Origin of the sequence: Propioniferax innocua, assembly GCF_006716235.1 — a bacterium.
In the GTDB taxonomy this organism is placed as follows: Bacteria; Actinomycetota; Actinomycetes; order Propionibacteriales; family Propionibacteriaceae; genus Propioniferax; species Propioniferax innocua.
In genome coordinates this window covers 346,029-403,699 of the sequence record NZ_VFOR01000002.1, presented here as the reverse complement: position 1 = coordinate 403,699, position 57,671 = coordinate 346,029, and the positions used below count along the sequence as shown (strand labels likewise).

At 65.8% G+C, this 57,671-nt stretch carries 50 protein-coding genes, 1 tRNA gene and 1 pseudogene (2 of these 52 cut by a window edge); 28 read left to right on the top strand and 24 right to left on the bottom strand.

The features are described 5' to 3' along the window. The 6 genes in view from FB460_RS08595 to FB460_RS08570 are tightly spaced (at most 1 nt apart) and all read left to right on the top strand, a layout consistent with a single transcriptional unit that may run on beyond the window. Positions 1-1,188: the 3' portion of a tubulin-like doman-containing protein gene (locus FB460_RS08595; protein WP_142093715.1), read on the top strand. 2,355 nt of this gene lie to the left of the window's left edge; 1,188 of the gene's 3,543 nt are visible here — the last part of the coding sequence; the start codon falls outside the window, past its left edge; it ends in the stop codon at positions 1,186-1,188. Beyond that, on the top strand, positions 1,188-3,824 hold the full coding sequence (locus FB460_RS08590; protein WP_142093714.1) for a hypothetical protein: 2,637 nt from the start codon (positions 1,188-1,190) through the stop codon (positions 3,822-3,824). Before FB460_RS08595 ends, FB460_RS08590 begins: the two co-directional genes overlap by 1 nt. Further along, entirely contained in the window at positions 3,824-6,400 is a 2,577-nt protein-coding gene (locus FB460_RS08585) for a SaeA-related protein (RefSeq protein ID WP_142093713.1), read from the top strand. Before FB460_RS08590 ends, FB460_RS08585 begins: the two co-directional genes overlap by 1 nt. Further along, complete coding sequence (locus FB460_RS08580; RefSeq protein WP_142093712.1) at positions 6,397-8,976, top strand: GAP1-N2 domain-containing protein; 2,580 nt, start codon at positions 6,397-6,399, stop codon at positions 8,974-8,976. Before FB460_RS08585 ends, FB460_RS08580 begins: the two co-directional genes overlap by 4 nt. Before the next feature lies 1 nt (position 8,977). Next, positions 8,978-9,934, top strand: a complete 957-nt coding sequence (locus FB460_RS08575; RefSeq protein WP_142093711.1) for a hypothetical protein — start codon at positions 8,978-8,980, stop codon at positions 9,932-9,934. Next, the gene (locus FB460_RS08570) at positions 9,931-11,073 is read left to right on the top strand and encodes a TRAFAC clade GTPase domain-containing protein (protein WP_142093710.1); all 1,143 of its coding nucleotides are present in this window, start codon (positions 9,931-9,933) and stop codon (positions 11,071-11,073) included. The genes FB460_RS08575 and FB460_RS08570 overlap by 4 nt, the downstream gene beginning before the upstream one ends. Before the next feature lie 109 nt (positions 11,074-11,182). Here FB460_RS08570 and FB460_RS08565 read toward each other — a convergent pair whose 3' ends face one another. After that, on the bottom strand, positions 11,183-12,493 hold the full coding sequence (locus FB460_RS08565) for a GDSL-type esterase/lipase family protein (protein WP_170210016.1): 1,311 nt from the start codon (positions 12,491-12,493) through the stop codon (positions 11,183-11,185). Between the two features lie 190 nt (positions 12,494-12,683). Beyond that, complete coding sequence (locus FB460_RS08560) at positions 12,684-13,409, bottom strand: SGNH/GDSL hydrolase family protein (RefSeq protein ID WP_170210015.1); 726 nt, start codon at positions 13,407-13,409, stop codon at positions 12,684-12,686. 184 nt (positions 13,410-13,593) lie between these two features. Between FB460_RS08560 and mfd the strand changes: the two genes are divergently transcribed. The 9 genes from mfd to FB460_RS08510 all read left to right on the top strand — a co-directional run bounded on the left by mfd (position 13,594) and on the right by FB460_RS08510 (position 23,725). After that, positions 13,594-17,193, top strand: a complete 3,600-nt coding sequence (mfd, locus tag FB460_RS08555; protein ID WP_142093707.1) for a transcription-repair coupling factor — start codon at positions 13,594-13,596, stop codon at positions 17,191-17,193. Positions 17,194-17,371: 178 nt separating this feature from the next. Continuing rightward, entirely contained in the window at positions 17,372-17,935 is a 564-nt protein-coding gene (locus tag FB460_RS08550; RefSeq protein ID WP_142093706.1) for a hypothetical protein, read from the top strand. Between the two features lie 22 nt (positions 17,936-17,957). Beyond that, positions 17,958-18,539, top strand: coding sequence for a nucleoside triphosphate pyrophosphohydrolase (locus FB460_RS08545; RefSeq protein WP_142094288.1), 582 nt, complete (start codon positions 17,958-17,960; stop codon positions 18,537-18,539). A 39-nt stretch (positions 18,540-18,578) separates the two neighbouring features. After that, a complete protein-coding gene (eno, locus tag FB460_RS08540; RefSeq protein WP_142093705.1) occupies positions 18,579-19,856 on the top strand; it encodes a phosphopyruvate hydratase in 1,278 nt (425 codons plus the stop codon). A gap of 313 nt (positions 19,857-20,169) precedes the next feature. Further along, positions 20,170-20,616, top strand: coding sequence for an FtsB family cell division protein (locus FB460_RS13065; RefSeq protein WP_170210014.1), 447 nt, complete (start codon positions 20,170-20,172; stop codon positions 20,614-20,616). A 1-nt stretch (position 20,617) separates the two neighbouring features. After that, positions 20,618-21,127 (top strand): DUF501 domain-containing protein, encoded by a 510-nt coding sequence (locus FB460_RS08530; protein ID WP_142093703.1) that lies wholly within the window; start codon positions 20,618-20,620, stop codon positions 21,125-21,127. Continuing rightward, on the top strand, positions 21,124-22,137 hold the full coding sequence (locus FB460_RS08525; RefSeq protein ID WP_142093702.1) for a Ppx/GppA phosphatase family protein: 1,014 nt from the start codon (positions 21,124-21,126) through the stop codon (positions 22,135-22,137). The genes FB460_RS08530 and FB460_RS08525 overlap by 4 nt, the downstream gene beginning before the upstream one ends. Before the next feature lie 612 nt (positions 22,138-22,749). Then, positions 22,750-22,822, top strand: a tRNA-Leu gene (locus FB460_RS08515). 81 nt (positions 22,823-22,903) lie between these two features. Then, a complete protein-coding gene (locus tag FB460_RS08510) occupies positions 22,904-23,725 on the top strand; it encodes a Bax inhibitor-1/YccA family protein (protein WP_142093700.1) in 822 nt (273 codons plus the stop codon). A gap of 27 nt (positions 23,726-23,752) precedes the next feature. Here FB460_RS08510 and FB460_RS08505 read toward each other — a convergent pair whose 3' ends face one another. Both FB460_RS08505 and FB460_RS08500 read right to left on the bottom strand, forming a co-directional pair. Continuing rightward, positions 23,753-24,457, bottom strand: a complete 705-nt coding sequence (locus FB460_RS08505) for an NUDIX hydrolase (RefSeq protein ID WP_142093699.1) — start codon at positions 24,455-24,457, stop codon at positions 23,753-23,755. 40 nt (positions 24,458-24,497) lie between these two features. Then, complete coding sequence (locus FB460_RS08500; protein WP_142093698.1) at positions 24,498-26,093, bottom strand: hypothetical protein; 1,596 nt, start codon at positions 26,091-26,093, stop codon at positions 24,498-24,500. Between the two features lie 92 nt (positions 26,094-26,185). Here FB460_RS08500 and FB460_RS13505 point away from each other — a divergent pair. Continuing rightward, a pseudogene (locus tag FB460_RS13505) lies at positions 26,186-26,281 on the top strand (DUF2510 domain-containing protein); the annotation flags it as partial. Between the two features lie 141 nt (positions 26,282-26,422). Continuing rightward, the gene (locus tag FB460_RS08495; protein WP_246044340.1) at positions 26,423-27,172 is read left to right on the top strand and encodes a hypothetical protein; all 750 of its coding nucleotides are present in this window, start codon (positions 26,423-26,425) and stop codon (positions 27,170-27,172) included. Positions 27,173-27,177: 5 nt separating this feature from the next. Here FB460_RS08495 and FB460_RS08490 read toward each other — a convergent pair whose 3' ends face one another. From FB460_RS08490 to FB460_RS08465, 6 genes are read right to left on the bottom strand one after another with little or no spacing between them, the layout of a single operon-like run. Further along, positions 27,178-27,657 (bottom strand): cation:proton antiporter, encoded by a 480-nt coding sequence (locus FB460_RS08490; protein ID WP_170210013.1) that lies wholly within the window; start codon positions 27,655-27,657, stop codon positions 27,178-27,180. 4 nt (positions 27,658-27,661) lie between these two features. Further along, entirely contained in the window at positions 27,662-27,922 is a 261-nt protein-coding gene (locus FB460_RS08485; protein WP_142093695.1) for a monovalent cation/H+ antiporter complex subunit F, read from the bottom strand. Further along, complete coding sequence (locus tag FB460_RS08480) at positions 27,922-28,284, bottom strand: Na+/H+ antiporter subunit E (protein WP_142093694.1); 363 nt, start codon at positions 28,282-28,284, stop codon at positions 27,922-27,924. Before FB460_RS08480 ends, FB460_RS08485 begins: the two co-directional genes overlap by 1 nt. Further along, entirely contained in the window at positions 28,281-29,801 is a 1,521-nt protein-coding gene (locus tag FB460_RS08475; RefSeq protein ID WP_142093693.1) for a proton-conducting transporter transmembrane domain-containing protein, read from the bottom strand. Before FB460_RS08475 ends, FB460_RS08480 begins: the two co-directional genes overlap by 4 nt. Beyond that, positions 29,798-30,130 carry a sodium:proton antiporter gene (locus FB460_RS08470; protein ID WP_142093692.1) on the bottom strand — a complete coding sequence of 111 codons (333 nt, stop codon included), beginning with the start codon at positions 30,128-30,130 and terminating at the stop codon, positions 29,798-29,800. The genes FB460_RS08475 and FB460_RS08470 overlap by 4 nt, the downstream gene beginning before the upstream one ends. After that, the gene (locus FB460_RS08465) at positions 30,127-33,075 is read right to left on the bottom strand and encodes a DUF4040 family protein (RefSeq protein WP_142093691.1); all 2,949 of its coding nucleotides are present in this window, start codon (positions 33,073-33,075) and stop codon (positions 30,127-30,129) included. Before FB460_RS08465 ends, FB460_RS08470 begins: the two co-directional genes overlap by 4 nt. Positions 33,076-33,435: 360 nt before the next feature. On the opposite strand from FB460_RS08465, the gene FB460_RS08460 reads away from it, so the two are divergent. Beyond that, positions 33,436-34,089 (top strand): FMN-binding negative transcriptional regulator, encoded by a 654-nt coding sequence (locus FB460_RS08460; RefSeq protein ID WP_142093690.1) that lies wholly within the window; start codon positions 33,436-33,438, stop codon positions 34,087-34,089. Positions 34,090-34,131: 42 nt separating this feature from the next. Then, positions 34,132-35,511 (top strand): FAD-binding oxidoreductase, encoded by a 1,380-nt coding sequence (locus FB460_RS08455; RefSeq protein ID WP_246044339.1) that lies wholly within the window; start codon positions 34,132-34,134, stop codon positions 35,509-35,511. Between the two features lie 28 nt (positions 35,512-35,539). Here FB460_RS08455 and msrA read toward each other — a convergent pair whose 3' ends face one another. The 3 genes from msrA to FB460_RS08440 all read right to left on the bottom strand — a co-directional run bounded on the left by msrA (position 35,540) and on the right by FB460_RS08440 (position 38,172). Next, positions 35,540-36,178, bottom strand: a complete 639-nt coding sequence (msrA, locus tag FB460_RS08450; protein ID WP_142093689.1) for a peptide-methionine (S)-S-oxide reductase MsrA — start codon at positions 36,176-36,178, stop codon at positions 35,540-35,542. A gap of 78 nt (positions 36,179-36,256) precedes the next feature. Then, positions 36,257-36,931 (bottom strand): uracil-DNA glycosylase, encoded by a 675-nt coding sequence (locus FB460_RS08445; RefSeq protein ID WP_142093688.1) that lies wholly within the window; start codon positions 36,929-36,931, stop codon positions 36,257-36,259. A 26-nt stretch (positions 36,932-36,957) separates the two neighbouring features. After that, on the bottom strand, positions 36,958-38,172 hold the full coding sequence (locus FB460_RS08440; protein WP_246044338.1) for an MFS transporter: 1,215 nt from the start codon (positions 38,170-38,172) through the stop codon (positions 36,958-36,960). 86 nt (positions 38,173-38,258) lie between these two features. Between FB460_RS08440 and FB460_RS13195 the strand changes: the two genes are divergently transcribed. Then, entirely contained in the window at positions 38,259-39,653 is a 1,395-nt protein-coding gene (locus FB460_RS13195) for an AI-2E family transporter (protein ID WP_142093687.1), read from the top strand. Positions 39,654-39,736: 83 nt separating this feature from the next. Further along, the gene (locus FB460_RS08430) at positions 39,737-41,062 is read left to right on the top strand and encodes a hypothetical protein (protein ID WP_142093686.1); all 1,326 of its coding nucleotides are present in this window, start codon (positions 39,737-39,739) and stop codon (positions 41,060-41,062) included. Between the two features lie 149 nt (positions 41,063-41,211). On the opposite strand, the gene greA is transcribed toward FB460_RS08430, so the two are convergent. Beyond that, positions 41,212-41,721, bottom strand: coding sequence for a transcription elongation factor GreA (greA, locus tag FB460_RS08425; RefSeq protein ID WP_142093685.1), 510 nt, complete (start codon positions 41,719-41,721; stop codon positions 41,212-41,214). A 70-nt stretch (positions 41,722-41,791) separates the two neighbouring features. Beyond that, on the bottom strand, positions 41,792-42,229 hold the full coding sequence (locus tag FB460_RS08420; RefSeq protein WP_142093684.1) for a DUF4307 domain-containing protein: 438 nt from the start codon (positions 42,227-42,229) through the stop codon (positions 41,792-41,794). Positions 42,230-42,658: 429 nt separating this feature from the next. Here FB460_RS08420 and mca point away from each other — a divergent pair, with 429 nt between their 5' ends. Next, positions 42,659-43,540, top strand: coding sequence for a mycothiol conjugate amidase Mca (gene mca / locus FB460_RS08415; RefSeq protein ID WP_142093683.1), 882 nt, complete (start codon positions 42,659-42,661; stop codon positions 43,538-43,540). A gap of 871 nt (positions 43,541-44,411) precedes the next feature. Here mca and FB460_RS08410 read toward each other — a convergent pair. Continuing rightward, complete coding sequence (locus tag FB460_RS08410) at positions 44,412-44,663, bottom strand: hypothetical protein (protein WP_142093682.1); 252 nt, start codon at positions 44,661-44,663, stop codon at positions 44,412-44,414. 120 nt (positions 44,664-44,783) lie between these two features. Continuing rightward, positions 44,784-45,533 carry a PAQR family membrane homeostasis protein TrhA gene (gene trhA / locus FB460_RS08405; protein ID WP_246044337.1) on the bottom strand — a complete coding sequence of 250 codons (750 nt, stop codon included), beginning with the start codon at positions 45,531-45,533 and terminating at the stop codon, positions 44,784-44,786. Between the two features lie 94 nt (positions 45,534-45,627). Between trhA and uppS the strand changes: the two genes are divergently transcribed. The 4 genes from uppS to FB460_RS08385 all read left to right on the top strand — a co-directional run bounded on the left by uppS (position 45,628) and on the right by FB460_RS08385 (position 49,276). Continuing rightward, a complete protein-coding gene (uppS, locus tag FB460_RS08400; protein WP_246044336.1) occupies positions 45,628-46,443 on the top strand; it encodes a polyprenyl diphosphate synthase in 816 nt (271 codons plus the stop codon). Between the two features lie 321 nt (positions 46,444-46,764). Beyond that, a complete protein-coding gene (phoH2, locus tag FB460_RS08395; RefSeq protein WP_142094283.1) occupies positions 46,765-48,057 on the top strand; it encodes an RNA 5'-3' helicase PhoH2 in 1,293 nt (430 codons plus the stop codon). 29 nt (positions 48,058-48,086) lie between these two features. Beyond that, entirely contained in the window at positions 48,087-48,617 is a 531-nt protein-coding gene (locus tag FB460_RS08390) for a hypothetical protein (RefSeq protein ID WP_142093681.1), read from the top strand. Then, entirely contained in the window at positions 48,614-49,276 is a 663-nt protein-coding gene (locus FB460_RS08385) for a hypothetical protein (protein WP_211345921.1), read from the top strand. The genes FB460_RS08390 and FB460_RS08385 overlap by 4 nt, the downstream gene beginning before the upstream one ends. A 505-nt stretch (positions 49,277-49,781) precedes the next feature. On the opposite strand, the gene FB460_RS08380 is transcribed toward FB460_RS08385, so the two are convergent. After that, positions 49,782-51,221: a hypothetical protein gene (locus tag FB460_RS08380; RefSeq protein WP_142093679.1), complete on the bottom strand. Its 1,440-nt coding sequence runs from the start codon at positions 51,219-51,221 to the stop codon at positions 49,782-49,784. Between the two features lie 89 nt (positions 51,222-51,310). On the opposite strand from FB460_RS08380, the gene FB460_RS08375 reads away from it, so the two are divergent. Continuing rightward, positions 51,311-51,889, top strand: a complete 579-nt coding sequence (locus FB460_RS08375; protein ID WP_142093678.1) for a DUF4245 domain-containing protein — start codon at positions 51,311-51,313, stop codon at positions 51,887-51,889. A gap of 85 nt (positions 51,890-51,974) precedes the next feature. On the opposite strand, the gene FB460_RS08370 is transcribed toward FB460_RS08375, so the two are convergent. From FB460_RS08370 to FB460_RS08350, 5 genes are all read right to left on the bottom strand, one after another. Continuing rightward, positions 51,975-52,208, bottom strand: coding sequence for an exodeoxyribonuclease VII small subunit (locus tag FB460_RS08370; protein WP_142093677.1), 234 nt, complete (start codon positions 52,206-52,208; stop codon positions 51,975-51,977). A 77-nt stretch (positions 52,209-52,285) separates the two neighbouring features. Then, on the bottom strand, positions 52,286-53,527 hold the full coding sequence (gene xseA / locus FB460_RS08365) for an exodeoxyribonuclease VII large subunit (RefSeq protein ID WP_142093676.1): 1,242 nt from the start codon (positions 53,525-53,527) through the stop codon (positions 52,286-52,288). Beyond that, on the bottom strand, positions 53,527-54,510 hold the full coding sequence (locus FB460_RS08360; RefSeq protein ID WP_211345964.1) for a 4-hydroxy-3-methylbut-2-enyl diphosphate reductase: 984 nt from the start codon (positions 54,508-54,510) through the stop codon (positions 53,527-53,529). The genes xseA and FB460_RS08360 overlap by 1 nt, the downstream gene beginning before the upstream one ends. Before the next feature lie 118 nt (positions 54,511-54,628). After that, positions 54,629-55,438, bottom strand: coding sequence for a carbon-nitrogen hydrolase family protein (locus tag FB460_RS08355; RefSeq protein WP_142093675.1), 810 nt, complete (start codon positions 55,436-55,438; stop codon positions 54,629-54,631). A gap of 20 nt (positions 55,439-55,458) precedes the next feature. After that, positions 55,459-55,929, bottom strand: coding sequence for a DoxX family protein (locus FB460_RS08350; protein ID WP_142093674.1), 471 nt, complete (start codon positions 55,927-55,929; stop codon positions 55,459-55,461). Between the two features lie 114 nt (positions 55,930-56,043). On the opposite strand from FB460_RS08350, the gene FB460_RS08345 reads away from it, so the two are divergent. Further along, a complete protein-coding gene (locus tag FB460_RS08345) occupies positions 56,044-56,601 on the top strand; it encodes a TetR/AcrR family transcriptional regulator (protein ID WP_170210012.1) in 558 nt (185 codons plus the stop codon). Here the strand turns inward: FB460_RS08345 and ilvA are convergent. Next, on the bottom strand, positions 56,594-57,671 hold the 3' portion of the coding sequence (gene ilvA / locus FB460_RS08340; RefSeq protein WP_211345920.1) for a threonine ammonia-lyase IlvA. Its footprint extends 188 nt past the window's final position; the window shows 1,078 of its 1,266 coding nt (coding positions 189-1,266); the start codon falls outside the window, past its right edge; the stop codon is at positions 56,594-56,596. The genes FB460_RS08345 and ilvA overlap by 8 nt on opposite strands.

Genomic DNA, 57,671 nt, shown 5'->3' with positions numbered 1-57,671 from the left:
GTCGGCGCTGCGGAATCCGAGCGCCAGGCACGTATGGATGACATCGTCAGCAAGTTCAACCAGGCACTGACGCTGGCCCTCCCACTGATCTCGGTCAGCAACTCCGCGGTGCAGTTGCTCCATGGGGCCAAGGGCGTCGAATACCGTTTCAAGTTCTCCGCGGTCCCGTTCGCCGATCTGCCGACGGCCGAGGACCTCGAGAAGGCGTTGATCAACAACAACTCGGTCGATGGATCGACGCGCGACAACTACCGCCGCTCGATCAACGATTCGGATCACGTGCGTCGGCTCGACATCTTCGGCTCCTACCCGCTCTACGCGCCGATCTGTTTCGATTCGGTGCTGCGACCGGTGGCCGAGCAGTGGTCGAGTACCCCGCCTGCAGGACGTGAGGCGTTCTGGGCCAACCGTCGCACGCGTCCGCTCGACGCGTCCCTCCCGATGGGCGAGGCGGAACGGCGCACCCTTGTCGCGGGCTGGTTCCTCGGTCAGATCGTCGGCGCGTTGCGTATTCCGCCCTCGCCCTACACGCAGGCCGTCGAGGTCTACGATCTCGGCGAGCGTCAGTGGCTTGAGTTCCCCAACCCGTTGCTCACACCACCACAACGGTTCAAGGCCTCCTACGACTGGCTCCCGGCGGTCCTCGAGTCGATCCTGTTGGCCATGTCACGGTCGCACCAGAACCCGGTGATGGGCTCGCTGCGCCCCTACCGCGCGTTGCGTGGCGTGTTCGACGCCAACCTACTGGGCCCGGCCGAGGGCATCGTGGAGCGTTCCGGCAAGGAGGTCCTGACGCGTTGGCTCCGCGACGGAGACATCGGGTCCGGTGCGAAGACCCGGATTCCCGATGCGCAGAGTGCGGTCGACGCGCAGGGGCGGTATGACGCTGCGTCGGCGTTCGTCACACAGATCGGTGAACTCGCAGCGGTGCACTTCATGGCTCCGGGAGAGGACGGGGCGCCTGGTGGCGGCACGTTCTCGGTGGTCGATGACCGTGGCGTTGCGTCGCAGATGCCGATCTTCGCCGACCTCGCTCCCGATGTGTACTGGGCGATGCAGGAGATCGGACGGATGCTCGATGAGGCGCTGACGCTCGCGACCCAGCCGGCTCAGCAGACGACCTACCAGCCGATCCAGGGCACTGGTCCGTCGCAGATCGAGATGCCGGGTGCCGGGGGCGTGTTCTGATGCCGTCGCTCGTCATCTGCATGGCGCCGGCGGGACCGGCCAGTGGTGTTCGGGCGGCTTTCGCCGACTGGTCGGCGGCCGGGCTCCTGGGCCCCTATCTGTGGGTCGAGCCGTCTGCGGTGACGCCCGGGACTGCGACGACCCCGGCGGTGCAGTGCAGCGATGGGCGGGTCACCGGAACTTCGATTCAGCACACACTCACCCAGGCCCGTTTCGATCGAGTGCGGGTGGTCAGCATCGTTCCCGCCGTCGGTGGGGCGTCGTTGGTCGATCCGGCGGTCGAGCAGGCCGTCCTGCAGTCGGTGTTGGGCACCGGGGCGGTCATGCAGCAGCAGGTGGATCTGTTCCGGTTCATCGTCACACGTCCACAGTCGGGCCCGGTCGGCGGTGATCTGGTTCGCGAGGGCTGGCACAACATCATCTGTTCGCCGGAGCTGTCGGTGGGGCCGCGTCTTGGTCACCAGACGCTTCCGTCGAGCACCGATCCGGTGGAGCTGGGCGCCCCCGCTGCGTCGGTCATCGCGTCGGTCGCAGCCATGTGGGTGGGGCAGCAGCAGGGCCCGCTCGATGGCGTTCAGGCGCCATTCGGGCGCACACTGCGGCTGGCCCGGAGCTGGTATCGAGATCTGGATGCGCGCACCATCGAGGATGATGTGCGTCGCCGGGTGCTCGCCATCGACGGGGCGGTGCCGCAGCCGACGCAGCAGGGTGGCCAGCCGGTCTACATCGACGATGCGGCCTCGGCCTGCCAGGATCTCGCAGCCAGCGTGCTCAAGCGTCACGCGAGCCTGTTCAAATCCGAACGCAAATCTCCGCAGCCGGTGGCCAAGCAGCAGATCGGCATGGGGGAGGCAGCCGGGAAGCTGGCGAGTTTCATCCGGTTGACGATCGGTCAGGCGCCGAGCAAGTGGTATTCCCTCATGGTGGGATCGGCCCCCGATCAGGCTGCGAGCCGTATGCAGAGCCTGGTGTTCGGGGATGATCCGTCGAACTTCGCCGTCGTCGCCGACGGACAGCTCCTCTCGGGAACCGCCGATTGGCAGCAGGTCTCCGAGGCTGCCGGCAACCTCGACCAGCTCAGCAACGGCCCACGCGCCCATCAGGCCGCCGGTGACTTTTCACCGGTGTGGTCAGATTTCATGGCGTGCGGGCTCATGCTCGTCGACGGCGGTGATCGTGGCCAGAACCAGGCGATCATGGTCGGGAACGAGCGTGGCGTCCTACGACACATGAGTGACTCGGCACCGGCTCCCGATGAATGGTTCACCGACATCGGGACGCGGCTGCGCAATCAGATCGGGATCGGTCGGGTGCAGGCGGCAGATCCGCTCGGTGTCCACACCCTTCGCGAGCGGTTGATGTCGCTGGCATCGCACCCCTCGCTGTCGCGTGAAGCGGAGGAGACACTTCGTCGACTCGATGAGTGGAAGGGACGCCACGCGCAGTCCTATGCGGCACAGACCGGGGCGATGCTCGCCAATGAACTGCTGGACACCTCCCGTGAGGTTCAGAACCTCGCCCGGACGGTCCGTCAGGGGCCGCAGGTGGACACCTCCAATGCCAATACCCAGGGGCGTCAGCGTCGCATCGGTATGTGGATGCGCGTGTTGACGTTCGCTCTCGTTGTGATGGTGCTGCTGACGCTTCTCGGCGCAGCGTTCAACGTGCTCACCTGGATGTCCCTGTTGTGGGTGTCGTTGTCGTCGCTGGTGTTCTGGTTCGGTGGTTCGCTGGCGTTGTACATGATCGGGCAACGGGACCTGTTCGCCGACCTCAACCGGCAACGGCAGGCGATGTCGCAGGCCGAGGCCAACGAATACAACCTCAAGGCCGCTGTGCGTGACCTGCACCGGCTCGGCGAGGGGTACGGTCAGTTCCTCGAGTGGACGCGGGTGCTCGGCGTCATGCTGCATGAGCCTTTCGGGCGTGGTGTGGCGGCCAGGACGGTACCGCCGCTCATCGAGTCCGGCCTGCCGATGTCGGTAGGGATCGGTCGTGCCGAGTGCGATGAGGAGTCCACCGAGCAGGTCGTCGATCTGTTGCGCCGTGAACTGTTCCACGTGGGGTGGCTCGGCAATCCGTGGAACGCAGCGCTGCAGGAAGCCAGCCAGCGTCTGGGTGCGCGGGGCCGGGATCTGGAGCAGAACCCGTCGCTCATGTTCTCTCAGCGGGCACGTGTCGAGGAGTCCTTGTTGACGCCGTGGGCCGATTCGTTGGAACGGGACGGCGTGGGTGATTCGGGCGCCGCTGAGTTCTGGCATCGAGCCATGGGCCGACTGGTGCAGCCCGACTATGTGAACCGGTTGGTCTCGCAGGTCCGCCCCGCCGGAGGTGACACCCCGGTCCCGACCGAGGCCTTCCTCGCCGGTGTGGGGTCGGGTGAGGTCTCGGCGAATCGTTTCGACACCGCGCTGTTGACGCGGGAGAACCGTCAGGGTGACGCGAATGTCGTCGAGGTCACGTGGCCGCTGGAACATGCTCATGGTCTCGGACGTCGTGCGGTGATGGTGCAGCTCGGGCGAGCCCTGAGCGAGTACTCATTCGACCTCGGTGAGCGGGTGGCCCCCGAGGTGACAGCCGGAGACGAGCCTGAGCCTCCGCCGATGCAGATGCCATCGGGGGGAGCGGTGTTCTGATGGATCGCACAGCGGTACTGATGGAGTGGGCCCGCGCGCTGTTGGCGCGGGGAGAGGTCCCACCGTCCGAGCGCGCGCTGCGGGAGATCGGTGCGCGCGGGGCGATCCCTGCACATCTGCGTACCCCGGATCTGGATCGGTGGGCACGCGTCATCCAGCACTTGCTGTGGCTGGTCAACCAAGGGCACCCGGCGCCGGTGGCAGACGCCCTGCGGCTCGATCCCGACGGCCCACCGGTCGGTCCGATGCATCAGCCCAGCGGTCCGATGCACCAGCCAAGCGGACCGATGCACCAACCCAGCGGTCCGATGCACCAACCCAGCGCGGTGGGGCAGGACCCTTCGGTGGCGCCGGTCGATGCCGTGCCCCCGCCACGTTCGGCTGCCGAACACAGCCAGGCGACGACGTCCCTGCGGACAGGACAGCCCGGGAACACCGGGCCAGAAGAGCCGCAGCAGTCGGCCGCACCGCCGCCGAACGAATCTCCACGCGAGAAGGTCCAGCGTCTGTTGATGTGGCGTGACGGGCAGGGGCTCTCGGAGCTCAAGGACCGCCATATCCGACAGGTCGTGAATGCTGAACCGCGTCGGATCGACGAGGTGGCCGCCGGTCTTCCGGCGTCGCTGAAGTCGCTGGCCGAACAGATCGCCGGGGAGCTTGGGCTGCAGGCCGGTGACACGGTGTCCGGGGCCGCCACCGAAGCCACGGCGCACACACCGCAGCCCGCCGGAGCACACGGGGGAGGGAACGCGGATCACAACGCTGCAGGTACTGGGGCATCCGCGCCCGCGACGTCCCAAGCACAGGACTCCCAATCCTTCAGTTCGGGGGCCCCGAGTTCTGGGGCCCCGAGCCCAGAACCCCTGAGCCCAGAGGCCCTGAGTCCAGAGACCCTGAATCCGGGAGCGCTGACTTGGAACGATCCCATTGCTCTCGACAACGTGATGAACCAGTTCGCGCCGGTCGATCTGACTCGGCCTCAGACCGAACCGGGGCAGATCCGCACGTCACCGACGCGCGATGGCGTCGGCGTTCGTCTCACGTGGGACAAGCAGACCGGTCCGTACGTGGAATACCGGATCGTCTCCGACGACGATCATCAGCCGATCTCACCTGAGCACGCCGATGTCGTGGGCATCACCGACAGGACGGTGTTCACCGACACCCGTGCGTTCCACACCGCGGTGCGGCACTACCGGATCTGGGCCAATATCGGTTCCGATCAGGATTCGGCCCGTGCCGAGCAGCCGGTTCTGGTGGCCGAGGCCTCGGTGGTGACCCGCCCCGACGAGGTCGTGATCCGTGAGGATGAAGGTCGGGTCATCGGGCAGTGGACCCTGCCGCATGGGGTGCGCCGTGTGCTGGTCCACCGCGTTCCGCAGGAACGCGCGGGCGCTGGGGCCGGTAGCCCGGAGTTCCGCATCTGCGCCAACGAGAACAATCTTGGTGGTTTCGTCGACTACGACGCCGAGCCCGGGCGCAAGTACCACTATCAGCTGCAGGTGGAGGCCGAAGGCAGTTCTCAGCTGTCGTTCCCGACCTCGGTCCCGGTCACGACATCGGCTGTTCTCGAACCGGTCGTCGATCTGGACTGCGAACTCGGTGAGGACGAGGACGCCCAGTTCACGCTCGTGTGGACGCCGCCGCCGATCGGTCATGTGGAGATCTATCGCACGCAGAATGGGCCGCGAGCGGGAGCGGACAACGACACCGTCTCGCAGGAGGCACTTCCCCAGATGGGGCTGCGCAGTGAGGACCAGCTGGCTCACCCCGTGCAGCCCGATGGCGGCAAGTCCCGCATGCAGGAGGTGCCGTGGCCGCGGGGATGGTCGCGTACCTACTTCACCCCGGTGACGCTGCTTGATGGGCAGGCTCGGGTCGGACGCACGATCTCCCGCGTCCGAACCTCTCCGGTGACCGACGCCAAGCTCATCGAGCGTGTCAGTCAGCAGGTGTTGACGATGGCCTGGCCTGCCGGTGCAGCGAATGTGAAGGTCTACTCCGGGCCGATCGGTCAGAGCGCCGAGGAGACGATCACCTCGTCCCAACCGATCGCGGAGATCTCCGCCGATGCCTACGAACGTTTCGGCGGCCTCCATTTCTCGCAGCCGCTGGATCCTCTCGGCTGTGACCTGCATCTGGTGTCAGTCGCCTTCAGCGAGGGCAGTTCGGTGGAGGGGCGTCCCACGACGATCACCTCACCACCGCTGCTGAAGATCAACTACACCGTGCAGGTTCAGCCCGGGGGAGACGGACGTCCGTGGGCGCTCATCGCGATGACCACCGATCTGCATCAACAGGGTGAGCCACCGATGGCATTTGTGTTCAATCACGAGCGTCTGCCACTGGACATCAACGATGGGCAGCAGCTGCCGGTGATGCCACAGACCGGGGGGCATGCCTCGCAGCGGTTCAGGCCGACGATCGGGCCGGACACCGGAGAGATCTGGTGGGCGGCTGCGTTGCCGAGCAATCAGGGCTGGATGCGGCTGTTCATCGATTTCACCCCGCCCTCGGGCACGATCGCGGTGCTGGATCCACCGGTGCACCTGTTGCGGATCGGCAATCCGTCGTGACGCGCTTCGCCCAGTTGACGTACTCGTCGTTCGACCGCCGCGACGGGAACGGGGGAGGCTGGCAGGTCAAGGATGTCACGGGAGGACTCTCCGCGGAGGAGCAACGGCTCCTGTGCGGGCACGTCGCAACGCAGCTCGACGCCGGAGTGGAACTTCCGCGTTTCCCGACGCCTGCCGAGATCACCGAACTGCCGCACCAGATGATGCACATGCCGGTGCGTCTGGATGATGCCGAGGCATTGGTCACGTGGCATCTCGCGCCGGCAGGGGTCGATGCCTCGGGGCGTCCGGGAAATGTGTTCGCCCACGTGCTGGTGGACCACGACTTCGACCCGACCGACGGGCTTCGCCCCATCGAGCGATGGCGGAGTCCTGACTGGCTCATCCCGTATGGGCCCGAGGCCGTTCTTGGAGCCGACCTCACAGGTGAGGTTCCCGGCCGCGGGCACGTGGACCGCAGGACCGTGGCGAGCTGGCTGTTCGCGCCGCGTCAGTGGCGGACCAACACCCTCGCAGCGATCCTTGATGCTCTGGCAGGCCACCGCGCGGGTGGACTGCCCGTGGTGCTCGCCACCGAAGACGTCGACGAGGCCGCCAACTGGATCGCAGCGGTCAGCCTGTGCACCTCGGCGGGTGCGGCGGCGCACATCTCCTTCTCGACGCTGGAACGGGCCTCCGGCCTGCGGCACGCCATCGGTCACGGCATCGAAATCATCTGCGTACCGCGCTTGGACGTGCCGGAGCTGGCACACAACGACAAGGTCGTGGTGATCGACACCGCAGCCCATGTGGAGGTCGCCGATCTGGGCGGAGAGCACCGCACTGACCGCGGTGATGCGATCCCCGCCACGCCGTGGTCGGCCATGATCCTGGAACTGTGCGCAGACCCCGCCACCTTCGTCGAAGCGGTCACCGAGATGGACGCCGCCGCCGTGAGTGTCGGAGATCGTGGTCTGCATCCGGCCTGGCCCGCAGCATTGCTGATCGCGCGGGATCCCGACTCCGATCTCGCGCACGAGGCCACGACGATCATCGCCCGATATTCGCCCGATGAGCTGCGGAACAGCGAGCTGTACGACGTCGTGGCAGATGGCCTTGCCGCTGACGCCGGATCGACGGCGGAGGCATGGCATCACGTGGTTCTGCAAGGCGCCCACGACGATGAACCCGAACGCAACCTGGTGCTGGCCGAGGCAGCCGTGGCCACCTACGTGGGTCTGGCGCTGGAGGACGAGCAGTGGCTGGCGCGGCCTGGCCCCGGGAAACTCCCCGCCCGGCACCTCAAACCCGATGCGGTCAATGGTGAGTGGGTGGCGTCGGCCATCACACGGATGCATGCGTCCGATCCGGTGGTTCTGATCCATGCGATCGAACTGGCATTGCGCATGGGGCTGGAACGCGATGGGACGCTGCGTCAGCTCATGATCGAGCAGGTCCGGAAGCAACTCGTCCCGCGGCTGATCGACCTTGAAGGCGGTCACGAGTTGGCCCTGCAGCTCAAGGAGCTGGGAGCCGAGACCAGGCACCTGCTGTGGGGTGAGATCGCTCGGCATCCGCAGATGCAGTGGGGGCGCCGCCCTCCCGGTGCCCTGTTGGCGTCCCCGGTGGTGGATCTTCTGGGTCCTGCAGCCGATGAGCCAGATCCACTCACGAACGTCGACCCCAGCCGCAACACGGGGCGCAGACCACCGAGCGTGGCACCGATGCTCACCGAACTGGCCTTCGCTGCGGTGCGTCAGGCCGATGCCCCCGAGCATGCCCGATTCATCGCGGCGTGGGCGCAACTCCAGGCCGGTGGGGTGGACGACCAGGGGCGACGCCTCACCCCTGACACGGTGAGTTCGCTGGTCGTCCCGCCGTTCGATGCGTGCCGCACGCGCTCGATGGTTCAACGATTCGGCCCACAGGTGCCGCGTGCCTGGCACCTTCCACACCTGTTGGGTACCGGTGACACATCCGACTGGCGAGAGGTGTGGATGCTGTTGCAGCGTGGCCCGGACGCCATGCTGGGGTATCTGGCGGCTTTGCGCCTCGAGCAGGGCAAGCCCCTCGGCCCCCCGCCCCTGGTGGTGGGGCAGGCCCGGGCGGTCGCGGCTGCTGCTGCACTGCACCCGGTCCAGGACCCAGCGGCACGGCACCGCGCACATCTCGTTCTGGCTGCCACATTGCTCCACGGCACACTCGTCGCCGTTCCCGATGCACTGGACCAACCCGATCGGATGAGCGCCGATGAGGTGAAGATGCTCTCGGAGTGGGGGCCGCAGGCGCTGTCGGTGCCCAGGCTCGTGGAGGTCTTCGCTCGTAGGGCGCAGGGGTCGCCCCTGTACGAGGAGGCCCCGGACAGCGGGACGACCGCACGTGCCCTCACCTGGTTGTTCGGGCTGGGAGCGACGACTCGCACCGAGACCGTGCCCTTGGTGGTCGCGCTGCTGCAGGAGCAGGCGGCTCATGGTGGCAGTGATGAGATCATCGCCGCAGTGTCGAGTGTGCCGGGCCTCGGTGAGCGAGACATCAAATCTTTGGAACGTTGGCTGAATCACTGGCTGCGCCGTGAGCGTCGTCGGGAAGGATGGTGACATGCCCACCCATGTACTCGAGGGCGACAAGCCCGTGACGCTGCCTGCGAAGCCGATCACGTTCCGGATCAGCGGAGCAGGAGGTGTCGAGCTCAACATCTTCGTGGACGGGCGGCCCGACACCCGCGCGTTGCGGCCGACCTCCGACAAGATGATCGTGCCGGTCATCGACGAAACCGCGATCATCCGGGTATCCCCGGCCGGGGGCGGCACATTCGGCTCGGCGACGGTCATCTCGTGCACCGCGGAGATCGAGGTACGGGGCGACCATGATCCGCAGCGTGCCGTGCTCGGCCAGGTGGACCTCTCTGGTCTCACCGGACGCGATCTGATCGAGGTGGTGCCCGATGGTGGACGCCTGCGTCTTGGCTCGCTGGGAGTGGTCACTCAGACCGAGCTCCCCGAGCTCGCGGCTGCGGCCCGTGATGCCGCCCGGGAGGTACTGGGCACCGAGCGCGCGCCCCGGGAGAACCGTTCCGATCTGACGGTTCTGGTCGACTGTTCGGCGTCGATGCGGCCCCTCATGGAGGAAGGTTCGCTCACGTCGGCGATCGAGGTTGTCGTCGGCGTCGCGCAGGTGGTGAGCGATGATGTCCGGGTGCGCCTCGCCGGGGCGTCGGCCACCGATCTTCCCGAGGTGCCGGTGGCTGAACTCGGACGTGCCTCCAACGATGCGGCTCTGAGCCAGCCATTGGCCGGATCGGTTCGCCTCGACCCGGTTGACCGCGGGCGTACCTGCATCGTCAGTGACGCCGTGGTGGGACGCCCCGACGCCCACTGGCTCGTCCTCGCGCCGGCATCCACCTGGTCGGCGGTTCCGTCGGACGCAGACGCCAGCCTCGCGCCGGTCCCCGAATGGGGGCGAGGCTCACTCTCCGACACCCTGCTGAAGGACGGGCAGGCTCTGCGTGATCTGGTCCGTGGGCTCGTGACCGGCCTTGCCGGAGGTGCGGCATGACCAAGTGCCCGCACTGTTTTGTGACGCTCGGCACGCAGTACGCGGCCTGCTGTCGTAACCGTTGCACGGTTCAGCATGACGAGCGGGCTTCGCTGCTGCACGGTTCTCCGGTGGAGAACCCGCCGATCGGTCGGTTCTCCGGCCCGACCCCCGAGTGGGTGCCCGAGTTGCCGCAATGCCGCGAATGCGGTGGCGGACTCACCGAATGTTGCCCGAACTGCCACATGGCGCTGCCGCCGGATTGGCGAAGTGGGCAGGCCACCTGCATCGCACTGGCCGGTGCCCGCGCCACGGGAAAGAGCGTCTACATCGGCGTCCTGGTGAAACTGCTGGAGCTGTTCGCCGATGCCCACGACACCACTGTCGAGTTCGCCGATGGGGCCAGCCGCCAGATGTACGAGAACGTGTACGAGAAGCCGCTGTTCGAAGCACGCGGCATCATCGCACCGACGCCCCGTGCGAATCTTGCCGACTCGTATCAGCGTCAGCCCATCATCCTGTCGTTGGGCGTTCTCAACGGGCAACGTCGCTACATCGTGCTGCGCGATGTGGCGGGGGAGGACCTCGAGAATCGCGTCGAGGGTCAGGCACACCTCGCCTTCTTCGAGCACGCGTCCACTGTGCTGTTCATGTTCGACCCCACGCGGGTGTCCGAAGTGCGCAACCAGTTGCAGGACCTCATCCCCGCCCAGCTCCACGAGGGCGGCGACCCGGCGGTGGTGCTGAACAACCTGAATCTCCTCATCGGGCAGGGGCGTCCGCGACTCGGCGTCGTGCTCAGCAAGTTCGACACCATGCAGACGCTCACGCAGGTGGCCGATACCGAGCTGAGCCGCATCATGTCCAACGCCGGCGCCGCCTTCATGCGCGACCCCGGAACCCTCATGCCCGGGTATGACGAAGGCGATGGTCTGCTCCTGAACGCCGAGGTGCGCTCATTGCTGCAGCGCCTGCACGCCAACCGGATCGTCACCGCTGTGGAGCGCCCCCACACCGGGCAACCGTTCGATCACCGTTTCTTCGTCGTCTCCGCACTCGGGGCCCCGACGCGTGGCGAATCTCTGCATGACCACGGCATCGCATCATTCCGCTGCCTGGACCCGATCAGGTGGTCCCTGCGCTGCGACGGGGCCATCTGAAACACGGGGCCATCTGACACACGGGCCAGCTGAAACCCTGTGGAGGACAGGCCCCCTGAGGCTTGGCCGTCGACAGTGGCGGCGGCCGAGCATCACTTCTTCGCGGCTGTCACTGCTTTTCGATTTCGGCGCCCTCGGTGGGCGTCCATTCGATCGTGCCGCCTTCGAAGGCCTGGCTGCAGCCGTCATCGTCGCAGATCTCCTCGGCGGTCGGAACGCCGAGAGATCCCTCCTCGGATCCCTGGTCGCGGTAGGTACGGAGGATGTCGCCGCGCACCACGAAGGCTTCATCATCGGTGGAGTACATGGTGCCCAGTTCAAAGCGTGTGCGGCAGGCGTCGGCGTCGATCTCGCAGTTGGGATTCTCGATCGGATTACCGAGTGCGGCGACGCCGAAATCTCGCCAGGTCTTGGTGACACGGGCGGGCAGCAGCGTCGGGTCGCCTGCATTGGAGCGACGCAGGGCACCACGCTGGAAGAGTTGCACGCAGCCGCCGTCGGGCAATTCACAGTGGGGAACGTCGACGGGGTCACCGAGATCATGTTCTGCTGCCATCTCATCGAAGGCCGGCAGGCGCTGGCACCCGCTGTTGGCGTTGATCGCCGCGGCGATGCTACGTCCCACTCGTTGGGCGTTGTCCCGCGTGAGATGGATACCGTCATTGGTGGCGCCCTGACGGTATGAACCCGAACCGCTGTCGAGGAACGTGGAGACATCGACCAAGTGGAAGCCGTTCTCCGCGGCAGTTGTTGCCAACATCTTGTTGTACGGGCCGATCTTCTCCGGGGTCACATTGCTGGGTGGCAACTGCACCAGGTAGACGCGGTCGGGAGAGATACCAGAAGTGCGCACGATGCGCTCGATATCGGCCGGTGCCTCGTCGATGGGGGTGCCGTGCAACAGGTTGTTGGTGCCCAGCAGGATCACCAGGTTGGTGTCGACGGGAAACCACGACCGCTGCACGCGTTCGGCGATATCCGAGGTCTCCAGGCCACCCTGTGCCCAGCCTCCGTCGAGCAGGAGCTGGGGATCCTCATTGGCCCAGTACGCCCAGGAGCGGTTACCGACCTTGCCCTCGGCCATCCACGAGCCGTCCTTGCCGTCGTCCACGACATCTTCGGAATTGGCTTGCGTGAACGACGCACCCACGGCGCTGAAACGCATCTCGCACGTACCGAGCTCACGCAGCGGATCCTTGAAGGGTTTGGCGCTCGCCTGCCGTTCGGCGCGGGTGATAGTGGGAGGCGACTTCGCAGGACGGTTCACCATCGCCGGTGCCACTGGGGCAGACTTCGGCGTGGGCGAGGGGGTCACGGTGGGGCTCGCGGCGGGCGTCGCCACAGCGGCCGTGGGGGCATCGGCACGTGCATCACTGATGGACGGCAATGCGCCGGCGGCGATCAAGGATGCAGATGTCACGACACCCACCAACCACGGCAGAATCTGGCGGATACGACGAGACCTCATCAGGGTCAAGGTTACAAGGTTGTGATTCCGGTGGGGAAACGCGCGAAGGCCCGTGTCGGTATCCGCCCGCCATGGATGAGGACGCCGACGCGTGTGATGAGGGGACCGGTGCGTGTGATGAAGGGACCGGCGAGTGGCGTCCTCACCCGCAGTGTTCTGCTCGGAGAGCCGCAGCCACCGATTCTCCCAGGAACCTGGCCCACGGTTCGGTCAGGTGCGTGCCGTCGCTGGTGGCGCCCTCTCGGAACCACCCCTGCCCGTCACCCATGGCGGTGCCCACGTCCAGCAGAGCCCATTCACGTTCGGTCGCGATCTGCGTCAGCTCCGCGTTGAGATCCCTCGTCGCCCCCGGGGCCTGATTGTTGGGCGGCAGCAGAACGAGCAACACCTTTTCGGCAGGGACACCGGCGGTGTCGGCGATGTGGTCCAGATGTGGCGCGATCTCATCGGTGGGGGTGCGCTGCTCCACGTCGTTGGTGCCCAGCAGGATCACCAGATGGGTGCCTTCGGGGAACCATTCGGGGCGCAGATGCCGCGCGACGTCACCGGTGGTCTGCCCCGCGAGTGCCCAGCCCCCTTCCAGTTCCAGATCCGGGTCGGCATCGGTCCAATACGCCCATGAGGAGCCATCGAGCCCGGTGTCGGGCAGACGCGTCCCCATGGGATTCCAGGCGTTGCCCTGCGTGAACGATGCGCCCACGGCGCTGAACCCGATGTGGCACCCGGAGTCCGTGGCCGCCGGGCCATCTGGGGTGAGGGGCGTCGATCTCGGTGGGGTGGGAACCACCCCGGAAGCGTTGGTGAGGAGCACCAGCAGGGTGGCGAAGGCCGTTATCGCGGCGATCGCCAGCCGATTCGTCCGATCCATCAAACCTCCGAGGTGGCTCGTGTGGTGCCGGGGCATCAAACGCCCACTCCAGTGATTGTCACCGATGTCGATGACGTGCACTGGAGCGGGGCGGTGGACAGGCGGTGGATGAATGCAGAACCGATGAGCGCTTCGGTCACGGGCATTGGAACGGTGGTTCCGGGTCGTGGACTAGGGTGGCCCGGTGAGCTTGCCGGGACTGGTGAAACTCGTCGCGTCCGACGCCGTGATAGCCGATGCATGCGCGTCGGCACGGTTGAAACACCCCACACCCACTGACATCGTGCTGCCGCAGACGCTGCAGCCGTTCGTGACGGCCGCGCTCTCGGAGATCCGCCCGGTTCTGCTGGTCACCTCGACCTACCGCGAAGCCGAGCAGATGACCTCGACGCTCGCGTCCATCCTGGGTGAGGACGATGTGGCCTACTATCCCGCGTGGGAGACGCTGCCGCACGAACGCTTGAGCCCTCGCTCGGACACAGTCGGTCGGCGTCTCGAAGTGCTTCGCAGAGTTGCCGGCAAGGACGCACGACCTGCGCCCCGCATCGTGGTGGCGCCGATCCGCGCCGTGATCCAACCCCAGGCTGCGGGGCTCTGTGACCTGCAGCCGGTGACCTTGGCAACCGGTGAGGAACACGAACTCGACCAATTGGTCGAAGCCCTCGCTGCGGCGGCCTACCACCGTGTCGACCTCGTGGAGCGTCGGGGCCAGTTCGCCGTACGTGGAGGGATTCTTGATGTGTTCCCGCCGACGGCCGATCACGCGGTGCGCATCGATTTCTTCGGCGACACGATCGAGGAGATCCGTCCGTTCACCGTCGCCGATCAGCGCTCGGGGGATGAAACCATCGAGCGGGTCACCGCAGACCCGTGCCGAGAGATCCTCATCACCGACGCCGTGCGAGAACGCGCTCTCGCCGTGGGGGCCGAACACGCCGACCTGGCCGAGATGTGTGAACGCATCGCCGATGGGCAGTACGTGGAGGGCATGGAGTCGTTGAGCGCGGTGCTCTGCGACCGGATGGAGCTCCTTGTCGAGACCCTGCCGGTCGACACCATGGTGATAATCGCCGATCCCGAACTGGCCCGGACACGTGCCGAGGATCTGGTGCGGACCAGCTCGGAGTTCCTGCACGCCTCGTGGAAGGCCGCGGCTGGAGGAGGGCAGGCCCCGATCGACCTCGGATCCAGCGCTTACCGCAGCTTGGACGATGTGCGGTTCACCGCGCAGGAACGCGGTCAGGTGTGGTGGACGTTCAGCCAGTTCGGAGCAGGAGAGGACGACGCATCCGGTGGGTCGGACGCCGGTGGGGAGAACACCTCCACCGTCCATGACACCTCAGATGGACACAACATCTCGGACGGACACAACACCTCGGACGGGCACAATCATGCATTCGTGGTGAACCACCTCCGCGTCGATGCACGCCCCACCGAGTCTTGGCGCGGTGATGCCGACGCCGCGATGGCTGACATCACCAAGGCGCTCGCCGAGGGGTGGCGTGTGGTGATGATCGCCGAGGGCAAGGGGTTGGTGAAGCGTCTGGTCGAGGTGTGCTCCGATCACGACATTCCCAGCCGGGCGGTGGCCCAGCTCAACAGACCACCGCAGCCCGAGGTGTTGACGATCGCACTCGGTGAGGTGGCGAGCGGATTCCGCCTCGATGGACCCAAGGTGGCGGTGTTCGGCAGTGGTGATCTCTCCGGACGCAAGACCGTGGACACCCGGCGCCGCCGTATGCCGTCCCGGCGTCGAAACCAGGTGGATCCGCTGGAGCTGGAGGCCGGAGATCCGGTCGTCCACGAGCAGCACGGTGTGGGCCGTTACGTGGAGATGATTCAACGCACCACCTCGGCAGGCACCCGCGAATACCTCATCATCGAGTACGCGCCGAGCAAGCGGGGGCAACCGGGGGACCGCCTGTTCGTCCCGATGGATCAACTCGACCAGGTCACCCGCTACGTGGGTGGCGAGGCACCGACCCTCGACAAGATGGGTGGCGGCGACTGGGCCAGACGCAAGAGTCGGGCACGTCGAGCGGTCAAGGAGATCGCCGCGGAGCTGATCAAGCTCTACGCCGCCCGGCAGGCCACCAAGGGGCATGCCTTCGGGCCTGACAACCCGTGGCAACGCGAGCTGGAGGACTCCTTCGCGCATGTGGAGACACCCGACCAGCTCGCGTGCATCGAGGACGTGAAGCGCGACATGGAGCGGGTCGTGCCCATGGACCGCCTCATCTGCGGGGACGTGGGTTATGGCAAGACCGAGATCGCGGTCCGGGCGGCGTTCAAGGCCGTCCAGGACGGTAAACAGGTGGCGGTGCTGGTGCCGACCACGATCCTGGTGCAGCAGCATGCCTCCACCTTCGCCGAGCGTTACGCGGGATTCCCCGTGCGAGTCGGGCAGCTCTCCCGTTTCCAGACGCCGAAGGAGGCCGACCGCGTCAAGGACGATGTGGCGGCTGGTCGGATCGATGTGGTGGTGGGGACGCACCGGCTGCTCAGCGGGGAGGTCTCGTTCCCCGATCTGGGTTTGGTGATCATCGACGAGGAGCAGCGGTTCGGGGTCGAGCACAAGGAGGCGTTGAAGAAGCTGCGCGTTGATGTGGACGTCCTGTCGATGTCGGCGACGCCGATCCCACGCACGTTGGAGATGGCCGTCACAGGGATCCGTGAGATGTCGACGATCTCCACCCCACCTGAGGAACGGCACCCGGTTCTGACGTTCGCCGGACCCTACGACGCCGCCCAGGTCGGGGCGGCCATCCGCCGTGAACTGCTGCGGGAGGGGCAGGTGTTCTACATCCACAACCGCGTGGAGAGCATCGATCGTGCCGCACAACGGATCGCCGAACTCGTGCCGGAGGCACGGGTGATGACCGCGCATGGTCAGATGGGGGAGGCGCAGCTCGAGAGCGTCATGCTCGATTTCGTCGAACGGCGGGCCGATGTGCTGGTGTGCACCACGATCGTCGAGGCCGGGCTCGACATCTCCACGGCCAACACCCTCATCATCGAGCGGGCCGATGTGATGGGGCTGTCGCAGCTGCACCAGCTGCGCGGGCGCGTCGGACGTTCCCGGGAACGCGGCTACGCCTACTTCCTGTACCCGCCGGACAAACCCCTCACCGAGGCCGCTCACGATCGTCTGTCGACGCTCGCCGCGCACACCGACCTGGGCGCGGGCATGCAGATCGCGATGAAGGACCTCGAACTGCGTGGTGCGGGCAATCTGCTCGGCGGCCAACAGTCCGGGCACATCGCCGACGTGGGCTTCGACCTGTACATCCGATTGGTCGGCGAGGCCGTCACCGAGTACCGCGATGATGCCGATGGTGTCGAACCCGAGGTTCCGATGCGCATCGAGGTGCCCACCGAGGCACACTTGCCGACCGACTATGTGGAGTCCGAGCGGCTGCGACTGGAGATGTACAAGCGGCTGGCCGAGGTGCGCAGCGATGAGGACGTCGATGCGGTGGCCGCAGAGATGGCCGACCGTTACGGGGCACTGCCCGATCCGGCCCGCAAACTGCTCGACGTGGCACATCTGCGGAACGCGGCACGCACCGTTGGTCTCCACGAGATCGTCGCCACTGGTCGGGCATTCCGTTTCGCTCCGCATGATCTGCCCGAATCGCGGGTGCTGCGGCTCCAACGGCTGTACCCGGGGAGTGTGGTGAAAGGCGATGTGGTCCTGGTGCCCAAGCCCTCGGCGTCAGACCTTGGACCAGATGGGGATGTGGTCGCGTGGTGCCGCGACGTGGTGGGCCAGATCTTCACCTGATGCGGCTGTGGAGCGGAGCCTGCTCGACCGACTTTCCTGCGGTGGAGGATGTGGTTGTTCCTGTGGCGTGCCGTGAAGCGCAGGCCGTCTCAGGTACGCTGCCGGGGGATTCCCGGCGAAGAAATGCGCAGGGCACGTGAAGATGCAGCGAGCGGCGAGAGGTGTGGCAGTGGCGAGGATGACGACGAGGGCGAAGCGTCTGCTGGCGGTGGGAATCGCGGCGTCGGCGCTGGTGGTGACCGGCTGTGGTGCCCCGCAGGATGCCGCCACCATCGACGGTGAGACCTACAGCGTCCAAGACGTCCAGGAGCGCACCGACAATCTCAACGCAGCGGTGGGGAGCGAGATGTTCACGCCCGTCTATGTCGTGACCGTGACCGTTGACAACGCCATCGCACAGAAGGTGGCTGCGGAGTTCGGCATGGAGGCCACTGACGAGCAGCTCATGGGGGCGCTTCTGCAGCAGGGAGTTCCCGCTCAGCTGGTGATGGACCCCCAAGCTGGTGAGGTGCTGAAGGATGATCTGTTCAGCAAGGCCGTCCAGCAGCAGGTGCCGCCGGCCGAGTACGCCCGCATTGCCGATGAGGTTGATGTGCAGGTGAACCCGCGTTACGGATCACTCGACGCGAACGGTTACTTCGCGGCCGGTGGTTCGCTCTCGGTGCGTTCGCCCCAGACGATGCTCCGTCTCCAGGAACACTTCGAGGAGCAGGCGGAACGGCGTGACCTCCTCGGTGGATGAACTTCGGCGCCTCGCGGAGGTCATGACGCGGTTGCGCGTCGAATGCCCGTGGGACGCGAAGCAGACCCATCGCAGTCTCGTCCGGTACTTGGTCGAGGAGACCGGTGAGGTGGTCGACGCCATCGAGGCTGGCACCGACGCCGACCTGCGGGAGGAACTCGGTGACCTTCTGCTCCAAGTGTATTTCCACGCCGAGATCGCCCGTACCGAGGGGCGGTTCGACATCGATGATGTGGCACGGGGCATCACCGACAAACTCGTGGAACGACACCCGTACGTGTTCTCCGATGATGAGGTTCCTGACGATCTGAACGCCACATGGGAGGAACGCAAGCGTCGAGAGAAGGGGCGAACGAGTTCGCTCGACGGCATTCCGCACCAGGTGTCGGCGATGACGCGGGCGGCCAAGGTTGTCTCGCGGGCGAGGTCGCACAGGGTTCCGGTGGAGTTGGCAGATGAGCCGATCACCGCCGAGGAGATCGGTGCCGAGGCATTGACGCTGGTGGAGCGGGCCCACGCGAGCGGCGTCGATCCCGAGCAGGCCCTGCGCGATGCCCTGCGCGAGCTGGAGGCCAGTGTTCAGGCAGCGGAGGGGCAGCTCTAGTCTGGGTGCCAGAGTCAACCCACGTCGAAAGGCTCCATAGTGGCAACCATTGAATTCGTCGATGCACGCGAGATTCTCGATTCGCGCGGCAATCCCACCGTCGAGGTCGAAGTCATCCTCGATGACGGCGCCGAGGGCCGCGCGGCGGTTCCGTCTGGTGCCTCCACCGGCCAGTTCGAGGCCGTGGAGCTTCGCGACGGTGGCGATCGCTACGGCGGCAAGGGAGTGCTCCAGGCCGTCCAGAATGTGATCGAGAAGATCTACCCCGAGATCGTGGGCTTCGACGCCAGCGAACAGCGCCTGCTCGATGACGCCATGCTTGAGCTCGACGGGACCGATAACAAGGGCAACCTCGGCGCGAATGCCATCCTTGGTGTGTCGCTGGCCGTGGCCAACGCTGCTGCCATGTCGGCCGAGTTGCCGCTGTACCGCTATCTCGGTGGCCCCAACGGGCATGTGCTCCCGGTGCCTATGATGAACATCCTCAACGGCGGGTCGCATGCCGACTCGAACGTGGACATCCAGGAGTTCATGATCGCCCCGATCGGCGCTGCTTCGTTCCGCGAGTCGCTGCAGATGGGTGCAGGTGTCTACCACGCACTGAAGAAGGTTCTGAAGGACAAGGGGCTGTCGACCGGTCTCGGCGACGAGGGTGGCTTCGCCCCGAACCTCGATTCCAACGCCGCAGCCCTCGATCTCATCATGGAGGCGATCAAGGCCGCCGGTTATGAGCCTGGATCAGATGTGGCGCTCGCTCTTGACGTGGCGGCCTCCGAGTTCTATGAGAACGGCGCCTACCAGTTCGAGGGTGCCGCCAAGTCCGCCGACGAGATGGCTGCCATCTACGGTGAGTGGGTCGAGAAGTACCCGCTTGTCTCGATCGAGGATCCGCTCGACGAGGAGGACTGGGATGGCTGGAAGCACATCACCGAGCAGATCGGTGACAAGGTGCAGCTCGTGGGCGACGACCTGTTCGTGACCAATCCTGAGCGTCTGCAGCGTGGTATCGACACCGATACCGCCAATGCGCTGCTGGTGAAGGTGAACCAGATCGGTTCGCTCACCGAGACCTTCGAGGCCGTCGAGCTCGCACATCGCAACGGTTATCGCTGCATGATGTCGCACCGTTCGGGCGAGACAGAGGACGTCACGATCGCCGACCTTGCCGTTGCCACCAACTGTGGCCAGATCAAGACTGGGGCTCCAGCCCGCTCGGAGCGCGTGGCGAAGTACAACCAGCTGCTGCGCATCGAGGAAGATCTGGACGACGCGGCGACCTATGCCGGAGCCGCGGCCTTCCCGCGTTTCAAGGCCTGACCACACAAGAACCCGTCAGCGGCGCCCCACCGGGAGGTGGGGCGCCGCTGACGTTCGGTGGGGTGGTCCTGCCTGTGGGGTGATGCTGGGGCGGCGAGCCTGCTGGGGAGCGTTGTGTGGGCACCGTACGCTGGCATCGATGTCCAGGCCCCAGAACCCTCGCAGCAAGAACCCTCGCAGTGGAGCCGGGCCCGGTCGTGGCGGGTCCCGGGCCAATCGTCGCCCCCGCGCATCCGCTGACCCGGTGGTGGAGCGCCCTGCTGAACGTGCCCCTGGGAACGATGAGGGGGCTGTCTCGCGACACCGTGGTGGCGTGACACGCCGAACCCTGTTGATGCTGGTGGTGCTGGTGATCCTCGGCCTCAGCTATGCCTCGTCGTTGCGGGTGTACTTCAGCACCGAGAGGGAGAAGGCGGCCGATAGGCACCGCATCGAGCAGTCTCAGCAGCGGATCGCCGAGTTGGAGGACGATCTGCGTCGTTGGAACGACCCGGATTTCGTGGCGGCCGAGGCACGGTCGCGTCTGGGCTGGGTGGTTCCGGGTGATACCGGGTACCGGGTGATCGGGCCCGACGGGGAAGTCGTGGGCATCGATGACAGGTCGGACGGATCCCGTGCTCCCGATGAGCGGGGACCTTGGTATCAGCGTATGAGTGACTCGGTGAATTTCGCCGATCAGCCTCCCACGCAGAAGCCCGAGGATGAGGGCGGCAAGGTTGATCCGGGGGAGCGTCCACCGATCACGACGGAGGGAAACTGAGATGATCCCGGGGTTGGAGCCGATGTCCGCCGATGACGAGCGGGCGATCGAGGGACAGCTGCAGCGTCCACCGCGTGGCGTGGCCGGGGTGGCGCATCGTTGCCCGTGCGGGCGTCCGGATGTGGTGGCGACTGAACCGAGGCTGCCGAATGGAACACCGTTCCCGACGACGTACTACCTGACCTGCCCGCGCGCGACTGCTGCATGTTCGCGATTGGAATCGGCGAGCGTGATGGTGGAGATGAACGAGCGCCTCGCCGAGTCACCTGAGCTTGCCGCTGCTTATGCCGAGGCTCACGAGAGTTATCTGGCCGACCGCGCGAAGCTGGGCGACGTGCCCGAGATCGACGGGATCAGCGCCGGTGGGATGCCGACGCGCGTCAAATGCCTCCATGTGCTCGCGGGGCATGCTCTGGCCAAGGGGCCGGGCGTCAATCCGTTGGGCGACGAGGTCATGGAGGCGATGGGGGAGTACTGGGCCAAGCCCTGCAACCCCGAAGGTGATGCATGACGCGGGTGGCCGTGATCGATTGCGGCACCAATTCGATCCGGCTGCTCATCGCCGATGGGACGAGGACTTCGGGATCTTCGTCGCAGCATGGACAAGGCGTGATCGGGGCCTCGTCACCGCGAGTGTCTGCAGTGGTGGACAACGAGCAGGAGGCTGCTGACGGTCTGATCGAGGTGGATCGGCGCGTTGAACTGGTCCGGTTGGGGCAGGGAGTGGATGCCACCGGCATGTTCCATCCGGATGCGCTGATCAGGACCTTCCGAGCGATCGATGGTTACGCCGAACTGATCGAAGACGCCGGCGTTGAGCGGCTCAGGTTCGTCGCGACGAGCGCGAGCCGTGATGTGCAGAATCGTGCCGAGTTCGAGGCGGGCGTCCGGGAACGTCTGGGCGTGGACGTCGAGGTGATCTCCGGCGAGGAGGAAGCGCGACTTTCGTTCTCCGGGGCGTTGGAAGCGTTGAAGGGGCGTGCGGATGTCGATGCCGGGCCCGTGCTTGTCACCGACATCGGTGGCGGGTCGACCGAACTGGTTGTCGGAGAGCAGACAGGTCAGGTCATGGGAGCCGCATCCGTGGATATCGGCGCGGTTCGGATGCGGGAGCGATTCCTGAGATCGGACCCGGCTACGGCTGCCGAGCGGCGGGCAGCCATCGGCCATGTGGATCGCATCCTCGACGCCAGTGATGTTCCCTGGCATGAGGCTCGGACCTGGGTCGGGGTGGCCGGTACGGCGACATCGATGGCCGCCATGTTCTTGGACCTCACCGCGTATGACCGCGCTCGAGTACACGGTGCGATGCTTCTGCCCACCGACGTGGAGCATCTGAGCAGCCGGATCATCGACTCCACCGTGGAGGAACTGACGACGGTCCCGACGCTGGCGCCCCTGCGGGCTCAGGTGATCGCCGGTGGTGCATTGATCTGCTCGCGGATCGCTGAACGGGTCGGCGTGCCGCTGATCGTCAGCGAGACCGACATCTTGGACGCCGTGGCCGCCGAACTGGTGTGAAACCGCCTGACGGCGAGTTTCTCCGTTCCGGGCTAACCGTTACTTTGCGAGCACCTCAACCGTTACTTTGCGAGTGCCTCAACCGTTACTTTGCGAGTGCCTCAACCTGTGAGTGGGGAGCAGGACGGTACACGGGAAGCCCATGGGGTCGTGTGGGAGGCGGAGGGGTGTTGTGCCGAAGCCCACGGCGTCATGCGGGAGGCGGAGGGCCCCACGTAAAGAAAAACATTGCGGTCAAGATCTGACCGCAATGCCGCCGATGATGCCTTTGTCGCATGCAGATGAGGACAGCTCTTGACCGCAATGTTTTTTCAATGGGGGGTGAGCGTTGGCGATTTGGCCAATCTGATTTGGCTTGGCCCGGCATGCTTTGGCGTACTCGGCTTGGCCTGGCTTGGTCTGGCTCACTTGGCTTGGTCTGGCTTGGTCTGGCTCACTTGGCTTGGTCTGGCTTGGTCTGGCTCACTTGGCTTGGTCTGGCTTGGTCTGGCTCACTTGGCTTGGTCTGGTTCACCCGGCCTGGCCCGGCATGCTCTGGTCTGTCTGGTCCGGGCTGTGGCGTGGGGTCTCATGACGCGGCGTGGGATCTCATAACGCTAGGGTGAAGCCCGCGCCCCCGTAGCCCAACGGCAGAGGCAGGCGGCTTAAACCCGCTCAAGTGTGGGTTCGAATCCCATCGGGGGTACCTCACATCGTCGGCCCGAAACGCTGGATCGGCTGGTGCCCACTCCTACACTGGACATGTTCCAGACCTTTCAGGAGAACCATGCGTACCAGCAACCCCGTGCTCAGCCGCCAGTTCGCGAATCCCTACGCCGGCCAGCACACCAGAACGAGGTACACAGGGCCGCGACACCCCGGTCCGCGATACACCGGTCCGCGACCGGGCTCGTCCTATGCACCTGAGCCCACCGGATCCCAGCGGCCCATGACCTTCGATGACGTGATCGTGAAGTCGATCATCTCCATCGGCCTGGTCGTGGCCGCTGCTGCCGTCACCTGGGTCCTGCTGCCGCCGACCTCGGGGTACTTCATGGTGGCTTGGGGTGTGTCGGCGGTCATGACGCTGGTGCTGTCGATCATGGCTGCCGTTCGCCACAGTGTGCCGGCGCCGTTGGTGATGATCTTCGCCCTCTCCCAAGGCGTGTTCGTCGGCGGGTTCTCCCAGATCTTCGAGCTCCTGTATGACGGGATCGTCGTCCAGGCGGTCATGGCGACGTTCGTCGCGGCTCTTGTGACGCTGTTCGCCTACAAGTTCTTCAACATCCGGGTGACGCCGAAGTTCCAGAAGATCGTGCTGCTCGCCACCGTGTCATTCGGCGTGCTGATGCTGGTCAACTTCGTACTCAGCTTCTTCATGCCCGGTGGCCTCGGCCTGCGTTCGGGTGGCCTCCTGACCATCGGTGTGGCTGTGGTGGGCGTCGTGCTCGGCGTGCTGAACCTCGTGCTCGACTTCGACCACATCGAGCGAGGAGTCCGTGCCGGTGTGCCGGCCGACCAGGCCTGGCGTGCAGCCTTCGGCCTGACGCTGACCCTCATCTGGCTCTACCTCGAGCTGCTGCGTCTCATCTCCTACCTGCGACGCTGACGCCCGTCACGACCTGAGGGGGGAGGCTCAGTCGCGTTCCGCCCGGTGCAGTGCCCACAGGCGTCGGGCCTCGGGAAGATGCTTCGCCAACAATGCACGCGAACCCGATACCCATGGGGTGTCACGCCAGTTGTCCAACGGCACCCAACGTGCCGAGGCGGTGGTGCCGCCGACATCGATCACGACAGGATCGGTGGGGTCGTCGCAGAAGACGGTGTACACCAGACGCACCGCATGAAAATCCTCGAAGCGGCCGTTGGGCGCGTGTCCGATCCAGTGATCGGACTGCACATCCACCAGTGGCCCGATCGTCACGTGCTGACTGGTCTCCTCATGCACTTCCCGGACGACCGTGTGTGGAGGTTGTTCCCCGGGCTCGATGCCGCCGCCTGGTAGGCCGAACGACCCCGATGCGTTGGTGAGCTTGGAGAACTCTGTTCCGAGGATGCCGCGCTCGGAGAGCACGATGCCGTAGGCGGCCACGCGTTGGCGCCTCGTCGGAAGCTCCGAACCTTGCGGATGGTGGCGTCGGCGTCGGCGCTGAACGGGACGATGGAGCGTCGGTGCGCCCTGCACGGTGAGAACGATCTCGTTGCTCGTGTTCTCCGCGGAAAGGGTTCGCGTCAACGTCAGACCGTGCTGCCACACTGTGAGATAGGGGTCCTCGCCATGTCCGAGTGCGGAGCTGAACAGGGGCGACCCTCCCTCGGTGGCCACACATACGATCCGCATCGCTCCATCATGGCACAGGGGCCAATTTCGGCAGCAGGCCTCAGCGTCGCGGGCAGGCGATGAAGCCCTCACTGGAGCCGGTGGGGCGAGTGCAATCGAATCCACGCTCGACTGCTGTACGGACGTGCGGATCGGCATCGGCGAGAACGAACCAGTCACTCTCGACGATGGCGAAGCGTGCATCCGGGTCATACAGACAGGCCAGATTCATCGAGAAACTGCGAGTGTCCGGAACCGCGTCACGATCGCCTGCTCTCTGCAGCCAGGTGGGGGAGACGTATTGACACGTGCTGGGGTTCTGCATCCGATAGGGGGCCGAGAACGACAGATACACAACGGGAGCATCGGTGGCCACGCCGGGGATCTCGAGTGGCTGGGCGAGTGCACGATTGTCGAGATTCGTGGTGCCACGATGCGCCAGAGAGTACGAGTAAGCCGTGACGGGAAACACCGGCACCAGCAGCGTCAGCATGGCGCCGGACGCCAGCCAGTGACGACCCGGGCGCGGCAACCGACGTGCCGACCGGGGCAGGGTGATGAGCCACGTCAGCGCGACCACCGCCACCATCGCGAGGGAAGCGAACTCCCAATGGCGGTTCCGCAACGGCTCGGGAAAGAACCACAGCAACGTGGCGGCGGATGTCGCTCCCAGCCCGGCGACGGCTGCTGTCGGTCCCATCCGTGCTGCCGTGCGAGGGTGCGTGACCACGGCTGCCACCACACCGGCGCACAGCACGGGGATGGGCGCGAGGTGATACAGGAAGTTCTGGTGTTGCAGGACGAACGGGAGGCTGAGGACGCCCACCGCGGCCACACAGCCCGCCACGGCGAGCCGACGCCAGCGCCACAGCGGCAGCAGCACTGCGACGGCCACCATGGTGATCGGGGCGACCAACGGGACGTTGACGAACCCTTCCAGGAGCTCCCGGGGAGTGCCCAGATCGACCGTGGGGTTCAACGCGGACATCTCGGTGAGCCACAGGTACTCAGGGCGAGAGACCAACATCGTGATGACGAGCCCGGAGGCTGCGAATGCGAGCGTCCGCCAGGCCAGCCGCACGCTGTGTGAGAGCCCGCGGGTCCACCACACGAGCCCCCACACCACAACGGCGGTGGTGGTGGTCGTGTACTTCAACAGGCATGCGCAGGCCAGGAGCATGGGTGCGAGCGTCGCGGCCACGGCGTTCACCGCTGGCGGATCGTGGGGTTCGGGGTCGGTGTACCGCAGGGTCAGTCCGAGACCGGCCACGGCGAAGACAGTGGCCATCCACTCCGGCTCGGCGAAATCCCATCCCGGTGCCCACGCCAGGGACACACCGACGACGCCCGCCACCCACCAGGGTCGGGTGTGGATGCGTGACACACCCCAACCGAGCACGAGGCTGGCGAACACGACGGCACCCAGCAACAGCAGTCTTATGGCTGCTTCGGCCACGGGCGTCGGCCCCAGAGCGGCGAACGGCAGCATGGCCACGCGGAACAACAGGGGACGATGTGCCCAGGCGTCACCGACCGGCCATCCGGCGGAGAGCGAACCGAGCACGAAACGGGCGTCCTGGTTGATCCCGGCTGACACGACCGACCAGCCCGTCACCACTAGGACGAGCAGGAACGGGACCGGACGCGAGAAACGCATGGGCCCGAGCCTATGCCGATCCCGCAGATCCGTCGTTCTGGAATGACTCGTCGTGTCGGGTACATGACCGTTCGTCGGTTAACCTGTGCCGCATGCAGCCCGCAGGTTGGTTTCCAGACCCATCCGGTCAGCCCCACCAGTTCCGCTTCTGGGATGGGTCACGGTGGACGGGAGCGGTCTCCCCGGATCCCAACGCGCCTTTCCCCTCACAAGAGCAGATGGACCGAGCTGCCGGGTCCACACCTAGCAGCCAACCCCTCGGCGGATCGGACTCTGTGGGGCAGGAGCGTCCGGGAGCACAGCCCCTGGGCGGCGGGGCGCCGGGGCAGATGCCTCCCATCTCAGGCGGAGGCACCGGCGGCTCGGGTGCTCCGAGGCTCGGGGTCCTCATCGTGGCCGGTGTCATCGTGCTCGCGCTCGTGGCGGGTCTCCTGTTCGTGGTGCTGCGGCCGAAGGGCGGCGAGACGGTCGATCCGGGCGGCGATCCGACGCACCCGCAGCCAACTGCGCAGCCCAGCGAGACTGATGCCGAGGGCGGTAATGGGGGAGAACAGTCCGGTGAGATCGACTGCATGGCGGGCAACCAGACAGCAGTGAGCGTTCGGCCCGGAGAAGACAATCAGACCGCGGGTGTCGTGTTCCGCATTCCCGAGGAATTCGTGTTCCGCCCGGAAACCTCGTATTTCCCTTACTTGAACGATATCGCCGCACGGTTGACCACTCCGGGGGAAGGTGACCAGTTCGGTGTCGTGGTGGGCGGGTTGCCCACCGAAGCCGGGTTCCAGAACCAGGAGCAGGCCAGCAAGGACCTGTTCGAGTGTCTGACCACGAGCATGGACAGTGATTCGGGCTTCACCGGTTTCGACGTTCAGGACACCACCGAACAGCAGGTCGGATCGGTGCCCGGTTACGCGACGGAGGGGATCGCGTCCTACAAGGACAGCAAGAAGCTGTGGACGGTGCACACTCTCGATTCGGGCACCGAGGGCATCTGGACCGTCGTCATCACCATTGAGCCGGTCGATGACCCCGCAGCGTCCAAGAAGCTCGATGAGACTCTGGACAGCGTCCGCGCCTGAAGCCGCTACTCCTCGTCGCGAGAAGTCTTCGGTTCCGGCTCGTTCGCATCGGACGAACCGCCTGCGGAGTCGATGCCCGGTGGTGTCGCCTGTTCAGACGAGGCGTTGTTCCCCGACGATGGGTCGGCAAGCCACGCCGGTTCCTCGGCAAGGTCGTTGAACATGGTCTTGGGATCCAGCGGCGCGCCGGACATGTACACCGCGCGTCCGAGCACATTGGAGCCCACCGAGGAGACCAGGATCATCGCGGTCACGATGATGGCGACGCGTCCCCACACCTCCCACTCGAACCGGTACTCCCACGTGTGCTCCACACCGACGCCGATGACGATCAGGGGGAGGCCGAGACCCGTGGCGGGGGTCATGGCGCTGAGTCGCTCATAGGCGTCGTGGACGCGGAACATGGCGATGGCCGAGTTGATGACGAACAGCCCCCCGCCGATCATCAGCAGCCCGACGATGCTGGTCATGATGATCTCTTCCATCCCGTCACCTCCGTCCTCGGGTGATGATTCGCGCGAGCGCCACGGTGGCGAGGACGCCGACGATCGACGCCAGTACGGCGGCATCGATCGCCACCGATGATTCGTCCAGGATGCTCAGGCCCATGATGATCCCGATCCCGGAGAAGAACACCAGGTCGCCGACGATGGCTCGGGTGCCGCCGTCGGTTGCGGTGGCGATGCGGGCCAGTCCGATGAGGATCGACGCCCCGAGCATGATCATGGTGACCCAGACGATGGCGGTCATCAGCCATGCCCCCTTGTCGCACGCAGGACTCGCGCTTCGAGGTCGTGGAGGTGAGCGACGGCTTCGACGCGGCTCTCCAAGCCCACGAGATGGACGAACAAAGTGGCCGGTTGATCACCTCGAGGACTTCCGGGCATCGCAGCGGCGGTGCCGACCACGAACGAGTCCGGGGTGGCGGCGATGAGTGAGGAGATGAGGAACACCTCCATGTCGGTCCGGGCACGCAGGGGCATCTGCAGGATCATCGCCCGGTCGGTGCGACGCAGCGTCTGCCCGAGGTTCCGGAAGGACCCGGAGAGTATCTGGACCACCAGATAGACCACGAGGGAGAGCCAATACCAGGTGCGATGCAGGAAGTTCATGGCATCACCTGTGCCATGTAGGGATAGGAATCGATGAGGGACTTCCCGGCGTCGCCGAAGAAGGGCATGATCGATCCGGCGGCGAAGAACACCGCGATGACGACGCCGGTCAGGGCCACGGGGATCACCTTCAACCGGGTCGGGACGCGGACGTCGTCGGTGAGTGGTTCGGGGTCACCGCGGCCCTTCTTTGGATCGTCGGGGAGGTATTCCGACGGCAACGGTCCCCAGAACACCTCACGCCACAGATGCTGCAGAGCCATGATCGAGGCGATGGACGCCAGCACGATCGCACCGATGTAGATCGTCGGCGTCCTCCCGGGGCCTTCGGCGGAGGCCAGCACCAGACTGAGCTTGCCCCATGTTCCCGAGGTCGGAGGTAGCCCGATCAGCGACAGCAGTCCGGCTGCCATGCAGGCGGCCAGGGCCTTCTCACGGCGCATGAGGCCACCCAGTTGCGTCAGACGCCCCGAGCCGTAGGTGAATTCGATCGCTGCTGCGGCTGAGAGCAGTGCGGCGATGGTGAGGATGTGGTGGCTCATGTAGAACAGGCCGGCGCTGAGGGAACGCTCGCTGAACAGCACGAGTGCCAAAAGGATGTGCCCGATGCCCGAGACCATCTGGTAGGCGAGGATCCCGCGGATACGCGTCTCGCCGAAGCTGGCGACAGCTCCCACGAGCATGGTCGACACGGCGATGACCGCCACGGTGGTCAGAACCGGCCCGGGCTTGCCGAAGGTGATCGCGTAGATGCGATAGATCGCGTACAGGGCGATCTTGGTGTGCAGGGCCGAGAACAACATCATCATCGCGCCGGACGTGCCCGAGTACGCGCGGGGAAGCCATCCATGCACGGGGAAGGCACCGGCCTTGACCGACAGGGTGAACAGGACCATCGCCAAGGCGCTGGCGCCTCGGGCGTCGCGGGAGCCGGCGTCCGCGAGTGCCGCGAGGTTGACGGTGCCGGTCACGCCGTAGACGAAGCCCACGCCGATCAGCAGGAGCGTCCCGGTGAAGATGTTGACCAGCAGGAACATGCGACCGATGCCGAGTCGACGCCAGGAGCCGGTCACCGCGATGAGGGCGTACGAGGGCATCAGCATGACCTCGATGAACACGAACAGGTTGAACAGGTCGGCTGTCATGAGGGCACCGTTGACGCCGGTGTGCAACAACAGCACCAGCGCGGGCACGAACCGTCGGCGGTCCTCATCGGTGAGCGTGAGCATGAGGGACGCGACCGCGGTGACCGCTGACATGATGAGCATCATCAGCGCCGTCACCGAGTCGGCCACCAGGTTGATGGCGAACACCGCGGGGTAGCCGCCGACGTTGGTCACCAGCACGTTCGAATGCGATGTGGCACCCACGAGCCAGACTGCGACGGTTGTGGTGGCCAGGGGGACACCGACCATCAGCAGGCGCTCCAGCCAGCGGTGACGGACCACCACCAGCAATGCGCTGAGCAGCAGGGGGACCGCGACAAGGGCCGGGAGAAGAATCGTGGGCGTGGTCATGGGCGGTGCGACTCTCCGGATTCGGGGGCGCGCAGCAGGTCGTCATTGTGACCGATCACCGAGAGCGCCAACATCAGGATCGTCGAGGCCATGGTGATGACGATGGCGGTCAGCACGAATGCCTGGGGGAGGGGGTCGGCCGCTTGGTCGGGTGTGGTGACGTTGAGGATCGGGTCCTCGCGCCATGCGGGAACTCCCGAGGTGAGGATCGCGAGGTTCGCAGCATGGCTCAACAGGCTGACGCCGAAGGCGGTCCGCACCATGCTGCGCTGGAGCATGAGGTAGATGCCACCTGCGACGAGCACACCGACCGTGATGGAGATGATCATGGGCGGTACTCCCTTCCGGTCGACAGGATCCGGGTGCCGCGGCCGTAGCGGATGGGGCGCTCACCTCGAGAGGTGTCCATCGGCCCGGGCAGCTCTCCCTCGACCGCCTCGTCGGCACGCTCACGGGTCTGCTCGCCACGTTGGAGCGCGGTGGAGGCGCTGGTGCCCAACAGATTGAACGTCACGAGCATCAGCCCGAGAACTGCAAGGTAGATGCCGACATCGAAGATCAGGGAGGTGGTGAGATGCACCTCGCCGATGTAGAAGTGCAGGGGTGCCAGGAAGGATCCTTTGATGAAGCCGACGCCGCCGATGACAAGGGCGATGACGATACCTGCGGTGATGAGCCGCAACGGAAGTTTCGGAGGGCCGATCTGCCGGTCGCGTGAAGTGGCCAAGTAAACCATCGCCACGATGCAGGAACCCACGAGCGCGGCGACGAAACCGCCGCCGGGTGCGTTGTGGCCGCGCCAGAACAACCACAGTGACAACAGCCCGATCATCGGAGTGCTCAGGTTCACCAGCATCTGCATGTGGACCGCGTTACCCCAGGCCTGTGTGACCGCGCGGTAGGCGAGGGTGCCCGGGCCCTGCAACGGAATCTTCGGGGCGGGAACATAGGAACGGTCCTTTTTCGGGGGCGGGTCGAGGTGGCGGTGTCGGACGGTCGAGATGATCGCGATCACCGACACAGCCGTCATGCCGAGCACTGCGAGTTCGCCGAAGGTGTCCAGAGCCCGGAACTCCACGAGGATCAGGTTCGTGACGTTCTCACCGCCGGCCTCCTGGGCACCGCTTCCCAAGTAGTAGCGCGAGGTTCCCGAGGGGAAGCGTCGGCCGTTGAACAGATGGGTGGCCACGCCGGCGGCCGTGCCGGTGAGCAATGCGATGGCCAGCGCGGATGGACGCCGGTTCTTGCCGGGTTTACCGAAGGTCAACGGAAGTTTCTGCAGCACGAGCATGATGACGATCACCGTCAGTGATTCCACCAGCAGCTGTGTCAGGCCCACATCGGGAGCGCCGAGGGAGAAGATCTGGGTTGTGCCGACGATGCCGATGGTCGACAACGCCACGGTCGCACCGAGTCGTGAATTGGAGGTGCAGACCACGATCACCGCGCCGGTCATCAGCACAAGGAACAATGCATCGAGTGGCTGGGAAACGCCATCCTGCAGGGGAGGGAGCTTGTCGTGGGAGTGTGCCGCGCCCAGTCCGATGACGGCTGTCAGTCCCAGCGCGATGAACGCCAGATGGCGCGTGGGGCTGTCTGAGTTGGCCATCCGGTTCACCAGGCGCCCCATTGCCCCGGCGAGGGTGTACAGACGGTTGATGGCGGTGGTTCCGTCGCCAGCGGCGCGTCGACGCTCGATGTGCGGATGCAGCGCGGTGCGGCGGGCGAGGATGACGATTCCGATACCGATCACGACCGCGGTGGCGATCAACTCGGGTGTGATGCCGTGCCACAACGCGAGGTGGACGTGGGGTTCTGGGGATCCGGGGGTGTTGGCTGCGGTGGTCGCGGCGTTCACCGGGATGTCCAGGAGCCCTGCCGCCAGTGCGAGGGGAAGGCCGAGCACGATGGGCAGCGCGGAGCTGATGCGCAGCCCGAGTGAGACGGGCATGACTTCACGATCGCTGTCGCCGTCGATATATCCGCCGGTCACGATCTTGGCGGTGTAGGTGAACGTGACCACGGCGCTGATCGTCATTACCGCGAACGCGATCCAGCCGTTGAAGATCGGGCCCGGTGCCTGGCGCATGGCGCCGAGAAGACCCTCCTTCGAGATGAAACCGAGCATTGGTGGGACCCCGGCCATCGATGCCGCACCGAGCACGGTCACCACGAACATGGCCGGCATCGCTCGCGCCAGGTGCGGGAGACGTCGAACATCACGCGTGCCGGTGGCGCGGTCGATGACACCCACCACCATGAACAGCCCGGACTTGAACAGCGCATGGGTGATCGTGTGGACGACAGCGGCGCCGAGAGCGAATGCGGTACCGACGCCGACTGCGGCGACGATGAGACCGAGCTGGCTGACCGTCGAATAAGCCATCAACCGCTTGAGGTCATCCTGCCCGATCGCGAGATATCCCCCGAACAGGCTGGTGAACAGGCCGATGCAGATGAGCAGGGCGTTCCAGATCGGAACGTCGGCGAAGGCCGGGCTGAAGCGCATCAGCAAGAAGATGCCGGCTTTCACCACCGCTGCGGCATGAAGGTACGCAGAGACGGGGGTGGCGGCGGCCATGGCGTCGGGCAGCCACACGTGGAAGGGGAACTGGGCTGATTTCGTCATCGCGGCCAGCGCCACGAGGAGGGCCATGGCCCCGGTGAACAGTGGGTCGGTGTCCCAGACGCCATGGGTCAGAACCTCGCTGAGCACGGTGGTTCCGGTACGTGCCCACATGGCGCCGACTGCGGCCAACAGGAACAGACCACCGGTGAAGGTCAGCAGCAGGGTTCGCATGGAAGGCGCCTCGGCGCCCGCTCCGGAACGTCCGATCAGCAGGAAGGAGGCCAGGGACGTCAGCTCCCATGCCACGAACAGCACCAGGAGATTATCGGTGAGCACCAATCCGATCATGGCGACGGTGAACGCCACCATGATCGGGTAGAACGACATGCTTCGTCGCCGATTCGAGGGGGGCAGATAACTGGCCGAGTAGGTGAGGACGACCGCGCCGATCAGCAGTGCCATATAGGTGAACACGACGCCGAGACCGTCGGCGCGCAGGGAGAGATCGACACCGAGTTCGGGGATCCACGGCATGCTCCACGTGGGGATGTTGCCGGACCAGACCGCGAGCGCGGTGGGAGTGAAGAGGGCGGCGGCGGCCAGGAACACGACGGCGAGAAGCCATCCTGTGCGGCGACCTGTGGCCACCACCAACGCAGGGGAGACGACCAGGGCCACTGCTACGAGAAGCAGGGTCCACAGCATCGATCAGGTTCTCCCGGTGGTTGGCGGGAAGAGGGCTGCGCATGATGCATGCCTCCCAGGGCACACGCCAGTCGACATGCGGCGCTGGGGGACATCTCCGGGCATATGGCCACATTAGCAATCGTTTCAACGGGCAACCGTTCCTGTTTGGCATCCGGGCCCCACCCTCGGGAGCGGGGCTGGTGACGCCGATGTCGGGGCCGGGATGGACGTCGGGGCCGGGATGAACGGCCATGGCCGAACACCTGTGGCCCGGTGCGCAGAAGCTGTGGAGTGGATACACGCTGTCGGGTGGATACAGGCTGCCGGGTGGATACAGGCTGCCGGGTGGATTCAGGTTGCCGAGTAGATTCAGGGGCGATGTATGTACCAGCACATTTCCGGATCCCCGACGACGCTGCCTGGGAGTTGCTCGCCACGCCTCGCCCCGGAAATCTGGTGACCATGCCGGCCGACGCGGGGGATGCGCCCCCCAGCGCCACGTTCGTGCCCTTCCACTTGGAAGGTCGGACGCTCGTGACGCACCTGGTGCGCAACAACCCTCAGGCGATCGAACCCATGACGGGGCGTGGTCTGGCGATCATCGACGTGATGGACGGTTACGTCTCGCCGCTGTGGTACGCCACGAACGACGTGATGCCGAACGTTCCGACGTGGGACTACGTGACGCTGCACGTCACCGGACCGGTCCGCGTCGACACGAGCCCGGAGGCCGCTCTGGCCGCGGCCCGTGAACTGACCGACCGGTTCGAATCCGAGGACGTCCTGACCCCGGTGGGTGATGAGAAGCTGGAACGCATGGCGCGGGCGATCGTCAGGGTCGACCTCCAGATCGAGCAGATCGAGGGCAAGGCCAAGATGAGTCAGAACCGCCATCCCGATGATGTGCGCGGCCTGGCCGACAGGTTCGCCGAAGAAGGGGCCACTGACATGGCCGAGTACCTGCGTCGGGTGAGCCTGCCGCATGCCGAGGAACGCTTCGGCACGATCCAGGCGCTGAAATCCAAGCGTTGAACAAACGCCGCTGCAGCGCGCCAGAGGACTAGCCTGTCGTGGGTGAACACTGCGATCGTTGACGCACTGACGTCGGTACTGCCGCCGGAATCGGTGATCATCAACCCCGACTCCATGACGGGCTTCCTTCACGATGAAGCGGCTTGGGCGCCTTATGGTGCACCCGCGGCGGTGGTGCGGCCCGCCGACACCCTCGAGGTCCAGCAGGTGGTGAAGGCGTGCATCGAGACCGGCACCGCGCTGGTTCCGCGTGGTGCCGGAACCGGGCTCTCCGGCGGGGCCAACGCGATCGACGGCTGCGTCATCATCAGTTTCGAACGCATGGCGAAGGTTCTGGAGATCGATCATGCGAACCACATCGCACGTGTCCAACCGGGCATGGTCGGTGACGAATTCCGCGCCGTTCTGGCTGAGGAAGGCCTCTGGTACGGGCCGGACCCGGCGTCGAGCCCGTGGTCGACGATCGGCGGGAATGTCGGTACCAATGCCGGCGGGATGTGCTGCGTCAAATACGGCGTCACCGCCGACTGGGTGCGTGAACTCGAGGTTGTCACCGGAACCGGCGAGATCGTCCGCCTCGGCCGGCGCACGCCCAAGGGCGTTGCGGGATATGACCTGCGAGGACTCATGGTCGGTTCGGAGGGGACGCTGGGCGTTGTCACCGAGATCGTGGTCCGCGTGGAGAACCTGCCCCCCGAACCCATCACGGTGGCGGGCTTCTTCGACTCGCTGATCGACGCCGGCAATGCCGTCGCGGCGATTCGGGGCCAGGGCATCCGGCCGAGCGCGTTGGAACTGGTGGACCGTTACTGCCTCCAAGCGGTCGACGAATGGAAGAACATGGGCCTCTCGGCCGATGCGGAGGTCGTGCTCATCGGCCGCACCGACTCGCCGGGAGCCCAAGGGGACGCCGAAGCCGGCGCCATGCTGAGGTGCTTCGACAATGCCGGAGCGACCCTGTCGATGCGGTCGTCGGATGCTCAGGAGGGGGACGCCCTGTATGCGGCTCGGCGGCTGGCCTATCCCGCGCTGGAACGCCTGGGGCCAGTGCTGACCGAGGACATCTGCGTGCCGTTCACCAAGGTGGCCGAGGTGCTGCAGGAATGCGCCGACATCGGCGAACGGCACGGCGTGCTCGTTGCCAGCATCGCTCACGCCGGCGACGGCAACCTGCATCCGTTGCTCATCACGCCGCCCGGGGACGATGAGGCCGAGGAGCGTGCCAAGGCGGCATTCGATGAGATCATCGCTGCCGCCATCGCCGCCGGGGGCACCGTCACCGGTGAACACGGCATCGGGCTGCTGAAGCTCGACGGGTTGCGTCAGGAGGTCAGCCCCACCGTCGCCGAGATGTATCGCGCGGTGAAACGGGCACTCGACCCGCACGGCATCCTGAATCCCGGCAAGGCCATTCCCAGCTGATCGGGAATTGTGAGGCCGCCTGCCCCGATCAGTCGGCCTGACCACACCTCACACCGGTCGCGTGCACCGGGCAGTAGCCGCCCGGGTTCTTGTGCAGGTACTGCTGATGTTCGGCCTCGGCGTAGTAGAAGGTCTGCCCGGGAGTGATCTCGGTGGTGATCTCGCCGTAGCCGGCTTCGGTGAGAGCCTTCTGGAAGGCATCGCGGGTCTCATGAGCGGCGGCCAACTGGGCGTCGTCGACGGGGAAGAGCGCCGAACGGTACTGCGTTCCCACGTCATTGCCCTGACGATTGAGCTGGGTCGGGTCGTGGGCCTCCCAGAACTGCACGAGCAGGTCGCGGTAGGTGATGACGTTCGGGTCGAAGACCACGCGCACGGTCTCGGTGTGCCCGGTCCGCCCGGTGCAGGACTCCATGTACGTGGGATTGGGCGTGAAGCCACCCATGAACCCGACCGCGGTGTTCACCACACCATCGGTCTGCCAGTACATGCGTTCCTCGCCCCAGTAACAGCCGAGGGCGAAGTGGGCGACCTGGCAACCGGCCGGCACCTCATCGAGGGGACGCCCCAGCACGGCGTGTTCGGGCATCGGGTCGAGCACCGGGGCGTCACGGCCCGGCAGGGCCTGGTCGGCGTTGATCATGACGGGCTCACGCTGGAAGAACATGGCTCCACGGTAGTCGCGTGTCGAAGACCGGGGCGGAGCGTTGCGTCTCGCCGGAGGGGCCCGACGCGCGGCGTGCCGTCAGGCCAGATTCCAGTCGATCGGGGTCGCCCCCTGCTTCTGCAGCAATTCGTTGGTGCGGGAGAACGGACGCGAACCGAAGAACCCGTTGTGTGCTGAGAGGGGGGAGGGGTGAGTGCTCTTCACCACCGGGACGTCACCGAGATGTGGCTCCAGCGACTGCGCATCGCGACCCCACAAGATGGCGACGAGTGGGCCGCCACGTCGCACGAGTGCATCGATCGCGCAGCCGGTGACCTTCTCCCAGCCCTTGCCGCGGTGCGATGCGGGCTTGCCCGGGCGGACTGTCAGCGAACGGTTCAACAACAACACGCCCTGCTCGAACCATGGGGTCAGGTCGCCGTTCTCGGCCGGTGGGACGCCCAGGTCGTCGTGAAGTTCACGGTAGATGTTGATGAGTGATTTCGGGATGGGCCGTACGTCCGGCGCCACGGAGAACGAGAGGCCCATGGCGTGCCCGGGCGTGGGGTAGGGGTCCTGCCCGACGATCAGGACGCGCACATCGGCAAGCGGGCGGGTGAAGGCTTTCAGCACCGCGTCGCCGGGCGGGAGATAGCCGCGTCCTTCGGCGATCTCGGCGCGCAGGAAACGACCCATCGCCGTGATGTCATCGGCAACCGGTGCCAGGGCCTCGGCCCAGTCAGGCGCGACGAGTGCATTCAACGGTTGTGGCATGGGGGCTCCTTCACTCGCGCATCGGCTCAGGCTTCGGCAGGGGTGGAACGGTCTTTCGGGACGCCGGGTGGCATCACCGCAGCCAGAGCGATGACCACGACGAACAGCAGAGTTCCCGATCCGTAGGCGACCGTCCACGAGAAACGGTCGGCGAGGAACCCGGCGGTGAGCGGGCCGATGATGGCGCCGGTGTCGGTGAACATCGAGAAGATCGCCACGGGGGTACCGCCTCGTCCGCCCGAGGCATCACCCACCGAGGCCGCGGGGGCCGTGCCCAGGCATGCGCCGCCGAGACCGTACACCGCCATGATCGCCACGAAGGGCCAGACCGAGGTGGTGAACGGCAGCGTGATCAAACAGGTGCCACACACGACGGCACCACCGATTATCGCGGGGCGGCGTCCCACCGTGTCGACGAAACGGCCCACGGGCTGCAGGGAGATGGTCTGGACCACCGCCGAGCTGGCGAAGGCGATACCGGTCCAGGCGGTGCCCCGTCCCAGTGCCTCGGTCACGAAGACCGGAGTGAGGGAGTTGCGCATGCCCAGGGTGTTCCATCCCTGACTCAGCCCGGCCATGCATGCGGCACGGAACCGGATGTCCCGGATCACCTCCCCGAGTGGACGTGGGGGCTCGCCCTTCGACTCCACCTCATGCTGTTCCCGGCGCAGCAACATCGCGGCCACCGAGCCGGCGACCAGCAACATGATCGCGTAGAAGTGGAATGGTGCGGTGAGACCGATCTGTGCGATCAACGCACCCAGGGCCGGTCCGCCCATGCCGCCGATGAGAAAGCCGGTCTGGAAGGTGCCGGTCGCGCGTCCTCGCATGGTCGGCGGTACTGACGCCAACAGCAGTGTCATGGCCGAGACGGTGAACATCGCCGAACCGATGCCACCCAGCCCGCGCATGACCAACAGCCAGCCATAGGTGGGAGCGAACCCCGCGGCCGCCGAACTCAGCGCGACGATGAAGATGCCGATGGTCATCGTGGCGCGGGTACCGAGGGCGCCGATGATCCGGCCGCAGAACGGGCTGATGGCCAGACGCATCGCGGCAAAGGCCGACACCACGGCCGAAGCAGCGAAGTTGCTGACGCCGAAGTGCTTGGCGAACACCGGCAACACCGGAACGAGAACGCCGAAACCCACGGCCACCGAGAACGCGACCATCGTCAGCACGAGCACCTCGCGGGGCATCGAAGTGCGGCTGCGAAGCCACGAACGCGGAGAAAAGGTCACGCTTCGACCCTAGCCCGTGCCCCGCCAGTACCCCGTAGGATGACGGCCGAACCTGACCGACCCTGCACAAGAAACGGCGAAAACGAATGGGATTCCTCGAACGCCTGCGCAATTTCCGCCCCCGTGGTGGTGACTCCGAGGTGCCTAAGTCCAAGGAACTCACAGGAGACGCCGAGGACGCCCCTGGAGAGATCAGGCCTGGAGAGATCAGCCCGGGAGAGGCCAGCCCGGGAGAGGCCAGCCCGGGAGAGGCCAGCCCGGGAGAGGCCAGCCCGAGAGGGGCCGCCCCGCCGATGGACTCGGCCGACACCGAGCGTCTCGCTCCCGAGTCGGCGCACCATGTCCCCGGAGCGGGCGGTCCGGCGATGCGCGCCGAGGCCCGGGCGCTGGCAGATGAACAGTTCACCCGCGCCGTGCCGTGGGGAATGCAGATCGCGTCGGCATGGGCATGGCGGCTCATCGTGATCGCGGCCGCAGTGGCGCTGGTCGGTTGGTTGATCGTCAAGCTCACCGTGATAACGATCCCGCTCGGCGTCGCCGTCCTGCTGGCCGCAGGCCTGTCCCCATTGAAGAATCTCTTTCTCAAATGGGGATGGCCCAACATCCTGTCCGCAGCCGTGTGTCTGGTGGGTGGCGTGGTGGTGGTGTCCGGTGTGCTCACGGTCATCATCAGTCAGGTGGTGAGCCAGTCAGGCAGATTGGCCGATCAGACGGTCGCCGGCGTCGAACAGTTCTCCAACTGGCTGTCGCGCAGCCCGGTCGGGGTGTCACAGGAACAGATCCTGAGGTGGCAGGAGCAGGGCGTCGACTGGCTGACGCATTGGGTCGGCCAGTCCCAGGCTCTGATCGCCCAGTACAGCCTGCAGGCCGGCGGCTATATCGGGAATTTCATCGCAGGTGGTGTCATGGCGCTGTTCGCAGTGTTCTTCCTGCTGCACGACGGCCGCAATATCTGGGCCTTCGCCCTGCGTTTCGTGCCGCGCGCCGGACGCGCCCGCGCCGACCGTGCGGGGATGGCCGGATGGCACGCCCTTTGTGAGTACGTGAAGGCCACGGTCATGGTCGCCGCGGTCGACGCCGTCGTGCCGCTGATCGCCGCGCTCATCATGGGTGTTCCCCTTGCCGGGGCGCTCGGTGCATTGATCTTCCTCGGTGCATTCATCCCGATCGTCGGTGTGGTCCTGACCGGTGCCGTCGCGGTGTTCGTGACGCTGGTGACGCTCGGCCCCATCCACGCGTTGGTGATGCTCGGGGTGATCGTGTTGGTGAACCAGCTTGAGGGCAACATCCTGCAGCCCATGCTGCTGGGGCGCGCGGTCTCGTTGCATCCGTTGGCTGTGCTGTTCTCGATCGCGGTGGGTATCTCCATCGCCGGCATCGTCGGTGGCCTGATGGTCGTTCCGATCCTGGCGTTCACCAAGTCCTTCGGTGAAAGTCTCGCGGGGGATCGTGACGCGGCCGAGGAGCCGGTTGCGGGGTGACCTGATCGGGGTTCTCCCCGAGGCCGACCGGAATGTGTCAAGGCGGGGAGGGGAACCGTGTGGACGGCTCCTATGCTGAGGGCATGAGCTCGCCCGATGTCACGTCCATCCTCGAAGAACTGGCTGCCGGACGAATCGACGCCGCCGAGGCATCGCGTCGGATCGCGGCTGCCAAGGCCATGCGTCCCATCGAGCAGGAGCCCGCGTCCATGGATGTCGTCGACGCCGATTCCTCTCACGCTGATTCCACGGGCCAGAACCGTTATGCCCGTAACCGCTTCGCCCGTGAGACCTTCGACATGGATCCGCCGAGCTCATCGGCGTCCATTCCAACCGGGAGTGGAGCGGCCGACGCCGGAGCCGGGAAGCCGGCATCGGGGCCAGCTGAAGAAACCGTATCCGCCGCCGGGCAGGAACGGCCCGAGCCGGCTCGCGTCGACGAATCCGAGCCGAACCAGGGCCAGTCACGCCCTGGCCCCGAGCCGCGTCGGGCCCCTGATACAGGCCCCGAGCCGCGTCGGGCCGCCGACACAGGGCCGGAGCAACGAGGAGGTTCGGCCCGATGGGTCAGCCCGGAGCGTCTGCGCGATTGGAGTGCTTTCGCGCGCGAGACACTCACCCGGGACCTGTTCGGGCGTGAGGAGCGCGGACATCCGGGATCGGCGGAGCAGTCGCGACGCCCGGCGGAGCAGCCCCGGCAGAAGGTCGTGGTGCGAAGCGTCGGCCGTCGGGTGCGGATCGTGGGCGATCCTCGGGTCCAGACGGTGTCGGTCGAGGGCGAGCATGTGCTGCGTCGTAGCACGGAGGCGATCGAGGTGATCACCGAGGAAGCCAATCGTCCGTTCGAGGGACTCTCTGTGTTGCGTCTGCCGCGCAGTCTGGAGGACATCCGGGATCTGGGTTTCGGCAAGGAACTGGTGGTACGGGTCAATCCGGCCATGTGCGTTGACGCCGAGGTGACTGCGGGGTCTCTGCGTACCGAGAGAGTGGCTCGGTTGGGTCATGTGCGGGTGACGGCCGGTGGAGCCCGTCTTGTCGATGTCGAACAGGTGGATGACGCGTTGTTCCAGACCGGCGCTGCCACGGTCATCGGGACGATCACGCAGGGGCGCTCGCGGATTCGGTGTGAGTCCGGAAACCTGACCGTCCGGCTGGGGTCGGATTCCAACGTCACGGTGCGGGCCGAGTCGAACGTCGGTCGGGTGATCTGGGACGGTGAGCACACCGGTTCCAGTGACGAGGTGACTGTGGGCAATGGCGCGGCGCGCCTCGATGTGGGGGCTGTCGTCGGTCGCGCCGTGGTGCACATCGGATCGAGCACGGAACCCGATGTGACTCCGGAAGGACCTCACGAACCGCGGCATGAAGATCAGGGAAGACAAAGCCCTGATGCGGACCCACATCCTTGAACCTGTCCGGCGACCGCGCCGTGGATCAGTGGCCGTGGATCAGCGGCCGTGGTTGAGAGCCGATATGGCCGGGACCACCAATGCGAACCGCCCCGGGTGACCTTGTCGTCGACCCGGGGCGGTTCGCATTGGCGGAAACCAGGTGTTGGTCAGGACTCGAAGGGCTCCACTTTCAGGACGGTGACGGAGATCTTGGCTCCGGTCGGCGTCTCATAGGTTGCTTCTGAACCCACTTTGATGCCGGTGATCGCAGCGCCGAGTGGCGACTGCGGGGAATAGACGTTGAGGTCATCGGCGGCATCGTCGAGCCCCAGAACCTCACGTGAACCGAGCAGGAAGGTGTCGGTGTCATCCTCGTCGCCGTCGAAGGCGATGGTGACCTTGGTTCCTGGGGCGACGACGTCGCCGCTGGTTGCCTCTCCGACCTCGGCGCGACGCAGGATGTCTTCGAGCTGGGCGATGCGGGCCTCCTGCTGGCCCTGCTCCTCGCGAGCGGCGTGGTAGCCGCCGTTCTCCTTCAGGTCGCCTTCTTCGCGGGCAGCCGCGATGCGTTCGGAGATTTCGGGGCGACCGACTTCCTTGAGGTACGTCAGCTCACTTTCGAGCTTGTCGTAGGCCTCCTGAGTCAGCCATACGGTGTTGTCAGTGGTTTCAGCCATTGAAGAAGGCTACCAGCGTCTCCAAGGTCCGGTTGGAATACTTGGGAAGTCGCGGTGCTGGGGAAGCACGTCATAGGAGCCGACAGCCCTTGAGATGGGCATTCACCGCAGGCTGGTAGGTCCGAAGCGTGGCCTTGTGCGTCTCGCGTCCTGAGTCGGACGGGGGAACCTCCACCGCCAGTTCGCCGACTGCCTGTTGCGACGAGTCAGAAGCCATCACGGTGCACTCGGCCGGGCGTGATGGGTCGGGGCGCACCACCAGCAGCGTCACGTCGATGTGCTCATCGTCGACCACCTCGAACGTCATGATCGACCCGTCCACCGGAGGCTCGGCCAAACGAGCGGAATTGCCGAGATACCACGTCCCGATCAGAACAACCGCAACCGTGAGAATGGCGATTCCCGCGAATCGGTGGCGGCGATCGGCCGGGGGATAGCGATCGGCGATCCGCTGGGTGGCGCTGTCGGGGTTCTCGGGGTGTTCGGGGTTCTCGGGGTGTTCGGGCACGTCTCCACTCTAATCGGGCGTCGGTGTGAGGGTCCTTCGTGCTGCCAGTGCGGTGAGTTTGACAGGCTCCGGGGTGGCGTCTGGCGAGGGGGCTCTGGGGTGGCGTCTGGCGAGGGGGCTCTGGGGTGGCGTCTGGCGAGGGGGCTCTGGGGTGGCGTCTGGCGAGAGGGCTCTGGGGTGGCGTCTGTCGAGACGAAAGCCATGGGTGCCGTGGGCTGGGAGGTCACAGTCCGCTGCGGTCGTTCCGCTGCGGTCGTCCCGGTGTGGTGGTGTGGTGGTGGCGCGTGTGGACGAGAGCCCTGCCGAACCGCCTATGCTGGGCCATCATGTCGTGGCACGCCACGTCTGACAGCACCGTTTTCCAGCTCAGGCTGTACCACCCAGCAGCCGCATATGCCCCAGCTGCACACGTCCCACTGAAGGAGCCTCATGCCTCAGCGCGCCGATCGCTATGGCGACAAGCTGCGATTGCTGCATGTCCATGCCCATCCCGATGATGAGAGCAGTAAGGGGGCGGCATCGACAGCTCAGTACGTGGAACAGGGCGTCGAGGTCATGGTGGCGACGTGCACCGGCGGTGAGCGGGGCTCGATCTTGAATCCGGCGATGGACCGTCCCGACGTGATCGCCCGGCTGACCGATGTGCGTCGATCCGAGATGGACGCCGCGCGCGACATTCTCGGCATCCGACAGACCTGGCTTGGCTGGCTCGACTCCGGACTCCCCGAAGGGGATCCGATGCCGCCGCTTCCCGAGGGCTGCTTCGCATTGATGCCGGTGGAAGAAGCCGCGCTGCCGCTGGTCAAGGTGATCCGCGAATTTCGACCGCAGGTGGTGACCACCTATGACGAGAACGGCGGCTACCCGCATCCCGACCACATCATGTGCCACAAGGTCTCGATGGCTGCGGTGGAGATGGCTGCCGACGGGTCGATGCATCCGGAGCTGGGACGTCCGTGGCAGATCGACAAGCTCTACTACAGCATCGGCTTCCATCTGGAGCGGACGCAGGCGCTGCACGACGCGATGGTCGCGCGAGGTTTCGATTCACCATATGCCGAGCGTCTGGAACAGATGAAGAAGCGTCCGTCGATGAGTGAGCGAATCACCACCCGCGTCGAATGTGCCGATCATTTCGAGACGCGCGACAAAGCTCTGCTGGCCCATGCGACGCAGATCGACCCCAAGGGCGCCTGGTTCGCGATCCCGCTGGACATCCAGAAGGAGACCTGGCCAACCGAGGACTTCGAACTGGTCCGTGCCTGGGTCGACACCGAAACGCCCGAGGACGACCTCTTCGTCGGCGTCTGACCGCCCCTCCCTCTGCCGTGCCATTGGCTTGCAGGTTCTTTGTTGGCCGGTTCGGCGGGGCTGGTTCTCTCCGGGACGCCGCGTCTTCAGCAGGGTGCTCCGGCATCTCTGTTCAAAGGCCAGTGCTCAGGGATTTCAGCGGTTGTGCCTTGGCCAGAACTGGTGGCCCGGTGCCCAGTGCTCGGTGGCCCAGTGCTCGGTGGCCGGTGGCTCGGTGGCCCAATGCCCGATGGCCCAGTGCCCGATGGCTCGGTGCTCGGTGGCCCAATGCCCGATGGCCAGTGCTCGGTGGCCGGTGCTCGATGCTCGGTGGCCCGGTTTTCGGGAGGGGGAACTGTGAGGGGCACCATGCAGAGAAAAACGTTGAGGTCAGGTCCTGGCCGCAATGGCGCCTGAAAAGCCTCTATCCGATGCAGATGCGGACTGATTGTGACCGCAATGTTTTCTATGTGTATGGGGGGGGCTGCGTGCAGGGGGGGGTGCGTGCAGGGGATCCTCCGTTTCGGATCAGCCATACGTGATGCGACCCGAGTCGTGTGGATGGTGGGGCGTACCGATTCGAATGGACAGAGGATGAATCGCCTTGGGTTTCGTTCCTATCGGGTTCCCTGTCCGGCGACGGGCGGGTGGGGTGATTCAGGACGACTGCCAGAGACACCCAGTCAGAGGCCCCAGAAAGCGGGAGCCCCTACAAAGCGGGAGCCCCTACAAAGCGGCCAGGCTTCGGTCCTTCAGAGCGGGTTCCGTCAAAGCGATTCCCTCAAAGCAGGTCCCCACAAAGCGGGAGGCCCCATTCGGAGGAAGGGGAGGCCCCATTCGGAGGAACGGGAGGCCCCATCCAGAGGAAGATGTCTCAAGGGAATGTGGCGCGTCAGGACTTGGGCTGAGAGTCCTGGATACTTTCGGGATCGTCAGCCGGGGGTTCCGGGTCATGTTTGGAAGGGAGATTCATACTGTTGACGCGTCGGAGCTGACGCAGCAACAGGTAGCACAACGCCGCGCCGAGCAGGATGAGCACCAGGACGACGGCTAGCCCGGTCCAGCCTGCGACAACATCCTCCGGATTCGGCGGGGGTGGAGCAGGCGTGGGTGCCAGGGGCAGGAGTAGCACGGGCAGGAACATACCGAGCACGATACCCCGGTGAGGAAAGCCGGACGCTGCCTTTCATGTCGCCCGGCTGGTCGGGGCGATACATCGGCTGTTGGATGTGTCAGACGCCTGATGTTTCAGCTGGTGGGCGCGTCAGCTGAAAGTGGCCAGAGCGATGGCGGAGTCGAAAGTGGCCAGAGCGATGGCGGAGTAATGACAGGCGAAAGCTCCAACGGTGCAGGCGTGGAATATCTCGTGGAACCCGAACCATCGCGGGGAGGGGTTGGGGCGTTTGCGGGCGTATGCGATGGCTCCGATCGTGTACAGCAGCCCTCCGCCGATGATCAGGAAGAACACCAGAGGCCCGCCGTTGGCCCAGAACTGTGGCAGCCAACCCAACGCGGCCCAACCCATCAACAGATAGAGCACGGTGTAGAGGGCACGGGGTGCCTGCAGCCAGAGGATGCGGAACAGCAGGCCGATCACCCCGGCGGTCCAGATCACGCTCAGCAGCAGGACGCGGGAGCGTCCCTCCAGCAGCATCAATGCCAGGGGCGTGTAGGTGGCTGCGATGAATACGAAGATGTTGGCATGGTCCATGCGGCGCAGGACTGCGATGGTGGCATCGCTCCAGGTGCCCCGATGATAGATGGCGCTGGTTCCGAATAGCATGATCGAGCCGAACAGGAACACCGCACCACCCACCCGGCCTGCGGTGTTGTGGGCGAACACGATCAAACAGATGCCGGCGACGATGGCCACGGGCGTCCACGCTGCATGGATCCAGCCACGCATCAGGGGCTTGCCGGGGGGCGGCGCGTCGAGCACTGGGTCTGGCATGGAGTCGCTCACCTCGTCCTTCTGCCGCAGTTGCGGGCGGTCTCCATCCGAGTGGATGGACACGCGCCCGGTCATTCAGGCTACGCCACCGTAACCTACGCTGGCGTAGCCACTGGTGGCGGATATGTTCGCGCGGCCAACCGCTAGGCTGACGTGCATGGCGCTTGGTGATCGACTGCGCGAAGCCGTGACGCGGATGGACCCGACCGGACTGGTCTATGCCGCATACGAGCGACACGTGATCCGTGCCCTCGATCCCGCCAAGATGCCCCACCACGTGGCCGTCATGGCAGATGGGAACAGGCGGTGGGCTCGGCAGAACGCGCCGGGCCAGCCGCTGGTGACCGGCTACCGAGCCGGTGCGGCCAAGCTACGCCAATTCGTGGAATGGAGCGACGATCTGGGGATCGAGGTGGCGACCATCTGGGTCCTCTCCACCGAGAACTTCCAGCGCTCCGCCGATGCCGAGCTCGGTCCGCTGCTGGACGTGATCGCCGAGCTCGTCGAGGAACTCGCCGACACCGGTCGTTGGCCCATCCGCACCGTGGGTGCCCTTGAACTGCTCCCCGATGAGCATGCTGAGCGGCTTCGGGCTGCAAGCGCGAGGAGTGTCGAGGGCGCAACGGGGCGGACGCAGGTGAACATCGCGGTTTCGTACGGTGGGCGCCATGAGCTTCGGGATGCGGTGCGGTCGTTGCTGCGCGAGGAAGCGCTCAAGGGACGGAGCCTCGAGGAGGTCGCCGACACCCTGGAGATGGACGACATCGCTGCGCATCTCTACACCGCAGGGCAGCCCGACCCCGATCTGGTGATCCGCACCTCTGGGGAACAGCGACTCTCCGGCTTCCTGATCTGGCAGTCCGCACACAGCGAGTTCTGGTTCTGCGAAGCACTGTGGCCTGATTTCCGCAAGGTCGATTTCGTGCGAGCCCTGCGGTCCTTCAGCGAGCGAGAGCGCCGATTCGGCAAGTGATGCGGCCCGGCGTCGAAGGTGACGAAAAGGGAAAGCCGAAGGTGACGAAAAAGGAAACTCGATGCCGCGATGTGGTGAACAAGCGCGACACACCCGGGGTGCTCGCCATGTGCCGCCACTGGCCGCGTACGTTCGTTTCCAACAGGCAGAGGGGAAGCTGCCTGACCGGAGGAACGATGCGACGTTGTGCTCACCCGAGCGTGACCCGCGGGCCTGCACCGGGCCCGGAGGTCTTCCGGCTCCACACCTGACCAGGAGGGGGCCGGACGCAGGTGACGTGCGGCCTTCGAAGAAGGAATCATCGTGACCAACAGCCAGGCCATGAACTCCGACCGCCGCACCTACGTGATCGACACCTCGGTGTTGCTGAGTGATCCCCACGCCCTGACCCGATTCGCCGAACACGACGTCGTGCTGCCGGTGGTGGTGATAACCGAACTCGAAGGGAAGCGACATCATCCCGAACTCGGTTACTTCGCACGCACCGCACTGCGGTTCCTGGATGACTTGCGGGTGAAGTACGGGAGGCTCGATGACGTGGTGCCGGTCAATGACATCGGCGGCACGGTGAAGGTGGAACTCAACCACACCGACCAGAGTGTGCTTCCCAACGGCTTCCGGTTGGGGGACAACGATTCCCGCATCTTGGCCGTCGCATTGAACTTCCGTTCCGAGGGGAGTGACGTGGTGCTCGTCTCCAAGGACCTCCCGATGCGCGTCAAGGCATCTTCGGTCGGCCTGCCCGCAGAGGAATATCGTGCCGACAACGTAGTGGAAACCGGTTTCACCGGCATGAGTGAGCTGTCGGTTGCCCCCTCGGTCATCGATGAGCTGTATGACGAGGGAATCGCCGATTGTGATGAGGCCAAGGACCTCCAAGTCAATGAGGGAGTGGTGCTCTCCGGCGGGGGATCGACTGCGCTGGGACGCATTCGCGCCGACAAGCAGGTCTCGCTCGTGCGGTCTGACCTCGAGGCCTTCGGGCTGCACGGCCGCTCCGCCGAGCAGCGTGTTGCGCTGGACCTGTTGATGGATCCCGAGGTCGGCATCGTCTCGCTCGGTGGGCGTGCCGGGACCGGCAAGTCGGCTCTGGCCCTGTGCGCAGGGCTCGAAGCAGTCCTGGAGCGTCGCCAGCACTCCAAGGTGGTCGTCTTCCGCCCCATGTATCCCGTGGGTGGTCAGGAACTGGGATATCTGCCCGGTTCGGAGGGGGAGAAGATGGCCCCGTGGGCGACTGCGGTGTTCGACACGCTCAGCGCAGTGACCAGCAAACATGTCATCGACGAGGTCATCGACAGGGAGCTGCTCGAAGTCCTGCCGCTCACGCACATCCGTGGACGCTCACTGCACGACGCCTTCGTGATCGTGGATGAGGCGCAGTCCCTGGAACGAGGAGTGCTGCTGACAGTGCTGAGCCGTATCGGCCAGAACTCGCGTGTGGTACTGACCCACGACATCGCCCAGCGTGACAACCTCCGCGTCGGCCGTCACGACGGAATCGTGGCCGTGGTGGAGAAGCTGAAGGGACATCCTCTGTTCGCGCACGTGACGCTGACCCGCTCGGAGCGTTCGCCCATCGCCGCTCTGGTCACCGATCTGCTCGAAGGGCGCTGAACCACTCCTGAGGCCGCTACGGTGACCTTGTGAACGATCTGCGAGGTGACCAGCGCGGCTGGCTCATCGGCGGTGCCGTTGCAGTGTTGGCGTTGCTGCTCGTGTGGTGCTTGGGCGGCCTGGACCGCGTCGACGCCCATCTGGGGCGACAGGTACCGCTGGGCGAACCACTGCAGGGGCGGCGCTGGACGCTCGCGGTGAACTCCGCGCACGTACAGCTCGGATACACCGAGGAGACCGAGATCCTCATCGAGGTGGACGCGATGTTCACCGGTGATCGGGCTGCGGCCTCGCCGACCCAAGGAGTCTTGGTGGTCAAGACTCCCGATGGCTATGCGGTTGAGGAGTTCGTGTGGCGTGGCGCCCCGGGGTTCGGGCAACCCGGAGTCCGGTCTTCAGCGGAGGTGTCGGTGCCGTGTCCACAGTGGAAGGGCGGGGACATGCCGATCCAGGTGGCGGTGTTCGACGAGCGCAGGGGACAGTCGTTCATTCAGGACGAGCGCTGGGAACCGGCGGCAGCATTGGGCCATGTGGCCCTGATGGCGGTCGACACCCGATGAGCCCTCTCCAACAGAACATGGGGACCCCTGTCCGGCAGGATGCGAGGAACCCCGCCCAGCAGGATGCGAGGAACCCCGCCCAGCAGGAACGCCCCGCGACGATGGGGCGGATGCGACGTGCTTGGACGTGGGTCTGGACGATCACCGTGGCCCTGCTGGTGGTCGGGGCGCTCGGCGTGCTCGACCCCAGCCGAGACGAACCTGAGAAGGTGACCCGAGCGGCCATGGGCCGATGGGCAGAGACCGAGCGCGTTCGGGTCCGCGTCGACTCGGTGGAGCGTGCTGCTGCGGTGAAGGACCGATACACCGACGAGACGATCACAGTGCCGGGCGCCGAACTGGTCCAGTTCACCGTGAACGTGGAGTGGCTTCGGAAGAAGGAGGGAATCCTCGATCCCTTCACACTGCGCATCGGTGATGACACCTACACCTTGGCCCCGGAGATGCGACAGGTCCCGGAGATGGACCCGGGCTATGTGGTGACCGGGCAGGTCGGGTTCTGGGTTCCGCATGACCGTATCGACGATGGCGTCCTTGTGCTCCACAGCACACAGAGCCTCTACGGCGGGATCACTGGCGAGGTGGTCCATGTGGCCTGGTCGGACCCCACGCCGATACCGCTGGCCGGCACCAAGAGTCCGATGGTGGAGGCACGATGAGCACCTCATGGAATCCTTCGGCGCACCAACGAGTGGTCGCCGCGCGAGCCCGGATGCGTCTGGTGGCGATGTTCGTGGCGCTGGGATTGTTCATAGCGGCGTCCACTGCGGTCAGTGCCGCGATCCTGCATCGGCAGCGGGCCCGGTTCGAGGTCGCCACCCAAATCGAGGGGCCGACGGAGTGGGCTGGCATGCGGATCGAGCTGGTCGAGTTCCGCAGGCTGGACGTCTTGCCGGGGAACCGGTCGATCCCCACGAAGGATGTCTCGGCCATGCCGAATACGACGTTCGTGTTGGCCGTGGTGCGGCAAACCGTCACCGACGCCGAGACGCTCGGCTCGGCGCGTCTGCAGCTTGGTCGTGGCGATCAGCGATGGGCCGATTCGGCCACCAACATCCATCCCGATTCCGACCTGTCCTATTCGCCGTTGATCCCCGAGCATTACGTGGGCCTGGCCTCGTCATCGGAGCCTGCACCCCGCACGGGCGACCAAGTGGAGTTCGGTCAGGTGTGGATGGTGCCCACCAGCGTGTTGGGTGAACCCGGATCAGGTGACGAGATCCGTCCGGTGGTCACCGTCGAATCCCACGATCTCGATGAACGGCCTCGCGATGTCTGGCTCTGAGGCAACTGACTTCGAGTGACCGGTGACGTCCCTGCATCGTTCGTGGTGGATTTTCGGGTCGATAGAGGGCGGCGCTGCCAGTGTGCACCGGTGGTGTTGCTGACGGCACGGTCGAACGCCGTCAGGTAGAGAGCGCTGAGCAGCGGGAGCATGATCAGCTCTGCGGTCTGATCCACGAACTGTGCCACCGAGATGAGGATCGTGTCGTTGCGGGGGCCAATGAGCTGATGCAGCGTCCATGCGAGATTCGCTTGGGTGAACTGGCCGATCGCCGCGAGGATCAGGTAGGCACCGACGAAGTAGGGGCCGCTGCGCACCACCAGACGAAGGCAGGCCAACACCGGCAGGTACTTCTCCCGGATGTCCTTGGTGAGTACGCCCAGTAGCCCGGATTCCATGCGGGACAGGTGGCGCCCGGGGCGTCCTGTCACCACATCGTGAACATGGAACTCCCGCCACCCATGGACCACGGCAGTGAGCGCCAGCCAGAACAGCGGCAGAGCGACGTAATCGGCCATGGCGGGCAGGAACACCTCCATCACCCAGGGGCCGGACTCGAGGAGGAGCTGATCGATGGTCAGGCCGAAGGGCAGGTCGATGCTGGGGATGGCGTCGAGCAGGGTGTACCACGCGTCCATCGCACGTACGACGATGGATCGTCGCATGATCCAGGGGAACGCGAGGCTCCACAGTGACGTCGCGACGGCGAATGCGGCGAACACCCACATCCCCTCCATGCCGAGCACGATGATGCTCAATACGGTGCGGCGGCGAGGGTGCTTGATCCACCGATCGGAGACGAACTGCACGCTCTGCTTGAGGACGAGCAGCACGATGGCGATGCCGAGGAACGTGGGCCAGCGATTCATTCCGATCGACCAGTGTTCGGTGGCGGCGCCGTGGAAGACGATGTTCATGCCGAACAGGTGGGTGATCTCCTGCTCGACGAGCCCCCACAGGGCATAGGTCAGCAGGAACGGGCCAGTGGCTGCGAGCAGAGTCGTCAGCGCGGTGGAGGGGTGGAAGACCGTCTCCGGAACGCCCACTGGTTTGATGCGCCCCAACTGCGACGGACTCTGCAGGACCTCGCGGGCGCTGTGGAGCATCATGATCAGACACACGATCTTGGTCAGGACACCGAGCACGAACACCACGAGGGCCAAGGTCATGTTGGTGCTGCCGAGAGCCGCAGAACCGAACAGGCCAAGGAGTGCTCCGGTCAGCCCCAAGGCACACCAGAATGTCAGACGCGTGAACGCCTGAAGCCAGATGGTGATTGTCTCCGATCCGAGCAGCATCAGGTCCTGTAGCAGCCGCACGCGAGAACCATAGCGTCGAGCGGGCATATGCGTAGCGACTCGAGCAGGTCGGTGTTGGTTTGGCGCAGGACCTTTGGGAGACTGGCGCAATGGCAGATCAGGGGACGAAGAGCGCGCGGCGTGGACCGACCGTCGGCGACATGGTCCGTTCGTTGGCGATCATCCTGGTTCCCCTGGTGTTGATCTACTGGTTGTTCACCAAGGACATCGAAGAGCAGCCGGTGCGGTCGATCGACTATGCGCCGACGCTGCGTGAGGCGAATGAGCGCGCCCCGTACACGGTCATGGCCCCGGAGGGATTGGGGGAGGGCTGGATCCCCACGCAGTCCCACTACTTCGATGATGGTCAGTTGGGGCGTGACGGAGAACCCACGCAGGGCCATGAGTGGGTCGTGGGGTTCATCAGCCCCGACGAGATCTATTACGGCGTGCTGCAGACCGACCATGACGCGGCCGAGACCATCGGCGATCTCAGCCGGGGCGGGCAGCAGCAGGGCAGCGAGACGATCGAGGGGCGTGAGTGGGAACGCTGGCGCAGCCCCGATGGACGCACCGGAGTGCTGGCAACCACCGCGGACGGGGTGACCCTCACCGTCACCGCTGACGCTGACTTCACCCAGATCGCCGACTTCGCGCGGACCCTCGAGCCGCAGAAGCAGAAGAACTGACCCGTTTCCGGCCGGGTGCGGACACAGCCCGGTTCGTCACGGCGAGTCGAACAGCGGTGCTGTGACCGGGAAAGTGGCGTGCCGATCAGTCCTGGGCATCGTGAGCGGCCCGGGCGGCGTCCACCTTGGCACGGGCGCCGTCGAGCCATTGCTGACAGGTCGCGGCCAGTTTCTCCCCGCGTTCCCAGAGCTGCATCGACTCGGCCAGGGATGCTTCCCCGGATTCGAGTTTGGCGACGACCTGCACCAGCTCCTCGCGGGCGGCCTCGTAGCTGAGCTCTTCGTTGTCCAGGTCGGGGGTGTCGGCACTGTCATCCATGGAGATCGTTCCTTGAGGTGAGTGGGGTTCTCGTTGGCTCGGGGCTTGACTTCGGCCACGCCTGGCCGTGGGGGTGCTCATGTGTCATCGGGTTGGGGATGTCGTGGAGAACGGGCGACGTCCTGCACACGGACGCCGAGCTGACCGTCGGCGAGGAGGATGCGCAGGGCCTCGTCGGTGTCCACCGACTCCACCGAGGTGACTTCGGCACCGTCTCCATCGGCCACGATCGCGTAGCCGCGGGCGAGGGTGGCTCGAGGGGAGAGGGAACGCACGCGAGCCAGATGATGATCGATCGTGGTGCCCTCGGCGCGCAGATGGTGGTCGATCGCGCGTCCCACCCGGCGCTGCAGTTCGGTGATCTCCCGGTGACGGAGGTCGAACGAGTGCAGGGGGTTCTGCAGGGCGGGGCGTGACCGCAATTGGGTGAGACGGTCCTGTTCGCGCCGCACGAAGGTGTCGATGGCGCGTCGCATGGCGCTGCGGGCGAGCCCGAGTTGGTGGAGCTCCTCGCTGACATCGGGCACGACGGTCTTGGCGGCATCGGTGGGGGTGGACGCCCGGTGGTCGGCGACAAGATCGAGGATCGGGGTGTCGGTCTCGTGCCCGATTGCGCTGACGACCGGCGTCTGGCACTCGAAGACTGCACGGACGACGGACTCGTCCGAGAAGGCCAGAAGGTCCTCCAATGACCCTCCGCCGCGCGCGATGATGATGACGTCCACCTGATCGATCGCGTCCAGTTCACCGATGGCGGCGATGATCTCGGCGGGGGCGGATGGACCCTGCACGAGCGAGTGGCGTACCTCGAATGCAGCGGCCGGCCACCGCAGCGTCACGTTCTGCAGGACGTCGCGTTCGGCAGCACTGTGCGCTCCGGTGATCAGACCGATGCGTCGGGGAAGCACCGGCAGCCGTTTCTTCAATCGGGGGTCGAACAGGCCTTCGGCCTGAAGCAGCCGTTTGCGTTGTTCGAGGGCGGCGAGGAGTCGACCTTCACCCGAGGGACGCAGGTCGGTGCACGTGAAGCTGAGGCGTCCCGACTTGCGCCAGACGGTGGCTTTGAGCAGGCACGTGACGGTGGCGCCTTCGGTGAGCGGCCCAGCGGAATCGATCACCGAGGTGGTGGCCGACACCGACACCGACACTTCCTCGTCGGCATCACGGAGGGTGATGAACACCAATCCGCGTCGGCGGTTCATCTCGATGATCTGGCCTTCGACCCAGATCGTTCCGAGACGGTTGATGTAGTCCTGAACCGCCGCAACGACCTCGCGCAGGGGCTGGGGCCGTTCCGGCGAGCTCTGGAGCCTGCCCATCAGTCGATGGTGCGGGGGGCGCGCAGCTCACGAGGGAGCGAGAACGTAAGTGTCTCCTCGGTGAGCTGTTCCTCGACGGCCTTGGGGTAGCCCTTCTCCTCGAGAAGCTCCAGCACACCGCGGACCAGGATGTCCGGCACCGACGCCCCACTGGTGACGCCGATGGTGTCGACGCCCTCGAACCACTCGTCTTTGACCTCGGCGGCGTGGTCGACGCGGTAGGACGCCTTGGCGCCGGCGTCGAGGGCGACCTCGACGAGGCGGTTGGAGTTGGAGGAGTTCGCCGAGCCGACGACGATCACCAGATCCGAGTGCGCGGCGATCTGTTTGATGGCGGCCTGGCGGTTGGACGTGGCGTAGCAGATGTCCTCGCTCGGCGGGTCCTGCAGATTGGGGAAGCGCTCGCGCAGGATCTCGACGGTCGCCATCGTCTCGTCGACGCTCAGCGTGGTCTGGGAGAGCCACGCCAGTTTGTCGGGGTTGTCGACCTCGACGGTGCGGGCCTCCTCGGGGGACTGCACCAGGATCATGTCGTCGGGGGCCTCGCCCATGGTGCCCTCGACCTCTTCATGGCCCGCATGGCCGATGAACAGGATCTGCATGTCGCTGCGAACGAAACGTTTGGCTTCGGTGTGCACCTTGGTCACCAGCGGGCACGTGGCGTCGATGGTGAGGAGGTTCCGCTCGGTGGCCTGGGCGTGGACCGCGGGGGAGACACCGTGTGCGGAGAACACGGTGTGGGCACCTTCGGGAACCTCGTCGAGTTCTTCGACGAAGATGGCGCCGCGTTGTTCGAGCGTCTCGACCACGTGTTTGTTGTGCACGATCTGCTTGCGGACGTACACCGGCGCGCCGTACCGCTCGAGGGCCTTCTCGACCGTCACCACGGCTCGATCGACACCCGCGCAGTATCCGCGGGGAGACGCCACGACGACGCGCTTCTCCCCGGCCTCGGGGGTTCGCGGTTCGGCCGGTTCGGCCAGGTGCAAGGAAGAACTGGTCTGCTCGGAAGTCACGGTGGCCAGTCTACGTACCCGGTATGACAAAGCGAGAGGCGCGGACGTGGGCCGCGTCGGCGCGGTGGGTTTCGGCTCGGCCTGTTCAGCTCAACCTGGCGTTGGTGAGGACCGGGATGCTCTCGCGCGTGGAGACGGGGTCGTCGATGTCGGCGACGAGCAGCTCGGGCGCCGCACCGGCTCGGGCGACGATGCGTCCGTCGGGGGAGACGATCATCGAGTGCCCGACGCCGGTGGGTGCCTTCGGCTTGGCCTCCACGCCCGAGGCGGAAGGCTCGGCCTGGCCACAGGCGAGGATCCACGACGTCGAATCGAGTGCGCGTGCGCGCACCAGCAGCTCCCACTGCTCGACCTTCCCCGGGCCAGCACCCCAACTGGCGGGAAGGAGCACTCCGGCGGCTCCGGCCCGGGCATGGTCGATGAACAGCTGGGGGAACCGCACGTCGTAACAGGTGGCAAGCCCCAGCGTCAGCGCCTCATCGGTGGCGGGGGCGATGCGTACCTGTTCTTCGCCGGCGGCGACGGTGTCGGATTCGGAGAACCCGAACGCGTCGTACAGGTGGATCTTGTCGTAGGAGGTGTCGACGCCGTTGCCCACGGCCAGCAACGTGTTGTGGACACGTGCTCCCTTCTCACCGTCGGGGGCGGGGGTGAACATGCCCGCCACCACGGTGATGCCGTGTTCATCGGCGATGGAACGGAGCCCCTCGGCCCACGGGCCATCGATTGGTTGGGCGATCTCGGTGAGGTTGTGCCCGAAGGCGCGCATGGTGGCTTCGGGGAACAACACGACATCGCACGACCGCTCCGCAGCACGCGCGGCGTGGTCGGCGACCAGTTGCAGGTTGGCATCGAGGTCGCGGCTCGTGCAGATCTGGGCGAGTCCGATACGCATGGGGCAAGCCTGCCAAATGTTCAACCGGCCTGATCGGCCTGCCCGCCGAATGCGATGACGAGCGCAGCAGCGATGAACACGGCCTGGATGGGGGTGCGCACCCAGAGGTCGGTGTGGGGAACGCCGCTTTCGGGGCCCATCTGGGCGGCGTGCACGTTCGCCGGGAAGAGCGCGATCAACAGTGCCGCCGAACTCCATGCGGCGGCCTGGCGGACGGGAAGGAGAGCAGGTGGGGTCAGCAGGGCAACTGCGGCGACGATCTCGAGGACCCCTGTGATCGCCACGAGCAGGGGGCCGGGGAGTGGCTCGGGGACCATCGCGATGAACTGTGAACGTTTTGGTTCCACGAAGTGTGCGGTGCCCGTCATGACGAACATGACGGCGAGGCCGACCGCTGTGGCGTTCGGCCATGTCGAGACGTAGGAGAGGCCCAGGCTGCCGACGACTCGGCAGATCAGGGTGACGGTCACGAGGGTGATCAGTGGGGCCATGGCTGAACCTTTCTGGCGAGGCGCGGCGAACACGCATCTAGTCACTGGATAGATTGCCTGAGGTTCGATGTCTAGTCAATGACTAGATCGGCGTGGAGTCGCTACTGTTGGCGCATGGCGAGGGCATATCACCATGGGGACCTGCGCAGGCATGTGTTGGACATCGCAGTGACGCTGCTGGGCGGTGAGGGCCCCGACGCGGTCTCCCTGCGGGAGGTAGCGCGCCGTGCCGAGGTCTCACATGCCGCGCCGGCTCACCACTTCGGGTCCCGGCAGGGTCTCTTCACGGCGGTGGCCGCGGAGGGGTTCCGGCTCCTGGCCGACGAGATGCGGGCCTCGATCGAGGAGCAGCGCTTCGATCTGACCGCCGTGGCATATGTCGGATGGGCGGTGAAACATCCCGGCCACTTCTCGGTGATGTTCCGCACCGATCTGCTCGACGGGAGTGATGACGAGCTCGTCGCCGCCCAGGCCGAGACATCCGACATGCTGACCTCGGGCGTTGCGATGGTGCCGGACTCGGTACTCACCACCGACCGAGATGCCGCCCGGAAAGCTGCGTGGGCGCTCGTGCACGGGCTGGCCTCATTGGTCATCGGCGGCCAGATCGAAGAGGAGGATGCGGAGAGGCTGACGCTGCAGTGCGCGCGTCAGCTCTTCCCCCTCAGATGAAGTACCGGTAGAACGGGCTCTCCGGGTCGATGCGTTCCACGTTCGTGGTGCCCTGTTCGATGCGCGTGAGCAGCCCGGCGAGGTCGGAGGCGTCACCGAGTTCGATGCCGACCAGTGCCGGGCCCGTCTCGCGGTTGTTGCGCTTGGTGTACTCGAACAGCGTGATGTCGTCGTCGGGGCCGAGTGTTTCGTCCAGGAATCGACGCAGTGCCTGGGGCTCCTGGGTGAAGTTCACCAGGAAGTAGTGCTTGCGACCTTGGTGGATCAGTGAGCGCTCGATGATCTCGGCGTAGCGGGAGACGTCGTTGTTGCCGCCGGAGACGATCGCGACGATGGTCTGCTGGTGGTGCGTCATGAGCTGACGCCCCAGCGACGCGGGCGCCAGCGCGCCTGCGGGCTCGGTGATGATGCCGTCGGTCTGGTAGAGGTCGAGCATCTCGGTGCAGATCTGGCCCTCGGGGACATCGATGAGCTCACCGCCCAGCTCGGCGGTGATCCTGGTGGGCAGCGCTCCGGCGCGCTGCACGGCGGCGCCGTCGACGAAGGTGTCGATGTTCTCCAGGGTGATCGGCCCACCGCTGCGCACGGCCACCGCCAGGCAGGGCGCACCGCTCGGCTCCACGCCGATCACGCGGGTCTGTGGGCAGTTCTCCCGAAACCATGTGAGGCACCCGGCGTACATGCCGCCGCCGCCCACGGGCACGGCCACCACATCGGGGGCGTACCCGAGTTGGTCGACGATCTCGGGGGCGATGGTGCCCTGGCCGACGATCGTGCGGGTGTCGTCGAAGGCGTGCACCTTGGTCGCGCCGGTGCGGGCGGCCTCGGCTGTGGCTGCTGCTGCGGCGTCGTCGTAGGACTCGCCGCCGATGATGAGCTCCACGTGTTCGCCGCCCAGCTGGACCATGCGATCACGCTTCTGTCGCGGCGTTCCGGAAGGGACGAAGACCTTGGCCTTGATGCCGAGCTGGTGGCAGGTCCACGCCACGCCCTGACCGTGGTTGCCGGCGCTGGCGCACACCACGCCGCGGGCGCGTTCTTCGGCGTTGAGGCTGCTGATCAGGTTGTAG

Coding starts and splice junctions, on each gene's coding strand:
- FB460_RS08350 (WP_142093674.1), bottom strand. CDS start 55,929: ATGGCCCCACTGATCACCCTCGTGACCGTCACCCTGATCTGCCGAGTC.
- greA (WP_142093685.1), bottom strand. CDS start 41,721: ATGGCTGAAACCACTGACAACACCGTATGGCTGACTCAGGAGGCCTAC.
- FB460_RS08570 (WP_142093710.1), top strand. CDS start 9,931: ATGACCAAGTGCCCGCACTGTTTTGTGACGCTCGGCACGCAGTACGCG.
- FB460_RS08585 (WP_142093713.1), top strand. CDS start 3,824: ATGGATCGCACAGCGGTACTGATGGAGTGGGCCCGCGCGCTGTTGGCG.
- FB460_RS08485 (WP_142093695.1), bottom strand. CDS start 27,922: ATGACCGCCATCGTCTGGGTCACCATGATCATGCTCGGGGCGTCGATC.
- FB460_RS08530 (WP_142093703.1), top strand. CDS start 20,618: ATGATCCCGGGGTTGGAGCCGATGTCCGCCGATGACGAGCGGGCGATC.
- FB460_RS08345 (WP_170210012.1), top strand. CDS start 56,044: ATGGCGAGGGCATATCACCATGGGGACCTGCGCAGGCATGTGTTGGAC.
- FB460_RS13195 (WP_142093687.1), top strand. CDS start 38,259: ATGGGATTCCTCGAACGCCTGCGCAATTTCCGCCCCCGTGGTGGTGAC.
- FB460_RS08505 (WP_142093699.1), bottom strand. CDS start 24,457: ATGCGGATCGTATGTGTGGCCACCGAGGGAGGGTCGCCCCTGTTCAGC.
- FB460_RS08460 (WP_142093690.1), top strand. CDS start 33,436: ATGTATGTACCAGCACATTTCCGGATCCCCGACGACGCTGCCTGGGAG.
- FB460_RS08475 (WP_142093693.1), bottom strand. CDS start 29,801: ATGACCACGCCCACGATTCTTCTCCCGGCCCTTGTCGCGGTCCCCCTG.
- FB460_RS08560 (WP_170210015.1), bottom strand. CDS start 13,409: ATGGATCGGACGAATCGGCTGGCGATCGCCGCGATAACGGCCTTCGCC.
- FB460_RS08490 (WP_170210013.1), bottom strand. CDS start 27,657: ATGGAAGAGATCATCATGACCAGCATCGTCGGGCTGCTGATGATCGGC.
- FB460_RS08545 (WP_142094288.1), top strand. CDS start 17,958: ATGACGCGGTTGCGCGTCGAATGCCCGTGGGACGCGAAGCAGACCCAT.
- FB460_RS08575 (WP_142093711.1), top strand. CDS start 8,978: ATGCCCACCCATGTACTCGAGGGCGACAAGCCCGTGACGCTGCCTGCG.
- FB460_RS08430 (WP_142093686.1), top strand. CDS start 39,737: ATGAGCTCGCCCGATGTCACGTCCATCCTCGAAGAACTGGCTGCCGGA.
- FB460_RS08500 (WP_142093698.1), bottom strand. CDS start 26,093: ATGCGTTTCTCGCGTCCGGTCCCGTTCCTGCTCGTCCTAGTGGTGACG.
- FB460_RS08495 (WP_246044340.1), top strand. CDS start 26,423: ATGCCTCCCATCTCAGGCGGAGGCACCGGCGGCTCGGGTGCTCCGAGG.
- FB460_RS08465 (WP_142093691.1), bottom strand. CDS start 33,075: ATGCTGTGGACCCTGCTTCTCGTAGCAGTGGCCCTGGTCGTCTCCCCT.
- uppS (WP_246044336.1), top strand. CDS start 45,628: ATGGCGCTTGGTGATCGACTGCGCGAAGCCGTGACGCGGATGGACCCG.
- FB460_RS08470 (WP_142093692.1), bottom strand. CDS start 30,130: ATGATCATCTCCATCACGGTCGGTGTGCTCGTCGCAGGTGGCATCTAC.
- xseA (WP_142093676.1), bottom strand. CDS start 53,527: ATGGGCAGGCTCCAGAGCTCGCCGGAACGGCCCCAGCCCCTGCGCGAG.
- mca (WP_142093683.1), top strand. CDS start 42,659: ATGCCTCAGCGCGCCGATCGCTATGGCGACAAGCTGCGATTGCTGCAT.
- FB460_RS08355 (WP_142093675.1), bottom strand. CDS start 55,438: ATGCGTATCGGACTCGCCCAGATCTGCACGAGCCGCGACCTCGATGCC.
- FB460_RS08375 (WP_142093678.1), top strand. CDS start 51,311: ATGGCAGATCAGGGGACGAAGAGCGCGCGGCGTGGACCGACCGTCGGC.
- FB460_RS08370 (WP_142093677.1), bottom strand. CDS start 52,208: ATGGATGACAGTGCCGACACCCCCGACCTGGACAACGAAGAGCTCAGC.
- FB460_RS08445 (WP_142093688.1), bottom strand. CDS start 36,931: ATGCCACAACCGTTGAATGCACTCGTCGCGCCTGACTGGGCCGAGGCC.
- FB460_RS08410 (WP_142093682.1), bottom strand. CDS start 44,663: ATGTTCCTGCCCGTGCTACTCCTGCCCCTGGCACCCACGCCTGCTCCA.
- FB460_RS08510 (WP_142093700.1), top strand. CDS start 22,904: ATGCGTACCAGCAACCCCGTGCTCAGCCGCCAGTTCGCGAATCCCTAC.
- FB460_RS08590 (WP_142093714.1), top strand. CDS start 1,188: ATGCCGTCGCTCGTCATCTGCATGGCGCCGGCGGGACCGGCCAGTGGT.
- msrA (WP_142093689.1), bottom strand. CDS start 36,178: ATGTTCTTCCAGCGTGAGCCCGTCATGATCAACGCCGACCAGGCCCTG.
- FB460_RS08550 (WP_142093706.1), top strand. CDS start 17,372: ATGACGACGAGGGCGAAGCGTCTGCTGGCGGTGGGAATCGCGGCGTCG.
- FB460_RS08385 (WP_211345921.1), top strand. CDS start 48,614: ATGAGCCCTCTCCAACAGAACATGGGGACCCCTGTCCGGCAGGATGCG.
- FB460_RS08525 (WP_142093702.1), top strand. CDS start 21,124: ATGACGCGGGTGGCCGTGATCGATTGCGGCACCAATTCGATCCGGCTG.
- phoH2 (WP_142094283.1), top strand. CDS start 46,765: ATGAACTCCGACCGCCGCACCTACGTGATCGACACCTCGGTGTTGCTG.
- FB460_RS08480 (WP_142093694.1), bottom strand. CDS start 28,284: ATGAACTTCCTGCATCGCACCTGGTATTGGCTCTCCCTCGTGGTCTAT.